The sequence below is a fragment of the Streptomyces sp. NBC_01241 genome, assembly GCF_041435435.1.
Lineage (GTDB): Bacteria > Actinomycetota > Actinomycetes > Streptomycetales > Streptomycetaceae > Streptomyces.
Window position 1 is genome coordinate 8,604,976 of sequence record NZ_CP108494.1, and the last position, 55,214, is coordinate 8,660,189.

At 69.3% G+C, this 55,214-nt stretch carries 57 protein-coding genes and 5 pseudogenes (2 of these 62 only partly in view); 36 read left to right on the forward strand and 26 right to left on the reverse strand.

Annotated features, from left to right (window positions below; translation table 11 throughout):
- Both OG306_RS39045 and OG306_RS39050 read right to left on the reverse strand, forming a co-directional pair.
- Positions 1-583: the 5' portion of a hypothetical protein gene (locus OG306_RS39045; protein WP_432762248.1), read on the reverse strand. 557 nt of this gene lie to the left of the window's left edge; only the first 583 of its 1,140 coding nucleotides appear in the window; its start codon is at positions 581-583; the stop codon falls past the left edge of the window.
- A 117-nt stretch (positions 584-700) separates the two neighbouring features.
- Positions 701-1,006 carry a hypothetical protein gene (locus OG306_RS39050; RefSeq protein WP_327259617.1) on the reverse strand — a complete coding sequence of 102 codons (306 nt, stop codon included), beginning with the start codon at positions 1,004-1,006 and terminating at the stop codon, positions 701-703.
- 155 nt (positions 1,007-1,161) lie between these two features.
- Here OG306_RS39050 and OG306_RS39055 point away from each other — a divergent pair, with 155 nt between their 5' ends.
- Positions 1,162-2,064, forward strand: coding sequence for an oxygenase MpaB family protein (locus OG306_RS39055; RefSeq protein ID WP_266751350.1), 903 nt, complete (start codon positions 1,162-1,164; stop codon positions 2,062-2,064).
- A gap of 83 nt (positions 2,065-2,147) precedes the next feature.
- Here OG306_RS39055 and OG306_RS39060 read toward each other — a convergent pair whose 3' ends face one another.
- Complete coding sequence (locus OG306_RS39060) at positions 2,148-2,747, reverse strand: class I SAM-dependent methyltransferase (RefSeq protein ID WP_266751351.1); 600 nt, start codon at positions 2,745-2,747, stop codon at positions 2,148-2,150.
- 171 nt (positions 2,748-2,918) lie between these two features.
- On the opposite strand from OG306_RS39060, the gene OG306_RS39065 reads away from it, so the two are divergent.
- From OG306_RS39065 to OG306_RS39080, 4 genes are all read left to right on the forward strand, one after another.
- Entirely contained in the window at positions 2,919-3,797 is an 879-nt protein-coding gene (locus OG306_RS39065; RefSeq protein WP_266751352.1) for an MHYT domain-containing protein, read from the forward strand.
- Positions 3,798-3,970: 173 nt separating this feature from the next.
- On the forward strand, positions 3,971-6,580 hold the full coding sequence (locus tag OG306_RS39070; protein WP_371666165.1) for a sensor histidine kinase: 2,610 nt from the start codon (positions 3,971-3,973) through the stop codon (positions 6,578-6,580).
- Positions 6,577-7,014, forward strand: coding sequence for a roadblock/LC7 domain-containing protein (locus tag OG306_RS39075; protein WP_266751356.1), 438 nt, complete (start codon positions 6,577-6,579; stop codon positions 7,012-7,014). Before OG306_RS39070 ends, OG306_RS39075 begins: the two co-directional genes overlap by 4 nt.
- Before the next feature lie 22 nt (positions 7,015-7,036).
- Positions 7,037-7,471, forward strand: a complete 435-nt coding sequence (locus OG306_RS39080) for a DUF742 domain-containing protein (protein WP_266751357.1) — start codon at positions 7,037-7,039, stop codon at positions 7,469-7,471.
- A 119-nt stretch (positions 7,472-7,590) separates the two neighbouring features.
- Here OG306_RS39080 and OG306_RS39085 read toward each other — a convergent pair whose 3' ends face one another.
- The 5 genes from OG306_RS39085 to OG306_RS39105 all read right to left on the reverse strand — a co-directional run bounded on the left by OG306_RS39085 (position 7,591) and on the right by OG306_RS39105 (position 12,134).
- Positions 7,591-8,166: a TerD family protein gene (locus OG306_RS39085; RefSeq protein ID WP_266751359.1), complete on the reverse strand. Its 576-nt coding sequence runs from the start codon at positions 8,164-8,166 to the stop codon at positions 7,591-7,593.
- A 167-nt stretch (positions 8,167-8,333) separates the two neighbouring features.
- Positions 8,334-8,462 carry a twin-arginine translocase TatA/TatE family subunit gene (locus OG306_RS39090; RefSeq protein WP_266751361.1) on the reverse strand — a complete coding sequence of 43 codons (129 nt, stop codon included), beginning with the start codon at positions 8,460-8,462 and terminating at the stop codon, positions 8,334-8,336.
- 57 nt (positions 8,463-8,519) lie between these two features.
- Entirely contained in the window at positions 8,520-9,068 is a 549-nt protein-coding gene (locus OG306_RS39095; protein WP_266751362.1) for a GNAT family N-acetyltransferase, read from the reverse strand.
- Positions 9,065-11,776, reverse strand: coding sequence for a magnesium-translocating P-type ATPase (gene mgtA / locus OG306_RS39100; RefSeq protein WP_371666166.1), 2,712 nt, complete (start codon positions 11,774-11,776; stop codon positions 9,065-9,067). Before mgtA ends, OG306_RS39095 begins: the two co-directional genes overlap by 4 nt.
- Positions 11,769-12,134 carry an ArsR/SmtB family transcription factor gene (locus tag OG306_RS39105; protein ID WP_266751366.1) on the reverse strand — a complete coding sequence of 122 codons (366 nt, stop codon included), beginning with the start codon at positions 12,132-12,134 and terminating at the stop codon, positions 11,769-11,771. The genes mgtA and OG306_RS39105 overlap by 8 nt, the downstream gene beginning before the upstream one ends.
- Before the next feature lie 440 nt (positions 12,135-12,574).
- Here OG306_RS39105 and OG306_RS39110 point away from each other — a divergent pair, with 440 nt between their 5' ends.
- The 6 genes from OG306_RS39110 (at position 12,575) to OG306_RS39135 (ending at position 17,882) form a co-directional block, all read left to right on the forward strand.
- Positions 12,575-13,201: a GTP-binding protein gene (locus tag OG306_RS39110; RefSeq protein WP_266904287.1), complete on the forward strand. Its 627-nt coding sequence runs from the start codon at positions 12,575-12,577 to the stop codon at positions 13,199-13,201.
- A 143-nt stretch (positions 13,202-13,344) separates the two neighbouring features.
- The gene (locus tag OG306_RS39115; protein WP_266751368.1) at positions 13,345-13,758 is read left to right on the forward strand and encodes a roadblock/LC7 domain-containing protein; all 414 of its coding nucleotides are present in this window, start codon (positions 13,345-13,347) and stop codon (positions 13,756-13,758) included.
- Positions 13,759-13,853: 95 nt separating this feature from the next.
- A complete protein-coding gene (locus OG306_RS39120; RefSeq protein WP_371666167.1) occupies positions 13,854-15,128 on the forward strand; it encodes a DUF6397 family protein in 1,275 nt (424 codons plus the stop codon).
- 42 nt (positions 15,129-15,170) lie between these two features.
- Positions 15,171-15,659: a GNAT family N-acetyltransferase gene (locus OG306_RS39125; protein WP_266904285.1), complete on the forward strand. Its 489-nt coding sequence runs from the start codon at positions 15,171-15,173 to the stop codon at positions 15,657-15,659.
- Positions 15,660-15,910: 251 nt separating this feature from the next.
- Entirely contained in the window at positions 15,911-16,588 is a 678-nt protein-coding gene (locus tag OG306_RS39130; protein WP_327258322.1) for an LAETG motif-containing sortase-dependent surface protein, read from the forward strand.
- 214 nt (positions 16,589-16,802) lie between these two features.
- Entirely contained in the window at positions 16,803-17,882 is a 1,080-nt protein-coding gene (locus OG306_RS39135; RefSeq protein ID WP_371666168.1) for an enoyl-CoA hydratase/isomerase family protein, read from the forward strand.
- Between the two features lie 53 nt (positions 17,883-17,935).
- Here OG306_RS39135 and OG306_RS39140 read toward each other — a convergent pair.
- The 5 genes and pseudogenes from OG306_RS39140 to OG306_RS39160 all read right to left on the reverse strand — a co-directional run.
- Positions 17,936-18,439: pseudogene (locus OG306_RS39140) on the reverse strand (arabinose isomerase); the annotation flags it as partial.
- Positions 18,412-19,020 (reverse strand): annotated as a pseudogene (locus OG306_RS39145) (L-rhamnose isomerase); the annotation flags it as partial. The pseudogenes OG306_RS39140 and OG306_RS39145, both read right to left, overlap by 28 nt.
- Before the next feature lie 18 nt (positions 19,021-19,038).
- The gene (locus tag OG306_RS39150; RefSeq protein ID WP_266904281.1) at positions 19,039-19,266 is read right to left on the reverse strand and encodes a hypothetical protein; all 228 of its coding nucleotides are present in this window, start codon (positions 19,264-19,266) and stop codon (positions 19,039-19,041) included.
- A gap of 88 nt (positions 19,267-19,354) precedes the next feature.
- Positions 19,355-19,846: a hypothetical protein gene (locus OG306_RS39155; protein ID WP_327258320.1), complete on the reverse strand. Its 492-nt coding sequence runs from the start codon at positions 19,844-19,846 to the stop codon at positions 19,355-19,357.
- 162 nt (positions 19,847-20,008) lie between these two features.
- Positions 20,009-20,297: pseudogene (locus OG306_RS39160) on the reverse strand (FAD-linked oxidase C-terminal domain-containing protein); the annotation flags it as partial.
- Between the two features lie 191 nt (positions 20,298-20,488).
- Here OG306_RS39160 and OG306_RS39165 point away from each other — a divergent pair.
- Positions 20,489-21,370 (forward strand): pentapeptide repeat-containing protein, encoded by an 882-nt coding sequence (locus OG306_RS39165; RefSeq protein WP_266751377.1) that lies wholly within the window; start codon positions 20,489-20,491, stop codon positions 21,368-21,370.
- A 225-nt stretch (positions 21,371-21,595) separates the two neighbouring features.
- Positions 21,596-22,882: a radical SAM protein gene (locus OG306_RS39170; RefSeq protein ID WP_327259616.1), complete on the forward strand. Its 1,287-nt coding sequence runs from the start codon at positions 21,596-21,598 to the stop codon at positions 22,880-22,882.
- Positions 22,883-23,066: 184 nt separating this feature from the next.
- Here the strand turns inward: OG306_RS39170 and OG306_RS39175 are convergent.
- A pseudogene (locus OG306_RS39175) lies at positions 23,067-23,377 on the reverse strand (NADP oxidoreductase); the annotation flags it as partial.
- A 264-nt stretch (positions 23,378-23,641) separates the two neighbouring features.
- On the opposite strand from OG306_RS39175, the gene OG306_RS39180 reads away from it, so the two are divergent.
- From OG306_RS39180 to OG306_RS39205, 6 genes are all read left to right on the forward strand, one after another.
- Positions 23,642-24,193 carry a glycoside hydrolase family 25 protein gene (locus OG306_RS39180; RefSeq protein WP_266904277.1) on the forward strand — a complete coding sequence of 184 codons (552 nt, stop codon included), beginning with the start codon at positions 23,642-23,644 and terminating at the stop codon, positions 24,191-24,193.
- 187 nt (positions 24,194-24,380) lie between these two features.
- Positions 24,381-25,394, forward strand: a complete 1,014-nt coding sequence (adhP, locus tag OG306_RS39185; protein WP_327258319.1) for an alcohol dehydrogenase AdhP — start codon at positions 24,381-24,383, stop codon at positions 25,392-25,394.
- Between the two features lie 172 nt (positions 25,395-25,566).
- Positions 25,567-26,031, forward strand: a complete 465-nt coding sequence (locus tag OG306_RS39190) for a MarR family winged helix-turn-helix transcriptional regulator (protein ID WP_266751380.1) — start codon at positions 25,567-25,569, stop codon at positions 26,029-26,031.
- 36 nt (positions 26,032-26,067) lie between these two features.
- Positions 26,068-26,337 (forward strand): hypothetical protein, encoded by a 270-nt coding sequence (locus OG306_RS39195; protein ID WP_266751382.1) that lies wholly within the window; start codon positions 26,068-26,070, stop codon positions 26,335-26,337.
- Positions 26,338-26,456: 119 nt separating this feature from the next.
- Positions 26,457-26,675 carry a hypothetical protein gene (locus OG306_RS39200; protein ID WP_327258318.1) on the forward strand — a complete coding sequence of 73 codons (219 nt, stop codon included), beginning with the start codon at positions 26,457-26,459 and terminating at the stop codon, positions 26,673-26,675.
- 843 nt (positions 26,676-27,518) lie between these two features.
- Complete coding sequence (locus OG306_RS39205; RefSeq protein ID WP_327258317.1) at positions 27,519-28,097, forward strand: hypothetical protein; 579 nt, start codon at positions 27,519-27,521, stop codon at positions 28,095-28,097.
- A gap of 484 nt (positions 28,098-28,581) precedes the next feature.
- On the opposite strand, the gene OG306_RS39210 is transcribed toward OG306_RS39205, so the two are convergent.
- The 5 genes from OG306_RS39210 to OG306_RS39230 form a co-directional block, all read right to left on the reverse strand.
- On the reverse strand, positions 28,582-28,788 hold the full coding sequence (locus OG306_RS39210) for a DUF5988 family protein (RefSeq protein WP_266751387.1): 207 nt from the start codon (positions 28,786-28,788) through the stop codon (positions 28,582-28,584).
- Positions 28,789-29,364: 576 nt separating this feature from the next.
- Positions 29,365-30,051, reverse strand: coding sequence for a peptidoglycan recognition protein family protein (locus OG306_RS39215; protein ID WP_323184014.1), 687 nt, complete (start codon positions 30,049-30,051; stop codon positions 29,365-29,367).
- Positions 30,052-30,612: 561 nt separating this feature from the next.
- Positions 30,613-32,757 (reverse strand): xanthine dehydrogenase family protein molybdopterin-binding subunit, encoded by a 2,145-nt coding sequence (locus OG306_RS39220; protein ID WP_327258316.1) that lies wholly within the window; start codon positions 32,755-32,757, stop codon positions 30,613-30,615.
- The gene (locus OG306_RS39225) at positions 32,754-33,746 is read right to left on the reverse strand and encodes an FAD binding domain-containing protein (protein ID WP_371666169.1); all 993 of its coding nucleotides are present in this window, start codon (positions 33,744-33,746) and stop codon (positions 32,754-32,756) included. The genes OG306_RS39220 and OG306_RS39225 overlap by 4 nt, the downstream gene beginning before the upstream one ends.
- On the reverse strand, positions 33,743-34,300 hold the full coding sequence (locus OG306_RS39230; RefSeq protein ID WP_266904269.1) for a (2Fe-2S)-binding protein: 558 nt from the start codon (positions 34,298-34,300) through the stop codon (positions 33,743-33,745). Before OG306_RS39230 ends, OG306_RS39225 begins: the two co-directional genes overlap by 4 nt.
- A 275-nt stretch (positions 34,301-34,575) precedes the next feature.
- Here OG306_RS39230 and OG306_RS39235 point away from each other — a divergent pair, with 275 nt between their 5' ends.
- Positions 34,576-35,187: a TetR/AcrR family transcriptional regulator gene (locus tag OG306_RS39235; protein ID WP_266904267.1), complete on the forward strand. Its 612-nt coding sequence runs from the start codon at positions 34,576-34,578 to the stop codon at positions 35,185-35,187.
- 218 nt (positions 35,188-35,405) lie between these two features.
- Here the strand turns inward: OG306_RS39235 and OG306_RS39240 are convergent, their stop codons facing one another.
- On the reverse strand, positions 35,406-36,002 hold the full coding sequence (locus OG306_RS39240; protein ID WP_371666170.1) for a TetR/AcrR family transcriptional regulator: 597 nt from the start codon (positions 36,000-36,002) through the stop codon (positions 35,406-35,408).
- Entirely contained in the window at positions 35,983-36,591 is a 609-nt protein-coding gene (locus OG306_RS39245; protein ID WP_266751397.1) for a sugar O-acetyltransferase, read from the reverse strand. The genes OG306_RS39240 and OG306_RS39245 overlap by 20 nt, the downstream gene beginning before the upstream one ends.
- A 195-nt stretch (positions 36,592-36,786) precedes the next feature.
- Here OG306_RS39245 and OG306_RS39250 point away from each other — a divergent pair, with 195 nt between their 5' ends.
- From OG306_RS39250 to OG306_RS41045, 12 genes are all read left to right on the forward strand, one after another.
- Entirely contained in the window at positions 36,787-37,227 is a 441-nt protein-coding gene (locus tag OG306_RS39250) for a helix-turn-helix transcriptional regulator (RefSeq protein ID WP_371666171.1), read from the forward strand.
- Between the two features lie 10 nt (positions 37,228-37,237).
- Entirely contained in the window at positions 37,238-37,648 is a 411-nt protein-coding gene (locus OG306_RS39255) for a VOC family protein (RefSeq protein WP_266904261.1), read from the forward strand.
- Between the two features lie 825 nt (positions 37,649-38,473).
- The gene (locus tag OG306_RS39260) at positions 38,474-39,076 is read left to right on the forward strand and encodes a helix-turn-helix domain-containing protein (RefSeq protein WP_371666172.1); all 603 of its coding nucleotides are present in this window, start codon (positions 38,474-38,476) and stop codon (positions 39,074-39,076) included.
- A 71-nt stretch (positions 39,077-39,147) separates the two neighbouring features.
- Complete coding sequence (locus OG306_RS39265) at positions 39,148-40,269, forward strand: ABC transporter substrate-binding protein (protein ID WP_371666173.1); 1,122 nt, start codon at positions 39,148-39,150, stop codon at positions 40,267-40,269.
- Between the two features lie 3 nt (positions 40,270-40,272).
- Complete coding sequence (locus tag OG306_RS39270) at positions 40,273-41,148, forward strand: ABC transporter permease (protein WP_266904255.1); 876 nt, start codon at positions 40,273-40,275, stop codon at positions 41,146-41,148.
- Positions 41,145-41,936 (forward strand): ABC transporter permease, encoded by a 792-nt coding sequence (locus OG306_RS39275; RefSeq protein ID WP_266751406.1) that lies wholly within the window; start codon positions 41,145-41,147, stop codon positions 41,934-41,936. The genes OG306_RS39270 and OG306_RS39275 overlap by 4 nt, the downstream gene beginning before the upstream one ends.
- On the forward strand, positions 41,926-43,104 hold the full coding sequence (locus OG306_RS39280) for an ABC transporter ATP-binding protein (RefSeq protein ID WP_266751407.1): 1,179 nt from the start codon (positions 41,926-41,928) through the stop codon (positions 43,102-43,104). Before OG306_RS39275 ends, OG306_RS39280 begins: the two co-directional genes overlap by 11 nt.
- Complete coding sequence (locus OG306_RS39285) at positions 43,101-44,507, forward strand: NAD(P)/FAD-dependent oxidoreductase (RefSeq protein ID WP_266751408.1); 1,407 nt, start codon at positions 43,101-43,103, stop codon at positions 44,505-44,507. The genes OG306_RS39280 and OG306_RS39285 overlap by 4 nt, the downstream gene beginning before the upstream one ends.
- A gap of 15 nt (positions 44,508-44,522) precedes the next feature.
- Positions 44,523-44,909 (forward strand): cupin domain-containing protein, encoded by a 387-nt coding sequence (locus OG306_RS39290; RefSeq protein WP_266751410.1) that lies wholly within the window; start codon positions 44,523-44,525, stop codon positions 44,907-44,909.
- Positions 44,906-46,552 carry an amidohydrolase gene (locus OG306_RS39295; RefSeq protein WP_266904253.1) on the forward strand — a complete coding sequence of 549 codons (1,647 nt, stop codon included), beginning with the start codon at positions 44,906-44,908 and terminating at the stop codon, positions 46,550-46,552. Before OG306_RS39290 ends, OG306_RS39295 begins: the two co-directional genes overlap by 4 nt.
- A gap of 199 nt (positions 46,553-46,751) precedes the next feature.
- Positions 46,752-47,654 (forward strand): transposase, encoded by a 903-nt coding sequence (locus tag OG306_RS41040; protein ID WP_432762249.1) that lies wholly within the window; start codon positions 46,752-46,754, stop codon positions 47,652-47,654.
- Complete coding sequence (locus OG306_RS41045) at positions 47,576-48,406, forward strand: transposase (protein WP_432762250.1); 831 nt, start codon at positions 47,576-47,578, stop codon at positions 48,404-48,406. Before OG306_RS41040 ends, OG306_RS41045 begins: the two co-directional genes overlap by 79 nt.
- 107 nt (positions 48,407-48,513) lie before the next feature.
- Here OG306_RS41045 and tnpA read toward each other — a convergent pair whose 3' ends face one another.
- The gene (gene tnpA, locus OG306_RS39305; RefSeq protein WP_266904249.1) at positions 48,514-48,942 is read right to left on the reverse strand and encodes an IS200/IS605 family transposase; all 429 of its coding nucleotides are present in this window, start codon (positions 48,940-48,942) and stop codon (positions 48,514-48,516) included.
- Between the two features lie 23 nt (positions 48,943-48,965).
- On the opposite strand from tnpA, the gene OG306_RS39310 reads away from it, so the two are divergent.
- The gene (locus tag OG306_RS39310; protein ID WP_371666174.1) at positions 48,966-50,285 is read left to right on the forward strand and encodes an RNA-guided endonuclease InsQ/TnpB family protein; all 1,320 of its coding nucleotides are present in this window, start codon (positions 48,966-48,968) and stop codon (positions 50,283-50,285) included.
- A gap of 180 nt (positions 50,286-50,465) precedes the next feature.
- On the opposite strand, the gene OG306_RS39315 is transcribed toward OG306_RS39310, so the two are convergent.
- Positions 50,466-51,449: a phosphotransferase family protein gene (locus OG306_RS39315; RefSeq protein ID WP_371666175.1), complete on the reverse strand. Its 984-nt coding sequence runs from the start codon at positions 51,447-51,449 to the stop codon at positions 50,466-50,468.
- 209 nt (positions 51,450-51,658) lie between these two features.
- Positions 51,659-52,132: a hypothetical protein gene (locus tag OG306_RS39320; protein WP_266751417.1), complete on the reverse strand. Its 474-nt coding sequence runs from the start codon at positions 52,130-52,132 to the stop codon at positions 51,659-51,661.
- A 25-nt stretch (positions 52,133-52,157) separates the two neighbouring features.
- On the opposite strand from OG306_RS39320, the gene OG306_RS39325 reads away from it, so the two are divergent.
- Together OG306_RS39325 and OG306_RS39330 are read left to right on the forward strand one after the other, a co-directional pair.
- Entirely contained in the window at positions 52,158-52,589 is a 432-nt protein-coding gene (locus tag OG306_RS39325; protein ID WP_353962456.1) for an SDR family NAD(P)-dependent oxidoreductase, read from the forward strand.
- Positions 52,590-52,628: 39 nt separating this feature from the next.
- A pseudogene (locus OG306_RS39330) lies at positions 52,629-52,814 on the forward strand (SDR family oxidoreductase); the annotation flags it as partial.
- Positions 52,815-53,040: 226 nt separating this feature from the next.
- Here the strand turns inward: OG306_RS39330 and OG306_RS39335 are convergent.
- Both OG306_RS39335 and OG306_RS39340 read right to left on the reverse strand, forming a co-directional pair.
- Complete coding sequence (locus OG306_RS39335; protein WP_371666176.1) at positions 53,041-53,841, reverse strand: PDC sensor domain-containing protein; 801 nt, start codon at positions 53,839-53,841, stop codon at positions 53,041-53,043.
- On the reverse strand, positions 53,795-54,613 hold the full coding sequence (locus OG306_RS39340) for a FadR/GntR family transcriptional regulator (RefSeq protein ID WP_266751421.1): 819 nt from the start codon (positions 54,611-54,613) through the stop codon (positions 53,795-53,797). Before OG306_RS39340 ends, OG306_RS39335 begins: the two co-directional genes overlap by 47 nt.
- 113 nt (positions 54,614-54,726) lie before the next feature.
- Between OG306_RS39340 and OG306_RS39345 the strand changes: the two genes are divergently transcribed.
- A protein-coding gene (locus OG306_RS39345) for an ABC transporter ATP-binding protein (protein WP_266751422.1) crosses the window boundary here: on the forward strand, positions 54,727-55,214 show its 5' portion. 550 nt of this gene lie beyond the right edge of the window; the window shows 488 of its 1,038 coding nt (coding positions 1-488); it begins with the start codon at positions 54,727-54,729; the stop codon falls past the right edge of the window.

Consider the following 55,214-nt stretch of genomic DNA (forward strand, 5'->3'; position numbering starts at 1 on the left):
GCCCGGCGGACGTGCCGGGGCGGTCGTCGGCCGGGCCCCCGGCCGACTCCGCGCCGCCGCCCGGAGTGGCGAAGTCGGTCTCGTCGTCGAGCTGCTCGCGCCAGGCCGCCCACTGGTGCGCTATCTCGTCCGCACCCATGCGCCGCTGTGCCGGACCCCACGACTCCGTGTCCGGAGGTGTCAGCGGCGCCGGATCGGTGCCGTCGGCATCCGGGTCCGGCAACGGATCGTGCGGGGCGGCCAGTCCCGGGGCGGCGGCTCTCACCGCGAGAGGCCAGCCGGGCAGAGCGCAGACCACCGAACGGTCGTCGGGGGAGAGGTCGTAGTCCATTCCGCAGTCCCAGGCCGCGATGGCGACCGCGACCAGCGACACGTCCTCGACGACGACGGTCCACCGCGCACCACCGCCGTCCTGGCCGAGAACCAGTCCGTACCCTTCGGCGTACGGTTCGAGGGCGAACGCCGCACATGCTGCGGGGTAGTCGTCGCCGAGCACGCTCGGGAACTGTGCCGGTGTCAGCAGCACCGCGGTCAGCACATACAGTGCGTCGTCGTCCGTGACTACGTCGCTCGTGCCGGTCACGGCACCCTCCTCGTCCGTCATGGTTGTCCGTCGGCGCACCTTAACCAGTCGGTATCCCACTCGTCGAGGCCCTGACAAAGGAGGACGCGGGGCCCGCGTCCGGGCGGACGGCGCTGCTCAGTCGGTGGGCAGACCGAGCAGCGTACGGGCCACTGTCTGCGGTGATTCGTCGCGCTCGCGGGCCAGCGCGATGACGGCCCGGCAGGCCAGCTCATTGATGCCGAAGGAGAGTGCCTCGGGCGACACCCAGCCGCTCGCCTCGTCGATCCGTGCCTGATCCTCCTCCACGGACGCCGAGACGTACGTGGCGGCTGCCTCGAACAGGTTGTGCTGCTTGCGCTCCTGTTCGAGAGGGGCTGCGGGCCGCTGGTCCTTCCGGTCGGGGGAGACAACCTGCCGGAGAGTGCCGAATATGCCGATCATGGAGACCGTCCTCCCGAGGACCTGTGAACGCATGACGTGCCCGAACAACATCTGGGCGAACATCATCTGCTCGCCCAGCACGTGCTCGTACACCCTATGGTGTTCCCCGCCGACGTAGAGTTGGACCACCGACCGAGGCAAGGGGGCAGCGCGCGATGAATCGGTACGACCGGCTGAGCGAAATTCAGCGCCTCGATCCGGAGCGGGACTTCCTCCGGATCTATCGGATCACGGCAACCTACGAATTTCCCTGGGATATCACCCGCGCTCTCGAACTGGCCCTGTACCGCACCTATGCCGTCCCGAGCATCGGACGACTCCTGGCCGAAACCAGCGAACTGACGGACCGTTCGCAGAAGCGCTACGACGACACCGCGCTCCTCCTCGACACGGTCGTCGAGCACGGCTTCGAGAGCACCCCGGGGCGCACGGCCATCCGCCGGATCAATCAGATGCACCGCAGTTACGACATCAGCAACGACGACATGCGCTATGTGCTGTGCACCTTCGTCGTCACCCCGAAGCGGTGGCTCGACAGCTACGGCTGGCGCCGGCTGTCCGACCACGAACTGCGGGCGTGCGCCGCCTACTACCGGACCCTGGGCGCCCATATGGGCATCAAGGACCTGCCGGAGACGTACGAGGATTTCGAGCGCACCCTTGACAGCTACGAGGCCGAGCACTTCGGCTGGGACGAAGGGGGGCGCCGCGTCTCCGACGCCACCTTGGACCTGATGAGCTCCTGGTATCCGCGTCCCTTCGCGGCCGTCGCGCGGAAAGCGGCCCTCGCGCTTCTCGACGATTCCCTGCTGCGGGCGTTCCGGTACGAACGACCGGGCTCCGCGACCCGAAACCTCACCCACGGCGCCCTGCGGCTGAGGGCACGGGCCGTACGACTGCTGCCGCCGCGTGCCACCCCGCACTACGCCCGGCAGAACCCGGAGATCAAAGGCTATCCGGACGGCTACGAGGTGGCCGGGCTCGGTACGTTCCCCAGCCCGGGCATTCGCGGCTGTCCGGTCGCGCACACCGGACGCCCCGACGCCCCGGTCGAATGAGGAGCCGAGCGAGGAGCCGAGCGCGCGGTCGAGCCGGCAGCCGATCGCTCAGGAAGTGAGCAGGGCGGCAGAGCGCTCGACCGTCAGCGCATCCGTACGGAGAGGGCGAGGAACCGGTCGTCCTCGTCGGTGTACGTATCGAGCCGCCAGCCCGAACGTGCCAGCAGGGGGCGGAGGTTGTGCTCGGCGCGCAGATCGTCGTCCGTGATCCGGCGGCCGTGGCGCGCTGCCAGAGCGGCCCGCCCGATGGGATGGAAGAGGGCCAGCAGTCCTCCCGGCCGGACCACTCGCGCCAATTCCGCCAGGTCCGGTCCGGGGTGGGACAGATGGGAGATCAGCCCGGCCCCGAACACCGCGTCGAGCGACCGCGACCGCAAGGGAAGACGGGCGACATCGGCGAGGAGCAGAGTTCCACTGCCGTTCCGCGCCGCCCGTACCGCCGCCTCCAGCATCGCCGCCGTGAGGTCCACGCCCAGGACCGTGCCCCGCGGTCCCACGGCCGCGCGCAGAGCAGGCAGTGCCCGGCCCGTACCGCAGCCGGCGTCGAGCACCGCGTCACCGGGACCCAGCCCGAGTGTGCCGACGGCGGAGGCGTAGGCAGGCCCGTCGTCGGGAAACCGGGTGTCCCAGTCCGCCGCGCGCGCCGTGAAGAACTCCTGGACGTGTGTGTGGTCATCGGTCATACGGACATGATCGCGCAGTTGCCGAGGGGGCGGAACAGAGCGAAACATTGGGAAATGGGGTGCATGTTCGAGCACCCTATGATCGTTGGGGAACATCTCTCTGTCATATTTCAGCAGCTTTCGAACTGCGCCCTGGGTGCGCGCCCCCACCGCGACTAGCGTCCCCGATTCATGGGACACCTGGACCACGCCACCTTCGGCTGGCTGACACCTGTGCTGTCGTACGCGATGGCATGCATCGGCGCCGCACTCGGACTGAGCTGCACCGTGCGGGCACTCGACACGACCGGCCGTTCGCGCCGCAACTGGCTGATCACGGCCGCGTCCGCCATCGGCTCGGGCATCTGGACGATGCACTTCGTAGCGATGCTCGGGTTCGGCGTGACCGGCACCGACATCCGCTACAACGTGGCACTGACCATCCTCAGCCTGCTCGGCGCCATGGTGGTGGTCGGCGGCGGAGTCTTCGCCGTCGGCTACAGCCGCGACCGGACCAGGGCACTGCTGCTCGGCGGGTTCGCCACCGGACTCGGCGTCGCCAGCATGCATTACCTGGGAATGGCGGCGCTCCGCCTGCACGGCACGATCCACTACGACCCGTTGCGCGTCGCGCTCTCCGTCGCCCTCGCTGTCGTGGCCGCGACGGCGGCGCTCTGGGCGGCGCTCAACATCAAATCCACCCGGGCCGTCGCACTGGCCTCGCTCGTCATGGGCGCGGCGGTCAGCAGCATGCACTACACCGGAATGCTGGCAGTCTCCGTGCAGGTCACCCCCTCGGGCAGGGAACTCGCCGGGGCAACGACCATGCAGTTCATCTTTCCCCTGGCCGTCGGTCTCGGCTCGTACCTCTTCCTGACCTCGGCGTTCGTCGCGCTCTCCCCGACGGCCAGGGAACGCGACGCCTACGTCTACGCCGAACGCACCGCAGGACCGGCCGAAGCGGACTCCACCGAGACCGCACCACACGGATTCACCGGGCGGGGTCCCGTCCCCCGACCACGACGCGGTGGACCGAGCGCCCGCGACACATTGCCCGCCACTGCGCCCTGACACCACGGGACACCACGGCACTTGACGTCACGGCCTGACGTCACGACGTGACATCACCGCGCCCGACATCACCGCGCCCGATATCACCGACCCTTGGCGCCTGTGCACCCGGCCACCGGCACCGGCCCCGGCGCCCGCGACACACCCAGCTCCACACCCGGAACGAGGAGGCCATGCGCCCACCCCGCACGACCCCGGAAACCGGTGCGACGGCCACCCCCCGGCCCACCGCCCCGCCGACGCGTGGACGCCGCGCACACGCGGGGCCGCCTGCCGATGAGAGCGCCGAGGACGCACGGCTGCTGTTGACACACGACCCATCCGCGCCACGCCGGCGGTGGATGCTGCGTCCCAGGACCGTACGCGCAAAGATCATCTCGCTGCTGATGGTGCCGGTCGTCTCGCTGCTTGCCCTGTGGGGTTTCGCCACGGTCACCACCGCCCAGGATGTGGCACGCCTGCGCCAGCTGCAGCGGGTCGACGGCGAGGTCCGGGCCCCGATATCCACCGCCGTCGCGGCACTCCAGAGCGAGCGCCGGGCGGCCGTGCTGCAGAGCGCTGCCCCCAGCAGCGCCCAGGCCGCCGCACTGGAGCGGCAGGTGAGGCGCACCGACACCGCACTCGCCGCACTGCGTCTGGACAGCGACCACACCATCGCCGACACCGGCAACCTCCCGTCCGCCGTCGCCGACCGGCTCGACCGGTTCCTCGCACTCACCCACCGACTGCGCACCGACAGGAGCAGGGCGGGCGACGAGCGCACCGTCTACGAGCAGTACACCGAGGCCGTCTCCGCAGCCTTCGGCGTCTCCGGCGCCCTCACCGGAATCCAGGACGACGCACTCGGCTCCGACGCCCGCGTCCTGCTCGAACTCGCCCGCGCCGACGAGATGCTGGCCCGCGAGGACACCCTGCTCGCCACGGCCGCCCGCACCGGAGCGCTCAAGGGCGGCCAACTGCGTCTGTTCACCGGAGCGGTGGCCACCCGGAGGATCCTCGCCGAGACCGCGGGTGCGGATCTCCCCGCCACCGAGGGCGCCACCTGGCAGAAGCTCACCACCGGGGACGCGTACCGGCAGCTCCAGGCCGCCGAGGACAAAGTGCTCGCCGCACCTGCCGGACGCAGGGCGGCACAGGCGGTGCCCGTGACCGACTGGGAACGAGCGGCGGCTCGCGTGCGGAGCGAGTTGCGCACCATCGACACCACCGCCGGGCAACGCGCCGCCGACCGGGCGAACCCGCTGGCCCGCGGACTGCTCAGCCCGTCCGGAGCCGCAGTTCTCTTCGGCTGCGCCGCCGTTGCCGCGTCCCTGGTGATCTCCGTACGCATCGGCCGCGCGCTCGTAGTCGAACTGGTCGTCCTCCGCAACAGCGCCCTGGAGATCGCCCGACGCAAACTGCCCCGCGCCATGCGACGGCTACGGGCGGGCGAGGAACTCGACATCGCGGCCGAGGCGCCGCAGGGCCCGGCCAGCCACGACGAGATCGGCCAGGTCGGCGAGGCTCTCGGCACTGTGCACCGGGCAGCCCTCATTGCCGCCGTCGAACGGGCCGAACTCGCCGATGGCATCTCCGGAGTCTTCGTCAACCTCGCGCGCCGCAGCCAAGTACTGGTCCATCGTCAGCTCAACCTCCTCGACAGCATGGAGCGCCGGGCCGACGATCCGGACGAGCTGAGCGATCTCTTCCGGCTCGACCACCTCACCACTCGGATGCGACGGCACGCCGAGAGCCTCATCATCCTGTCCGGAGCGGCGCCGGGACGGGCCTGGCGGATGCCCGTACCGCTGACGAACGTTGTACGCGCCGCCGTCTCCGAGATCGAGGACTACGCCCGGGTGGAGGTACGGCAACTGCCCGACGCCGCCGTGAAGGGCACCGCCGTCGCCGACCTCACCCACCTGCTCGCCGAACTCATCGAGAACGCCGCACAGTTCTCACCGCCCCACACCAAAGTGCGCGTCAGCGGCGAACCCGTGGGCAACGGCTACGCCCTGGAGATCGAGGACCGCGGCCTGGGCATGGGCAATGAACTCCTCGGCGAGGCGAACCGGCGCATCGAGCAGGCGGAGGCGCTCGACCTCTTCGACAGCGACCGGCTCGGCCTCTTCGTCGTCGGCCGGCTCGCCGTACGGCACCACATCAAGGTCCGGCTGAGCACCTCCGCGTACGGCGGAACGACCGCCGTGGTTCTGCTCCCCACGTCACTGCTGCAGAGCGCACTCCAGGCGGCCGAGGAGCCGGCCGCGCCGGGGAACGCCTCGGTCGAGCGCCGGGACGACCGGGACCGCCCGCCCTTTGGACCCGGACCCGGACCCGGACCCGGACCCGGGCCTCGCGCGGTGCGACCGTGGACCACCGCCTTTCCCACGCCGGTACCCGTACCCGCCCTCGAATCCCGTACGGAGCCGGCTGCCTCGGTGACCTCGCTGCGCGGGCGTCCGGGCAGCACGGCCGAGCACGGGTCCGGGGCCCGGACGGACGCCCAGTCCGACGACGGCACTCTGCCGCGTCGGGTGCGCCAGGCCAACCTCGTCCCACAACTCCGCGAGGAGCCCCGCCCCGATGAACCGGCACGCGGCGCCCCGGACGACAACGGTGGCTCCCCGCAGCGCACCCCTGAGCAGGCCCGGCAGCGCATGACCGCCTACCGCAACGGCTGGGTGCGCGGCGGCGGCACCGTCCCCGGCACCTCCGATCCCCGCCCAGGCACCACCACCCCCGGCATTACCACCCCCGGCACCAGCGACCCCCGTCCACGCAGCGAAGGAGACCACGCATGATCGCGAACGAGAGGACCGGGGGACGTCACACCTCGGGTGAACTCGACTGGCTGCTGGACGATCTGGTGGCACGGGTCGGCGAGGTCCGCCACGCCATCGTGCTCTCCGGTGACGGCCTCGCGATGGGCGCCTCCAGCGCCCTCAGCCGCGAGGACGCCGAGCATCTCGCCGCGGTGGCCTCCGGATTTCACAGCCTGGCCAAGGGCGCGGGGCGCCATTTCCGCGCCGGGAACGTACGCCAGACCATGGTCGAGATGGACGAGGGCTTCCTGTTCGTCGCCGCGGCGGGCGACGGATCGTGTCTCGCGGTACTCAGCACGGCCTTCGCCGACATCGGACTGGTCGCCTACGAGATGGCCCGGCTCGTCAAACGCGTCGGAGAGCATCTGCGCACCCCGCCGCGGTTCGCCGCACCGTCGTCGACCGTCGGCTGAGCGGACGGAGACGGCCGTGTCCATGACCGACGGGGGGCCTGGAGGCACCCCGCTGACCCCGGGCCCGCACGCACACACCGGCAGCCAGTGGTACGACGCCGAAGCCGGCCCGCTGGTCCGCCCGTACGCGGTGACGGGTGGCCGGACCGAACCCGGCCCCGCCGGCGCGCGGTTCGATCTGATCGCACTCGTCAACCTCGACGACAACGCGCCGGACAGCTCCGAGGAATCCCTGCTCGGCCCGGAACACCGGGCCATGCTCACGCTCTGCCGGTCGGAAACCCAGTCCGTCGCGGAACTCTCCGCCGACGCCGACCTTCCGGTCGGAGTCGTACGCGTGCTCCTCGGCGATCTCCTCGAAGCCGGCTATGTGCGGGTCAGCCGCCCCGTACCGCCCGCGCAGCTGCCGGACGAACACATCCTCCGTGAGGTGATCAACGGTCTGCGGGCCCTGTAGGGGCACGACGGCGATGCGACCGTTCCCACGGGCACACGGAACACACGGTTCGCTCTCCTCACCCCGGCGGAGGGAGGGGAGAGCGGACCGCGTTTCAACGTCCGTACGCTTCCTCCGGGTCAGACATTGACGCCGTAGTCGGACGCGATACCGGCCAGGCCCGAGGCGTAACCCTGGCCGACCGCACGGAACTTCCACTCCGCACCGTGCCGGTACAGCTCGCCGAAGACCATGGCGGTCTCGGTCGAGGCGTCCTCGCTGAGGTCGTAGCGAGCCAGCTCGACGCCGTTCGCCCGGTTCACCACGCGGATGAACGCGTTGCGGACCTGGCCGAAGCTCTGCCCACGGCTCTGTGCGTCATGGATGGAGACCGGAAAAACTACCTTGGCGACATCGGCCGGGACAGCCGCAAGATCGACGTTGATGGACTCGTCGTCGCCCTCGCCCTCACCGGTCAGGTTGTCACCGGTGTGCTGGACCGAGCCGTCCGGGCTCGTCAGGTTGTTGTAGAAGACGAAGTGCAGGTCGGAGAGGACCTTGCCGGCGTCCGAGCACAGCAGGGCGCTCGCGTCCAGGTCGTGATCCGCACCCGTCGTCGTCCGTACGTCCCAGCCCAGGCCGACCGTCACTGCGGTCAGGCCGGGCGCTTCCTTCGACAAGGAGACGTTGCCACCCTTGGCCAGGGTCACACCCATGAACTTCCTCCATTGATCCAGTGGTCCAGCGATTCGATGATGCGGTGATCAGCGCTTCTTCGGCCGTCACCCGGGTCAACGACGGTGCCGCGCCCATGGTTCCCTTGCTTGCGCAATCCCTGAAGTAAGAAGCTGCGAGGAGTGTTCCCCTTCGGCGAGGCGGGGTCTCATGTGTGCGGGTCGGTCCCAGGACCCGCATCGGTTTCTTTCATGGCCTTCGTCCCACTCTTCACGATCGGCATGGATGTGCCCAGGGCACGGGCCGTGGTCGGCAACCTGTTCGAACCGAACACCATGATTGCTTGTCTGCAGACCGCCCGTACGACCGGCCGCCAGAAGCGGCACCGCGACGCTCAGAGCGGTGCCCGGACCATCCGAAGCCGGAGCGTGGGGTGACGGGGAGCCGCGAAGCCGTACGACGCGTACAGCGCGGCGCCGTCCGCCGTGGCGTTCAGATCGACCACCGTGACGCGGGCCTCGTCACGGAACCAGGTGAGCAGGGCGTCGAGGCAGACACGGGCATGCCCGCGGCGGCGCCGGCGGGGATCGGTGCTGACGTTGGAGACACGCCCGTGCAGTCCGCTCGGATTCGCCGGGCTGGGGGCATGCGCATCACACGTCCCGACCGCACTGGCGACGGTGCCGAACTCGGGATCGTCGACCAGGAACGCGGCGAACGTGGCGGGATGACGCAGCCGCTCGGTGAACCACTGGGCCGAGGCCGCCCGCCACGGGGCGTCCGCACCGCCCGTCTCCATCCCCATGTCGGCCAGCATCAGCCCCCGCAACCGCACGAGCGCGGGCACATCGTCGAGCGTGGCACGGCGGGCACGCACCACGTGCCCGCCGTCGATGCCCGGACCGCAGCCGGAGGCCGGGTGGCCGAGGCACGAGGGGGTCATGAGTACCTCCACTTCCGTTCGTAGCGGACACGGGCGGCCCACAGCCCGTATGCGTACAGGGCCAGGACCGTTGCGAGCAACAGGTAGTAGAGCGGCGGCAGTGCGCTCATGCCGAGCAGCGGACCGAGCGGGGTGACCGGCAGCAGCAGCCCGACCACGGCAAGACCCGACGCGGCCGCGCGCAGTGGACCACCGCTGCGATCCTCGGCCGTGCGACGGCCGGAACGCAGCAGCAGCATCACCAGAGCCTGGGTGAGGAGGTTCTCGGTGAACCATCCGGAGTGGAAGGCCTCCTGCCCGCCCTCTGTCGCCGAGCCGTGCAGTGCGAAGGCCAGCACGGCGAACGTCGCCAGGTCGGCGGTGGCGTTCAGCAGACCGAAACCCGTGATGAAGCGGAGGAAGTCGCGAGGGCGCAACACCGTGGGCCGCCGCAGCACCGAGGGTGCGGGCCGGTCGAAAGCGAAGGCGAGCTGTGCCACGTCGAAGCACAGGTTCTGCACCAGGACCTGCGCCGGAAGCATCGGCAGAAACGGCAGCATCAGCCCCGCGGCGAGCATCGCGATGACGTTGCCGAGGTTCGACGAGAGCGTGATGCGCAGATACGTGGCGATGTTCCCGCTGCAGTGCCGGCCCGCCGTGATCGCGTGATCGATCGCCACGAGATCCTTTTCCGCCAGCACCACATCGGCGGTCTCCCGCGCCACATCGACCGCGTTGCGCGGGCAGATGCCGACATCCGCCGCGTGCATCGCGGGCAGATCGTTGACGCCGTCGCCGAGGAATCCGGTGGTGTGCCCGAAGCCGCGCAGCGCGGAGACGATCCGGGCCTTGTGCTCGGGCGTGCAGCGGGCGAAGACCGTGGCCCGGTCGGCGGCCTGCGCGAGTAGCCCGTCCGACAGTGCGTCGATCCGTTCCGCGGAGAGGACCTCGCCCGGGTCGAGGCCCAGATCCCGGCAGGCGCGGGCGACGGTCCCTGGATCGTCACCGCTGAGGACCTTCACGGCAATGCCCCGGTGCCCCAGCACGGCCAGCGCTTCCGCCGCGCTCGGGGTGAGCGCGTCCCGCAGAGTGACGAAGCCGAGAAAGGCCAGCCCCCGTTCGTCGGCCGTCGTGTACGGACCGAGTCGGGCGGGCCGTTCGGTACGGGCTACCGCGAGCAGCCGCAGACCGTTCCCCGCCTCACGCGCGGCCAGGGCCTTCAGCCGGTCCCGTTCGGCATCGTCGAGGGCGCACCGGTCGAGCACCGCTTCCACCGCCCCCTTCGTCACGAGGGTGTGCGTACCGAGCCTGCCGGGGCTGCGGACGACCGCGGTGGCGAGGCGCCGCACGGGATCGAACGGCAGCGCGGCCACTCCGTCGTACGCGGACAGTGCCTCCTCCTGGTCTTCGGCCGCGTCCAGAACCGCCTCGTCGAGTGCGTCGGGGGCGGGCAGATCGGCGAGCTGCAGTGTCCACAAGGCGTTGACCCCGGCCCAGTGCAGCACCTCGGGATCGGACCGGTCCGCTCCGTTCAGTGACCGTTCGACGACCGGCCGGTCCTGGGTGAGCGTTCCGGTCTTGTCCAGACACAGCACGTCGATCGCCCCGAGATCGTGCAGTGCGGGCAGCCGCTTGACGATCACCCCACGGTTCCGGGCAAGCAGCGAAGCGCCTCTGGCCAGCGCCGTCGTGACGATCACCGGCAGCATTTCCGGGGTCAGCCCGACGGCCACCGCGACGGCGAACGGCAGCGTCTCCAGACCGCGGCCGCGCAGTGCCGCGTTGGCCATCAGCACCAGCGGCGGGGTGAGCAGCATGAACCGGATCAGCGTCCAGGAGATCCCCTGCACCGAACGGTCGAAGGCGCTCGTGCCGCGGCGGCCGGCGGAACCGTCGTACGTGGCGGCGAACCGGGTGTCGGCACCCGTGGCCGTCACCACCGCCGTCCCGCTGCCGGAGGCCACGCTGCTGCCCTGGAAACACAGCTCCGGTCGCCCGAACGGCCCGGCCCCGCCGACGTGCCCGGCATCGGCCGTGAGGTACCGGTCCGGCGTGTCGACGGGTTGTTTGGAGACCGGCGCCGACTCACCGGTGAGGGCCGACTGATGTACGGTCAGGCCGCTCGCGCGCAGCAGCCGCACATCGGCGGGTACGAGATCCCCCGGGCCGAGCCTGATCACATCGCCCGGCACCAGTTCCCCGACCGGCAGCTCACGTGGCTGTGGCGCGTCATCCGGGCCGGTCCGGCGCAGCACCGTCGCGGTGGTAGCCACCAGCTCCCGCAGGGCAGCCGTCGAACGGTCGGCCCGATGCTCCTCCGCGGAACGCAGCAGACAGCTGACGACCACGAGCACCAGAGTCACCGAGGCCGTGCCCCACGAGGCCACCGCTGCCGAGACCAGACCGAGACAGAGGAGCACCGAGGTGAACGGATCCCGCAGGCTGCGAAGGAAACGGCGGGGCCAGGAGACCGGGCGCCAGGCCGGCAGGGTGTTCTCGCCGAACCGCGCCAGCCGTTCCTCCGCCTGCCCCTCCAGCAGCCCTCGTGGCCCGCTGTCCAGCGAGCGGAGCACCTGCAAGGAGGTCGGTGCGGCGCTCGGCGACGTGGGTGGCGCGACGTCGGCGGAGGCGCTCCGTGCGGCCGCCGCGCCCGCTATCGGCACGACGACGGCGGACGAGCGGTCGGGCGCGGTGCTGCCGGAACCTGCGGCGGCGCTGCTCTCAGGCACCGAGCCCACGGAGGCGTACGGGCTGCTCGGGCGTGTGTCCGGCGCGTTCGGTGAGCTGGCCGACCATCAGCCGTACCACCGTCACCACATCGGGGTCGTCGACCAGGTACACCTGTCGGCGGCCCTCGCGCCGTGACCGTACGAGACCGGCCAGTTTCAGCTTGGTCAAATGCTGGCTCACCGAGGGAAGGGTGCCGCCCACCCGGTCGGCGAGGCCGGTGACATCGCTCTCGCCCTGGGACAGGGCCCACACGATGTGCAGCCGCGCAGGCGTCGCGAGCAGGCCGAAGGCGGCAGCCGCCGCCACCAGTACCTCCGTGGGCGGATCCTCGAAACCGCCGCCGGCAGCTGTCGACACTCTTGCTCTCCCTGTCCGCGGGGGCTGCTTCCCGCACCCGAGGTCCCCAGTGTAGGCGCCGGGCGATCGGGGGCCGCGGGCCCGTACTCCCGGCGCGCGCGACCCATGTGTGCGGGCCCGTGCACTCATGAAGGGGAACGCGGGAACCACAGGCGCGCTCGGACAGACGGACAGACGCATCGGTGGCTGGATTCAGCCGGTTGCGGACTCATCCGATCAGGGAGTGAGTGGGAAACGGTCACCTCGCTAAAAAAGCGATCCCATTCCCCAGGAGCAGGTGCTCGTTTGCCATGCTGTCGCCGTAGTCGCCGTCGACGTCGTTATGTCGACGTGTTCATGTCTACGTATTCATGCTGACGGTCCACGGAATCCGAGCCTTTCAAGACAGCTCTGACCTGAGCATTCGGTGTCTTGGGGCTCACTGGTGAGAGAAGTGATCGATGCTTTCCGAGCACGCTGACAACACTCACGGGGAGATGGCCGGGGAGGGCGGGGAGGCCGAGGCTCTCGCGCTCAAGATATTGGTCGCCGGAGGCTTCGGAGTCGGCAAGACGACGCTGGTCGGCGCGGTCAGCGAAATCCGGCCGCTGCGGACCGAGGAACTTCTCAGCGAGGCGGGGCAGTCGGTCGACGACACCGACGGGGTCGATCAGAAGACCACGACCACTGTTGCCATGGATTTCGGACGCATCACCATCCGGTCCGGCCTCTCGCTCTACCTGTTCGGCACACCGGGGCAGGACCGTTTCTGGTTCCTGTGGGACGAACTGTCCCAGGGAGCCCTCGGGGCCGTGGTCCTCGCCGACACCCGTCGTCTGGAGGACTGTTTCCCGGCCGTCGACTACTTCGAGCACCGACGCATCCCCTTCGTCGTCGCGGTCAACTGTTTCGCGGGCGCCCGCGCATACGGTGAACGCGACGTGTCCCGTGCCCTCGATCTCGACCTCGGTACGCCCGTCGTCCTGTGCGATGCGCGCGACCGGGATTCGGGCAAGGAAGTCCTGATCCGCATGGTCGAGTACGCCGGGCGGATGCACGCGGCCCGGCTCCTCGACTCGGTGAGCTGACCTTCCCGGCACGCTTCCCTCGCACGCCACAGGGCCAGGACCCGGCCACATGACGGAGGACCGCTTGCCCGTACGTGACCCGTGCGCAAGGCTTACGCGAAACGTGGGGCACGGGGAACGTATGAGCGGGGAGGAGCGGGGATATGGCGCTGGACAGGGGACTTGACTGGCTCCTTGACGATCTCACGGGCAGGGTCGAGTACATACGGCACGCGTTGGTGCTGTCGAACGACGGACTGGTGACCGGAGCGAGTACGGGGCTGGCGCGCGAGGACGCGGAGCATCTCGCCGCGGTCTCGTCCGGGCTGCACAGCCTCGCCCGTGGATCGGGACGCCATTTCCGGGCCGGGAGGGCCCGGCAGACCATGGTGGAATTCGACGAGGCGCTGCTCTTCGTGACGGCCGCGGGTGAGGGCAGTTGTCTGTGCGTGCTGAGCGAGGCCGAGGCCGATGTCGGTCAGGTCGCGTACGAGATGACGTTGCTCGTGAACAGGGTCGGGGAGCACCTCGGTGTCGCCGCGCGGCAGGCGGGGAGTGACGGCGCCAACCAGCCCTGACCGGTCGCGGGAGTTATCCACAGGCCGGATGAACGGTGTCTCTCCCGGGTTAATGTGCTCACAGAGAGTAATTGGGCCTCGCGGGGGAGAGCATCATGACTGTCACCGAATCTCTGTGCACGGATACTGAGAGCACGATGGCCGTGGGCACGGCAGCCCGGGAACTCCAGCTGAAGCGCGGTGAGTTCGCCATTGCCGCGCATGTGGGTCTGGTCCGGGTGCTGATGCGGCAAGGTGGTGGTGGAAGGGCGAGGGTCCGCAGGGAGGAGGTCGACCGGCTGCGGGCGCAGGACGGGTTCCCGGAAGCGTTGCGGGAGCGGGTGCGTACGGTTGGGACGGCGGAAGGGGCCCGATTGCTCGGGATCAGCCCCGACCGTTTCACCAAGCTGGCCCGCGCGGGTTGCCTCCCACCGATCACGTTCTATCTCAACCGGTACCGGGCGGTGGTCTGGCTCTATCTCGCCGAGGAGCTCGCAGGGTTCGCCGCCCGGGAACCTCACCTCCTGGTGGGGAAGAGTCCGGCCTGGGTGCGTAGCCGGCTTGACGGAGGCGTCGACCACCGTGCGCGTGAGTGGCGCTCACTCCGGATCGAACGGCTGCTGAGCCGCACGGACGACCCCTGGGCCCGCGCGGCCGTGCTCGCGGGCGCACTGGACCCGGTGCAGTTGGCGGAGGTGGTCGACGATCCGTACGAGCGTGTCTACCTCGCCAGGATCGGCTCCGAACCGGTATACGGGCCCACGGCGTCGCCCGCCGCGCGGGAGACCATGGCGCGCCTGATGCAGGCCGACGAACCGGACGAGATGTTGTGGCGGCGCGTCGGCCTGATCATGGAGCTGGACAACGCGAGGGAGGCCCGTCCGGCTCCGCGTCCGGGCGAAGAGTGGCGCCCTCGCCCCGGCCCTGGGCGCGATCGCCGACCTGAGATCGAGAGTGAGCGAGGACCGGAATCCGAAGGCGGCACCGGGGTCGAACGCGGTGTTGAGCCCGAACTCCGTGGCGAGCGTGAACCCGGTGTCGACCCTGAACTCCGAGTCGAGCCAGGATTCCGTGATGACCCGGAACTCCGAGTCGACCCGGAACTCCGAGCCGGGCCAGGACTCCGAGTCGGGCCAGGACTCCGAGTTCAGGAAGAGCTCGTCACCGAGGGAGAGCCCGCTTCGGCGGGTTCGGGCTCCGAACCCGCCCCGGCGTTCGATCCTGGTCCGGCGCCCGAACCCGCACCCACCGTCGTTCCTGTACGCGATTGTGCTCAGGTGCGTGATCCGGCTCCGGATCCTGGGCCCGAGCCGACAGCGGTGCCGGAAGCCGCACTCGGGCTGCTCGCCCGGTTCGGGCTGCGGCGGCGCCCATCCCGGCGTCCTTGCTGAAAACTATTGGCACGGGAGAACGGCACCGGCATCCTGACCCACATGCTGATCAGGGAAGCCACAGTCGGGGACTGGGCCGGCATCTGGCCGTTCTTCCACGAAATCGTCGCCGCGGGCGAGACGTTCACCTATCCGCTCGACCTCGATGAGTACGAGGCCCGCTCCTGGTGGCTCCTCAAGTCACCGAACCGCACGGTCGTCGCGGTCGACGACGACGGGGTGGTCCTCGGCACGGCGAAGATGAACAACAACCACATGGGCAGCGGCGCGCACATTGCCAGCGCCAGCTACATGGTGGACCCCGAGCATTCCGGGCAGGGTGTGGGCCGGGCCCTGTGTGCGTACACACTGGACTGGGCTCGCGCGTCGGGGTTCCGGGCCATGCAGTTCAACGCCGTGGTGGAGACGAACATCCACGCTGTCCGGCTCTACCGCTCGCTCGGATTCGAAGTCCTCGGCACGCTGCCCGAGGGGTTCAATCATCCGAAACAGGGCTTCGTCGGACTGCACATCATGCACTGCCGTCTCTGACCCACTACCGCCTCTGGGAACCTGCCGAGTATCCGACCTGACCGCCTCGACCGGCTGAGTTTCGGAAGGGATTCGGCCAAGGACTTGCTCCGCTCTCTTCGCGTCGTGTCCGTCATGTCCCAACCAGTGCCGATGTGTGTTCAGTTGTGACTTCGGATCCTCCGTGGGGCGGTTGCGCACGTAGTTGTCACGGGCAGTACTGTGCGCCCCACCGCCATTCGGGCGATGAAACATATGCGGAGGAAGAATTCATGACCATACCCAGGAGATCGTTGCGTGCTGCGGGGACACTCGCGGCCGCAGCGGTGGTCGGCCTCACCGGCACGGTCCTCACCGCCGGCCCGGCCGCAGCTCACACTCCCACCTGGGCCGTGACCTGTACTGATGTGAGCCTTGACTTGACCGCCTACAACGGCAACGTCACCAACGAGGTGACTGTCACAGTCGACGGCGAGAACCTCCTGCCCACCCAGACCTTCGGCAAGGAGTTCCACCAGAAGCTCGAGCTGCCCAAGCACGACAAGGAACTGACGGTCCATCTCGTCGTCAAGGCCGGCGACGGTGACAAGTTCTCGCGCGACGAGACCAAGCAGGCGCCCGTGTGCGAGGGCACCACCCCGTCACCCGAGCCGTCCGAGGGCACCCCGTCACCTGCGCCGTCCGAGGCCACGCCGTCGGAAGCGCCCTCCTCGGAGGCCCCCTCCTCGGAGGCCCCCTCCTCGGAGGCGCCCGTCGAGAGCGCTACGCCCAGCGAGGCGCCTTCGGAGTCCGCCCCGGCAGCGGCTTCCCCGAGCCCCAGCTCGCCGGACCTGGCCGAGACGGGTTCCTCGTCCGCCACCCCGATCATCGGCGGAGCGGCTGTGGCCGTCCTGCTGGCCGGTGGCGGCATCATGTGGTCCGTGCGCAAGCGTCGCACCGCACAGCACTGACGTAGACCAATGGTCCCGGCACAGGAATGTGCCGGGACCACCGGTCGAGGTGGCTCCCCGCTCGCGGGGAGCCACACCCTTCTGCGCTCCTATCTTTCTGCGCCCTCACCCCCACCCCTGCTGCCCGAGCCCGGGAACCGCCCCGCAGAATGGCAACGGAAGATCGTCCGCGATTGGCGGGCGATAGGACACAGGGGCTGACCGGAGCGTATTGATGAATTACGAGGATCCCGTTCTGCTGCGCACCGAGGGACGTATCCGGCACATCACGCTCAACCGCCCGCGCGCCCTCAACGCGCTGAATCACGCCATGGTGCTGCGCATGGACGAAGCGCTCGGCGAAGCCGAGGTCGATGACGCCGTCACCGCGGTCCTGATCACCGGCGCGGGGGAGCGAGGCCTCTGCGCGGGCGGCGACATCCGTTCGATCCACGAGGACGCCCGCTCGGGCGGCGGCACATCGGTGGACTTCTGGCGTGACGAGTACCGGCTCAACGCCCGTATCGCCCGGTTCCCCAAGCCGTACGTCGCGGTCATGGACGGCATCGTCATGGGCGGCGGTATCGGTGTCTCGGCCCACGGTGACGTCCGTATCGTCACCGAGCGCTCGCGCGTCGCGATGCCGGAGACGGGAATCGGCTTCGTCCCCGATGTGGGCGGGACGCACCTGCTCAGCACCGCACCCGGTGAACTCGGCACCCATCTGGCACTCACCGCGGACGCGGTCGGCGCGGCTGACGCACTGCTGTGCGGACTCGCCGACCACTTCGTACCGTCCCACCGCCTTGCCGGGCTCACCACGGCCCTCGCCGACTGCGGCACGGCAGCCGAGGTCGAGGAGACCGTACGGCAGTACGCCTCACCCGCGCCGGGCGGTGAACTGGCGGAGCACCGCGAGTGGATCGATTCCTGCTACCGGTCCGACTCCGTCGAGGAGATCCTCGACCGGCTCGGCACCAGCGGTGTTCCCGCCGCCAAGGAGGCCGCCGAAACGATCCTGGCCAAGTCGCCCACCGCGCTCAAGGTGACCCTCGCCGCACTGCGCAGGGCCCGCAGGCTCGGCAGCCTGGAGGAGGCGCTCGACCAGGAGTACAGGACTTCGTGCACCGCCTTCACCAGGCCCGACCTGGTGGAAGGCGTGCGTGCCCAGATCATCGACAAGGACCGCAATCCGCAGTGGAACCCGGCGGACCTGGCCGATGTCACCGAGGCCGACGTGGCGCTCTTCTTCGCGCCGCTGGGCGACCGCGAGCTCGGCCTGGCTGCCGCTTCCCGAACGACGGATGAGGCATAACGGCGAACCGGGGCATACGGGACGGGACTGGGCAGATTGGGGTCGGAGGCCTCTCAGAGGTCGTTGGGGCCGGTCACGGTGCGGAACGGGATGCCGAGAAGGTCGGCCGCGGCCTTGAAGTCCTTGGCGCGGTGGCCGGTGCAGAGAGTCCAGTGGTGGCCGATGCCGGTCGCGGACCAGGCGTCGGTCCACTTATCGGTGTCGAAGCCGAAGTCGACACGGGAGGTGGTATTGCCGATCTCCAGCAGAGGTCCGGGAACGACTTCTCCCTCGGAGGCGCTGAACGTGAATGTCCCGTCCGCCTCCTGGCCGACGCCGAACGTGGTGACCGGACCGTGTCTGACGTCGAATTCGACACCGACGCCCCACCCGCGATTGCCGTGGTACACACCCAGCCCGCGCAGCAGCGGATCCTTGGCGCTGATCGCGAGGTGGGCAGGACCGTCGTGCCCCATTTCGACAACCCGGTCGCGGAAGTTGAGGGCCTGGAGCTCGGTGAAGGAGCCGCCGGCGCCGATGGTGTCGGCGATCAGCATCGCGAGGCTGGTGCGCAGTTGGCCTGCTCGCCGCCGACCCGGGCGGCGGCGATCCGCCCCTGGTTGCCCGAGGCCAGATACGCGGAGAACGGATCCCCGGCCAGGCCGATTTCCTCCCGCACCTCGGCGAGCAGCGGACGCACATCGGTGTTGTACGCGTCCATCAGGACACCGTTCGAGGCGAGCACATCGCCGGAGCGCTGCGCGGCACCCAGGGCGTCCATGCCGATCAGCAATGCCTTGGCGGTCGCTTCCTGCACATTGGCGACCGACCGGATCACCGCAGGGATCTTCGCCTCGATGTTGTGGCACTGGTCGAGATTGAAGTTGACGTTCGTCGCGGAGTTCAGGCCGCCGTTCTTGACCACCTCGTGCATGATCCGGAACAGCTGGGACGGGTCGGCGGCCCCGACCATCAGATCGTCGTCCGCGTAGAACCGGGAGTTGAAGTCGAACGCGCCGAGCTTCCCGGACCGCAAGAGGAACGCCACGATGAACTCGATGTTGGTGCCCGGCGCATGGTGCCCGGTGTCCACCACTACCTGGGCCTTCGGACCGAGGCTGAGGCAGTGCGCGTACGCCGTGCCCCAGTCCGGCACGATGCTGATCAGCAGGTCCGGTCAGCGACCGCTGCCGGACATGCTCGGCTGGAGCGAGCGCACGAGATCGAAGAACCGGGACTCGTTGCCGCAGAGCCCCGCACGCTCAAGTGCGACGTCCGCCTCCGCGATCGGCGAGGTGAGCAAGGGCACATGCACGGGAACTTTGCCAGGCTCCGTCAGCGCCGCCCGAGTGGCCTCCAGCAGTCGGATATACGCCTGGGCCGCGGCGAGTTCGTCATTGCGCATTTCAGCATCTCCCGGTCAGAGGTGTCGGACCCACCAGCATCCCCCATGGGTCTGACAATGAGCTCCCACGGCGTCCCCGGGCCGTCGGCTAGCCGCCGTTCGGCCGTCGGACACCGGCCGGTGGTTCGACCTCCAGGAATCTTCTGCGCCGCGGCCCGCGGTACAGCAGTACCGTCCAGCCCAGCTCCCGCAGCACAGCGGCGCACCGGGCCAGCTCGGCCTCCTCCGCATGCGCGGCTCCGCTGCCGGGCGGACCGAGCCACTCGACCCTCACGCTGCCCGGCGCATCGCCGGGCAGCAGACGGTACCCGGTCACCGTACGCACGCCCGAGCCGTCAACGGCCGAGGCGGCCAGGCTCGATGCTTCCAGAGCCAGGGCGACGGCCCGTATCGGTTGGTGAATCTCCCACTGTGCGGGCACGCCCTCCGGGCTTGTGTGTCCGGTGTTCGTCAGCCTCCGGATCTGCAGCAGGCCCTCGAACGCCGTCCGTACCGCAGCGGCCCGGCTTCCGTCCGGTGCCGAAGCCGGCGGGCCGTCCCCGGTGGCTGGTTCGAAGCCGGTCTCGTGCCCGGTGCCCATCAGTGTCCCCTTCGCCGTGCCGTACTGCTGTCAGTGTGCGTCGTCCCACTGACATTGGCTCGGACGCGGGCCGTCCGGACACCGCCGCCCGCAGCCGAGATCCCTGCTACGCCCCCGGAGTGCCGCTTTCGTCGGACGGTGACGGACCGGTCCTGTCGAGCACCTTGCCCGGATGCCGAGCACCTTGCCCGGATTGAGAATGCCGTGTGGGTCCAGCGCCGCTTTCACGGCGTGATGCATGCTCAGGACCGCGGGGCCCAGCTCCTTGTTCATGCCCAGCATCTTCAGTAGCCCGACCCCGTGCTCGCCCGTCACGGTGCCGCCGAGCGCGATCGCGTCGTCAAGGGTGTCCTCGAAGGCCGACTGGATGCGGGCTCGTGCGGCTTCGTCACCCGGCGGGGGTGATGATCGGCGGGTGCAGGTTGCCGTTCCCGGCATGGGCGATGTTGGCCTCCACCATCGTTGCGCGCACGCTTGGCGCCCGGAGCGCAGCCCCCTGGTCCGGTGGCTGCGGAGAAGTCGAAGGGGGCGCCACGATGGTCGGCACCTGTTGGTGTTGATCATGAAATCGGTGTGTGCGGGTGGCGGATCCGGATAGGGTCGACCGTCCGACAGTTCCGTATCGCGGAGGACCCACGCACTGTGCCCGACAACGCCCCACGCCCCGGCACCGACAGCAACGACCGCGCCGACCGTGCCACGCTGCGCGCCGACTGTGCGAACTGTTTCGGACTGTGCTGCGTCGCCCTGACCCTGACCCGTTCCGCGGACTTCGCGATCAACAAGGATGCCGGTAAGCCCTGCCGTAATCTCCAGAAGGACTTCCGCTGCGGTATCCACACCGATCTGCGGACGCAGGGCTTCCCCGGCTGCACCGTGTACGACTGCTTCGGGGCCGGCCAGAAGGTCTCCCGTGAAACCTTCGACGGGCAGGACTGGCGGCGGGCCCCGCAGACCGCTCAGCAGATGTTCCAGGTGTTCCCGGTCATGCGGCAGCTCCACGAACTCCTCTGGTACCTCACGGAAGCGCTGTCCCTGGACGCGGCACGCTCCCTCCACGGCGAGATCCGGCGCGGCCTCGAAGAGACGGACCGTCTCACCCGCCTCCCTGCGGAGGCGTTCACGAACCTGGACGTGGCCTCGCACCGTGACGACGTCGCGGGCCTCCTGCTCCGTACCAGCGAACTGGTACGAGCCGCGGTGCCCCGCAGGAAGAAGCGCGACCACCGCGGCGCCGACCTCATCGGAGCCAGGCTCAAGGGCGCCGATCTGCGGGGCGCCGACCTGCGAGGCGCCTACCTCATCGCGGCGGACCTCACAGGTGCCGATCTGCGCCTGGCCGATCTGATCGGCGCCGACTTCCGGGACGCCGACCTGTCCGGTGCCGACTTCACCGGAAGTCTGTTCCTCACTCAGGCGCAGCTCAACGCGGCCCGGGGCGATACGGCGACGAAACTGCCGCCCTCGCTCAGCCGGCCCACTCACTGGGGACCGGTGAATTCCCGGTCCGGGCCGTGCGGCTGACGGCCGGGACAGCATCCGCACGGCACCCGGACGAATCGGCCGGTGCGGCCGGGCACCGCAGACGTCCGTGGTTCGTTGGACAGTGAGGCGTACCCGGAACGCCTCCGACGACCGGACCGAGGAGCCGCGCAGATGCCCAGCAGTACCAACCGCAGCCGCACCGATCAGAGCCGCGCCGAAGGGAGTGGCGCGGACGGGAGCCGCACCCGCCAGATCGAGCGGCTCATGGAGCAGTTCCCGCACGTGCCCCGGGAAGCCGTCATCAAGGAGGATCTCCTGCGCGGCGGGTTGGCGTTCGACGAGTCCGCGCTCAGCGACAACGAGGGCGGCGACGTCAAGCCGAAGTCGTACTTCATCTTCTCGTTCGACCACGGCACACTCCCCGAGCTCGGCGCGGCCGCGCTCCGCCGCCCGCCGGAGGAGATCGTCCTCACCGGTGGCCCGTACGAGCTGCGCCGGACCGTGGTGTCGGTTCGGGTCAACCCGGCGTCCCCGTACCGCGTCGCTGCCGACGGCGACGGCGTACTCGGGCTGTACCTCGACGGCCGACGGATCTCCGACGCCGGCCTGCCGCCGATGCCGGACTACTACCGGCACACCCTTGAGAACGGCAAGTCTGTGATGGAGGTCGCGCCCACCATCCAGTGGGGCTACCTCGTCTATCTGACGGTCTTCCGGGTCTGCCAGTACTTCGGGGCGAAGGAGGAGTGCCAGTACTGCGACATCAACCACAACTGGCGCCAGCACAAGGCGGCGGGACGCCCGTACACCGGTGTGAAGCCGGTAGAGGAGGTCCTGGAGGCACTGGCCATCATCGACAAGTACGACACAGCCAAGACGTCGACCGCCTACACCCTCACCGGGGGCGCCATCACCTCCCACATCGGCGGCCGCGACGAGGCGGATTTCTACGGCCAGTACGCGAAGGCCATCGAGGAGCGCTTCCCCGGCCGCTGGATCGGCAAGGTGGTCGCCCAGGCCCTGCCCAAGGCCGATGTGCAGCGCTTCCACGACTACGGCGTCCAGATCTACCACCCCAACTACGAGGTGTGGGACCGTCGGCTGTTCGAGCTCTACTGCCCCGGCAAGGAGCGTTACGTGGGCCGTGACGAGTGGCACCGCCGCATTCTGGACTCCGCCGAGGTCTTCGGCCCCCGCAATGTCATCCCCAACTTCGTGGCGGGCGTAGAGATGGCCGAACCCTTCGGCTTCACCACGGTGAACGAGGCCATCGAATCGACCACCGAAGGCCTGCGGTTCTTCATGTCGCACGGCATCACGCCGCGCTTCACCACATGGTGCCCCGAGCCCACCACCCCACTCGGAAAGACCAACCCGGACGGAGCGCCGCTGGAGTACCACATCCGCCTGCTGGACGCCTACCGCGCAACGATGGAGGAGTACGGGCTCAGCTCGCCTCCCGGCTACGGCCCGCCCGGACCCGGTCGCGCCGTCTTCTCCGTCAGCTCGTTCATGGACAGCCTTCCGGCCCGTCCGGACGTCGCGCAGTGACACCGGGCAGGGCGTAGTACCGGGCCGTGAACTCCGGGGTGGAGGAGGTGGGGGAGACCTCCGCCACCTCCTCCGGCAGGCGGAACCGACAGGGACAGGTTCGGACCGCCATCCGTGAAGGCCCGGTGCTGCGGGCGGCGCCCACCGCGACGGGGTGAACCGTCGATCGCCGTCGCCCGGCCCGTCAGGCGCGCCACTTTGCCGTGGGCTCACGGAAAGCATCGGAGAGTGCCTTGGCAACGGCCTCGGCGTCTCCCCGGTGACCGTAGACGGGCGTGCCGGGCGGTTGCCGCCAGGACTCGTCGACACCACCCGCGTCCACGGTGCCGAAGCCCAGCTCGTCGATGAGCTTGCGCACGACCTGCTTGGCCGCCGCATCGTCACCGGCCACCGGCCGCGCCTGACGGCCGGGACTGCCCTTGAGGCGGCGTTGTCGAGGATGTCCTGCGCGTACGTCCCGTTGAACGCCCTGATCACGGGGTGGCCGATCTGTTGCCAGAGCGGTGAGACGCCGGTGAGGTTGCCGCCGATGCTGCCCGCTCCGACGATGCCGATCTTTATGGATCCGACCTTCCGATGGTGCCTGTGGTGCCTGCGGTATGTGATGTGGCTCGCCGCATCACCAACTACCCCCTGCGGTCGCCTGTTCCGACAAGTGGCAAAAGTATTCGCTCCGTCACCCGACGGATGGGAAGGAGCGACTGCGGGCACGAACAGTGAGAGAACCGGAATCACCCAGCTCATTTGGAGGCGGTGCTCATGCTCCATGGCGTCGACGTCAGCGCGTATCAGTCGTCCTTCGAAACGGACGGACTGGACTTCGTCTTCATCAAGGCCACCGAAGGCCGTTCATACGTCAATCCGTATCTGGCCTCGCAGGTCAAACGTGCCAGGGACGCGGCATGCGTGGTCGGCTTCTATCACTTTCTCTGGCCGGGCGAGATCACGGCCCAGGCGGAGTACTTCGTGAGCAAGGCTCCGGAGGAGGCGGGCGATCTGCTCGCCGTGGACTGGGAGGAGAACGGCGAAGGCACCCGGGCCAGCAACGCCGAAAAGGACCGCTTCATCCGTGAGCTCAAGCGTCTGAGGCCCCAGTACAAGGTTCTGCTGTACTGCAACCTCGATTTCTGGCTGCATCACGACACCACGTCGTATGCGGGGGACGGTCTGTGGATAGCCGACTACGTGACCGCGGGGAAGCCCCGGATCAAGGCGTCCTGGCGCATCCACCAGTACACCGACCAGCCGCTCGACAAAGACGTCGCCGCTTTCTCCTCGCGGACCGCGATGCGCGACTGGGCCCGCGGATAGCCGCTCGCGCAGGCCGTGAGGCCGCCAATCGGGAACGGGACACGGGACACGGGACGCGGCTCTCCAGGCACACGAAGAAGCGAAATCCGGCCATGCGAAATAGTCTGTTCCGGGGCCTATGTCACCCATGTGCTGCCGCATGGTGGCGAGCCGGCCGGACGTGCCCGATCGAAGCGGAGGAGTACCCATGAAGGCCGCTGTTGTGCGCAGCTTCACCGAGCCGTTGGTGGTCGAGGAGAGGCCGGTTCCGGCGCCGGCCGGACACCAGGTCCTGGTGCGGATGGAGACCTCCGGGCTGTGCCACACCGACATTCACGCCGCGCGGGGTGACTGGCCGGTCAAGCCCGCCCCGCCCTTCGTGCCGGGCCACGAGGGCATCGGCATCGTCGAAGCGGCCGGTGCCCAGGTGGCCCATCTCGCGGTGGGGGACCGGGTGGCCGTCCCCTGGCTCGGAGAGGCGTGTGGACACTGCGACTACTGCATTTCCGGCTGGGAGACGCTCTGCCTGAAACAGCAGAACAGCGGCTACTCGGTGGACGGCAGCCATGCCGAGTACGCGCTGGCGCACGGAATGTACGTGGTGCCGGTCCCCGACGGCATCGACCCGCTGGACGCGGCACCGTTGACCTGCGCGGGTGTCACCACGTACAAGGCCGTGAAGCTGTCCGGGGCGCGCCCGGGCACACGCGCCCTCGTCTCAGGCATCGGGGGCCTCGGTCACCTCGCTCTGCAGTACGCGCGGATCTTCGGCGCGGAGACGATCGCCGTCGACGTCACCGACGAGAAGCTGGCGCTCGCCCGCGAACTGGGGGCCGATCACGTCATCGACGCCCGGGTCCAGGACGTTGCCGAGGAGACGCACCGGCTCGGGGGAGCGGACGCGGCCATCTCGCTGGCTGTGAGCAACGCATCGTTCAGCGCAGCCTATGGGGCGCTGCGCCGGGGCGGCACGCTCGTTCTGGTGGCGCTTCCGGCCGAAGGCAAGTTGGAACTGCCCGTCTTCGACACGGTGCTGAACGGAACGAAGGTCGTCGGCTCCATCGTCGGTACCCGTGAGGACCTTGCCGAGGTATTCCAGCTGCACCGCCTCGGCCGCACACGTGTCATCCGTGAGAGCCGAGCACTCAAGGACATCAACGCGTCCATCGACGAGGTGTTGAAGGGCAAGGTGCCGGGCCGTCTGGTCTTCGACATGCGCTGAACCGCACACGTCCCGTGGGGGCCGCGGCGCCCGTCCGCGGATTCGTGGAGCGGGGTCCGTGTCCTGCTGACCGGCGGGCGCGGGTGCAGGTGCAGGACAGGGCGTCCGGGACGGACCCGCTCGATAGTAATAGGTGAAGACCCATCATTGGTGGAGACCTAAGATGTTGTGGATGAGCGCGACCCCGCCCAGCCTCCTGGGACTCACGACCTATCTGCTGTCCCAGACGGGCAAGACTGCCCGGAGTCGGCTGGCGGCACGCTTGGCTGAGCGCGATCTGAAGCTCTGGCACATGGCCGTGCTGTCGGCGCTGGTCGATTTCGGCCCCCATGTGCAGCGAGAGCTGGCGTCACGGCTCGGGATCGACCGGAGCGACATGGTCAAGATCGTGGACGATCTCGCGGTGGCCGACCTCGTGGACCGTGCCCGCGACACCACGGACCGTCGCCGGGTGACCGTCACGCCCACCCCGGCAGGCTGCGCGATGCTGGCGGAGCTGCAGGGCGAGGCCCTGGTCGTACAGAAGAAGCTGCTCGCCCCCCTTTCCCGCTCCGAACAGACGCAGTTGGCCATGCTGTTGAGGCGTGTCCACGCGCACGTCCAGGAAGAGCCCGGCGAGCCGCAGGCAGGTCGCTGAGCGGTTCCCGGTGTCCGGTGCGGCAGACTTTCGCGGGTGACCACAGCTGCGGCTCAGCCGCCTCGTGACCGTGCGCTCGGGCGCGGAATCGCCACGCTCATTCCGCAGACCGCCACCGCGACCCCGGCTGAACAGGCGGCGGCCGTGCTGACAGCGATGCAGAGTGTTCCGGTCCGGGTGGGAGTTCTCCAGGCCGCCGTGGTGCTCCTGGAGGGGCGGGTGCGTACCACGGAGGACGGTGCCGAGCGCGCGGCGGCAGCGACGACGGTAGCCATGCTCCGCGGCGCGATCGGCCAGGCCCGCTGAACCGGGAGACCACCGTCCCCGGCGCGCGGTGGGCAGCAGCGTCCCGGCCGGGTGGGGAGCCGTGCCGCGGGCCCGGGGGGAGGAAGGGGGCAGGTGTGCCGCGCGGGTACTCCTTGCCCGTGAGGAAGCAGCGACGCATCGGGCCGGCCGTACTTGTGTTCTGTGTGGTGGCGGTATCGGCCTGTGCCGCCTCGATCATCTGGCCCCGGGCGGCAGGCGAGAGGACATGGATGCGGGCCGACGTCATCGTCTTCACCTTCATCGCGCTGATCGCATTCGCCGTCATCCTCGGTGACCGCACCCCCGATGGTTCGACGGAGTTCTGGGGCGGCGTCTGACGGCCTCGTTGCATCAGGCGCGCGCAGGCAGGCGATACGGACGGTCGGTCAGTCACCGCCCGCGAGCGCGGCGGTGCAGGTGAGGAACACTCCGACCCCGCAGTTCTCGATCCGGCCCGCGGTGCCGGCGCATTGCGTCCGCACCCCAGCGGGCGCTGCGAGGCAGACGCTGCATCGACGGGGGTAGGGCAGGCAACAGGCCGGAGGGGCCACGCGGAGCAGCGGGTCCACGTGCACATGGTCGACTGGGCAACAACGCGGTCCGGGTGGTTCGGCCTGCCCCGGCCCCGGCGCGGTTGGCACTGCGCGACGACCGTCATCGGCCGTCGATGTGCGCCGGCCGGGGCGGTGGCGCCCCGGTTGTAACCATGTGGGCGTCGGCTATCCAGTACTGCAACACCTGGTGAATGTGACGATCCTTCTGGTCTGCCTGCCAGTTTGCGCAGCCATGACCCGGTCGACCTGACCGCTCGGGTTCTGCGATGACGGGGCACGGCCCGTCTGAGCAGCAGGAACGGGGGCGGTGGTGTAGCCGGCGGGTGTTCGGGGTGGTGGCGTGGAACTGCTGTGTGGGGCGTGTCAATGAATGACACGCCAGCGATGGGGTGAGCAGGATTCAGCGAGTCGCCTGGACAGGCTAAAGGAATCTCAAGTCCCGCAATTCCAGGGAAAGTTCACTTGCGCTCAGATTATATGAAAATAGCATATGGCGTATATTGCGTACCTCGATCGATGTTCCGGCACCTGCACACAACACGTCCGATATGACAGGTATGGGGACCGTTAGTACGTTCAATCTCGGGTCGGCTGCTCAGCCGCCCCCTCTGAGACAGGAGAAGTGACATGGCTACCCGTTCCACCGTTGTTACGGCCGCTGTCGCGGCCGCCGCGGCCCTGGCCGCAACCGGCATCACCTACGCGTCGGCCGCCACCACCGAGCCGGCCCAGGCCGCCCCCGTCGTCCAGCAGGCCGCCCCCCCGGCCGTCCAGCAAGCGCCCGCCCCCGTCACGGCCCTCGAAGGCGGCGAGGGCGGCAAGGGCAACGAAGGCAGGGGCAACGAAGGCGGGGGCTACGGCGAGGGTCGTGGCCGCGAAGAGGGCCGCCGCCACTTCGAGGGCCGCATCCACATCAACGAGCGGACGTACTCCGCCGAGCCGGGCGGCTGCATCACCGTCATCAGCGGCCTTGGTTCCAAGAGCCTCAACATCCGCAACGACAGCCGCCGGGCCGTCGAGGTCTTCCGCGGGGCCACCTGCGACAACGGTGCCCCCATCGCCACCGTCGGACCGTGGAGCTCCAGCGACGGGGTGTTCCCGATGCGCGTCAGGGGTGGCGTGAAGGTCAAGAACGGAGTGGTGGGCAGCTTCCGGGTGATCGAGCGCCACTTCGGCGAAGGCCGCGACAAGGGTGACCGAGACTAGTGACCGAGTCGCTCGGCTGACGTAGAACCCCGGCCCGCCGGAATCGGGCCGGGGTTCCGCGTCCTTTCACGCTGCCCGCTTCCTGGGTGTGGACCCGGGGCGGCACCCGGCGGTTGCAGACAACGCCTACGGAGTTCAGGCGGTTCGTGCCGCCGGAATCCGGGACTTCGGCCACTGCGGTGGTCTCATGCCGCCCTCGCGGCTGGAAGGTCCCCGCACCACTCAGTTCCACGACACGCACTGGCTCTGGTGCCGGGGATCGGCATGGCCCGGTGATCGTGCCGGTGCAGAGCACTCGTGGTGTTCTGGCGTCGGCGACCCGGGCGCCTGTGATCCGCCCATAGGGTGTCAAGCCCGGTCCGAAGCCTCTGGAACACGACGGCCGATTCCGGGGCCCGCTCGTCACGTCACACCTGATCGGGCGGCAGATGGGCCATTTCCTTGTCCGGGGCCGCGCGCCCGGATTCATACTGCGACCTGGTGCTCAACCCGGGATTTCTGTGCGCTCCCACCATTCGTAGACAGGCAATGGGCCTTCCGGTGTTTCCTGGCGGCGTGTGGTGCTCTTGAAATGCTCGTATCCGCCCCGGAACGGGATCTTGAGGTCGACTCCAGGTGTGTCGACGGAAACGATCCGCTCGGGGAGATCGTCCGGGCCGCCCTCGAGGATTGCCTTAGTTGTGTTGGTCATGATGAAAGTTTCCCCGGGAGGGTGGTCCGGCTCTTCGATGACGCGCCGAAGGTCTGGCCGCTGTGTGTCCTGTCGGCATCCCGACCACATGGCGCTCGGCCTGCCGAGCCCCTCAACGGCAGCGGGCCGATCAGCCCGCTTGAATCCTCGCCATGATGATCTCCGCGACGCGATAGGCGGTGACGTCGGTGGTGTCGACGACTTCGGCCTACCGATGGAGCCAGGACCGGGATCGCTGGTAGGCGGCAAGGTGGTCGAGACGCCGCCGGCGGGCGTCGATGCTCTCCGGCTCGGTGTCGGTGTGGATGCGTTCTTCCAGCGTGTGCCGGTCGGTGTCCAGCAGGGAGGGGGCACCGGGATGCCGGCTCGTGCCAAGGTGGAGTGGATCTCCTGCCAGTACTGCTCGATCAGAACCGTCTGGGTGACCACCAGAGTGCGCCCGCAAAATCGAGTACCTGTCGCGCGACTCATCACTCTTCCGACCCTGCTTGGATCACACTGCTTCCCGAACACCGGTCGGCTTCCGGGAAGCCCGTAGTCGAGTGACGGCCGGCGGGCGGAATGACTGCCGGGAAGTCACCGGATGTCGCGGAGGTTTTGGAGGACGGTGGGAAGGCGCGTACCGAGGGGTGTTCGTGGGGATCGGTTCTGGAGGCCGGCAGCGAGCTTCCGGATCGCGGGGAGTCGGGCGAGGAGCGCTTCCCCGGGGCAATTGGTGGCAAATCCGTCGCGGTGACCGGAAATGGCATCGAATTGAGCAGAAGTGCCTTGGGTGTAGCGGCTCTTGTCGTTCGTCGATGTGAGCCGTACCTTGCTGGTCGGCTCGATTCCGCTCAGGCCGAGCTTCCAGGCGGCGAGGGCCGCGATCGCGTGTTCCATGGCCGGCGGTACGGGGGTGCCCTGTCCGAAGGTGCCGATCGCCGCGATCCCTGTGGTGCCGTGGTTGAAGCCGAGGGTGTGGGAACCGATGACGGGGCGGTCGGCACCGCCGGCACGGCCCTCGTAGATGTTGCCGCAGGTGTCGACGAGGAAGTTGTAGCCGAGGTCTCCCCAACTGCGGTCACGGGTCTGGCCTGTATACAGATTGCGCAAGGTGCGCGGGACATCGGCACAGTCGTAGCCGTTGGGGGTGTCGGTGTGATGAATGAAGACCGCCGTCACCTTGTCCGCGTAGTGGGCATGGGCGTCACGCCTGGTTTCGTCGGCCCGCCACTGCGTACGCGGCACGATGGCGGGCCGCGGTGCGCCACGGGGAAACGCCACCGAGGTGGCACCAAGGGCCGGGAACGGACGTGTGGAATCGGCAGTCGGTTCGGAAACCGATCCGGCCGGCCACACGGATGGCGGTCTTCGCGGCATCGTCTCGCCGACAGTACCGGCCTTCGTCAAGCCGGGTGGCGCAACGAGGAGAGACACCGCCACGGGGGCCGTGACCCACAGCGATGTTCGGAACAAACGCACAGGGAAAACCTTCTTCGTCTTTCGCCGGCAGGACGGCCGGAGCGCGTATGCCCACAGCTTCGCGGCGGGAGGTTCGCCGCGCGCGCCGGGATACTGCGGTCAGGCGAGGGTGCCGGTACTCCTGCCGCCTGCTGAAAGGGGCGATGAGGGGATGTGGCATGCACAGCGATCTCTGTCGCTTTCCCGCACCGCCGGTGGGACAGCGCGTGCCTTGCTGCCGCGTACCCGTACCGTGCAGCGCGGCATCCGGCCTGACGCCGCCGCGCCCATGTGGGGGACATGGCGGGTGACGTCCACTCCGTCGCCGGCCCCCTTCGAGCCGATCGGCTCGGATTCCGGGCGACGTCGAGCTCTCCGGGCTTCCTACGCCGTACGGTGCCGGGTCTCGTCCGCCGCGCACAGGACCCGGTCCGGGCGGATGGGCAGGTCCCGGTGGCGTGTCCCTGTGGCGTGCCACACCGCGTTGGCGATGGCGGCGGCGACACCCACGATGCCGATCTCGCCGATGCCCTTGATCCCGACCGGGTCGTCCGGGTCGGGATCGTCGACCCAGTCCGCCTCGATGAGCGGCACGTCGGCGTGTGTGGCGACGTGGTACCCGGCGAGGTCGGCGCCGATGTGGCCGCCGTCGGCCCGGTCCCTGACTGCCTCCTCATGGAGGGCCATGGACAGTCCCCAGGTCATTCCGCCGATGAGCTGGCTGCGGGCGGTGAGCGAGTTGACGATGGTGCCCGCGGCGTAGATGCCGAGCAGCCTGCGCACGCGTACCTCGCCGGTGGCGGTATCCACCGCGACCTCGGCGAACTGCGCTCCGAAGGTGTGCCGTTCCTTCTTCGCGAGGGCGCCGACGGCCTCGGTGGTGTCGGACCGGGCGGTGATCCCCTCCGGCGGAATCGCGCCTTCCCGGGCTGCCAATCGCTCCCGCAACTCATCCGCCGCGGCAGTCACCGCCCACGCCCAGGAGCGGGTGCCCATCGAGCCGCCGGCGAATATCGCCGGGCCGAGGTCGCTGTCCGCGATCCGTACCCGGATGCGGCCCGGATCCACCTCCAGCGCGTCCGCGGCGACCAGGGCCATCGCCGTCCGTGCCCCGGTCCCGATGTCCGCCGCGTTGATCCGAACGGTGAAGGTCTGATCCGGCTCCGCGGTCACGGCCGCCGTGGACGGGGCGACTCCCGAGGGGTAGGTGGCCGCCGCCGTTCCGGTCCCGAGCAGCCAGCGCCCCTCACGGCGTACACCGGGACGAGGGTCCCGTTGTGCCCAGCCGAACCTGCGGGCGCCTTCCTCGAAACAGGTGAGCACGTTTCGGCTGCTGAACGGCAGCCGGGACACGGGACCCTTCTCCGGTTCGTTGCGTGCGCGCAGCGCGATCGGGTCCATGGCGCACTTCTCGGCCAGTTCGTCGAGGGCGGATTCGAGGGCGAAGGATCCAGGTGCCTCGCCCGGTGCGCGCATCCAGGCCGGAGTCGGCACGTCGAGCCGTACCAGTCGGTGAAGGGTGTGATGCGCGTCGGCGTCGTACATCACGCGGCCCAGCACGGCGCTCGACTCGATGAATTCATGCACGGTCGACGTAAGACTGTGCGCCCGGTGGTCGAAGGCGCGCAGCCGGCCGTCCGCGTCGGCGCCGAGCCTGATCCGCTGCGCCGTGGGGCTGCGGAATCCGACGAGGGAAAACATCTGACGACGAGTCAAGACGACCCGGACCGGACGGTGGAGGACGGTCGTGGCCATCACGGCGGCCACCTGGTGCGGGCTCAGGCCCTTGGATCCGAAGCCGCCGCCGACGTGTTCGGACCGCACCCGTACGGAGGCCGGGTCGAGGGAGAAGAGCTGCGCGAGCTCGCTCGCCACCCAACTGCTGCCCTGGTTGGAGTCGAGGACGTCGAGCCGGCCGCCGTCCCAGCGAGCCGTCGCCGCATGCGGCTCCATCGGGTTGTGGTGCTCCTCCGGTGTGGTGTACTCCTCGTCCACGACGACGGCGCAGGCGCCGAGTTGGGCCCTCAGGTTTCCCTTCTCCGTCTCGGCCTGGACCATCGGATTGTTCTCCGGCGTGTACGCACCGGGATGCCCGGCGCGGAACGCGACGTCGTGCGGCTCTTCGTCGTACCGGACCACCAGCGCCTCGGCGGCCTCCCTGGCCTGTTCGGACGTCTCGGCCACGACCAGTGCGACCGGCCAGCCCGCGAAGGGCACGCGGTCGTGCTGGAAGATCCCGAGGACCGGGTTCGGCCGACCCATCATGCCCACGTAGTCGGTGTCGACGCGCGGCGCGTTCCCGTGGCGCAGAACGGTGAGGACGCCGGGCATGGCCAGGACGGGGGCGTCCTCCACCGAACGGATGCGGCCACGGGCCACGGTCGACAACACCAGCCAGCCGTGGGCGAGTTCAGCGAAGCGGATCTCTCCGGCGTAGCGGGCCGCTCCGGTGACCTTGTCGCGGCCCTCCACTCGGGTATGGGCGGATCCGACGGATCCCGTTACCGCTGCGATGGTCGTCGTGGTCATCGGGTGATCTCCTCGGCGAGTTCGGTCAGCACGGCCACGACGAGATTGCGCATCAGTGTCACCTTGTATCCGTTCTCGGCAAGCACCTCTGCGGCCGCCAGCTCGGCATCCGCCGCGGCGGCGAACGCCTCCGCGCTCACCGGGCCGCCGGTCAGCACCCGTTCGGCCGCACGGGCCCGCCAAGGGCGGGACGCGACCGCCCCGAACGCGAGGCGCACTTCACGTACGACATCGTCCTCGACGTCGAGTGCGGCGGCGATCGAGCCGATCGCGAACGCGTACGACGCGCGCTCGCGCACCTTCCGGTACCGGGAGCGGGCGGCAACCGGGGCCGGCGGCAGCGTGACGCCGGTAATCAGCGCGCCCGGCGGGAGCGCGGTCTCGATGTGCGGGGTGTCGCCCACGGGCAGATAGAACGCGGAGAGCGGCAACTCGTCCGGTCCCTGCGCCGATTCGTAGGAGACGACGGCGTCGAAGGCGGCGAGCGCGACTGCCATGTCCGACGGATGGGTGGCGATGCAGTGCCCGGAGGCGCCGAGGATCGCGTGGTTGCGGTGCTCGCCCATGAGGGCGGGGCACCCGCTGCCGGGAGCACGTTTGTTGCATGGCTTGCTGATGTCGGTGAAGTAGCCGCACCGGGTCCGCTGGAGCAGATTCCCGCCGACCGTGGCCATGTTGCGCAGCTGTCCCGAAGCGCCGGCCAGGACGGCCTGCGCCAGCGCCGGGTAGTGACGCCTCACATCGGGGTGGGCCGCGAGGTCGCTGTTGGTGACGGCCGCGCCCATGCGAAGCCCGCCCTCGTGAGTGAACTCGATCCTGTCGAGAGGGAGTTCGCGTACGTCGATGAGCAGCTCGGGCCTTTCCACGCCGGCCTTCATCAGGTCGACCAGGTTGGTGCCGCCGCCGAGGAAGCGGGCGCCGGGGCGGTCGCCGAGCAGGGCGACAGCCGTGGAGACGTCGAAGACGCGCTCGTAATCGAATTCCCTCATGCCGCCGCCTCCTTGTCCTTTGCCCCGGTTGCCTCCGCCGCCCGCGCGACCGCCTGCACGATCGACACGTACGCGCCGCAGCGGCACAGATTGCCGCTCATCCGCTCGCGGATCTCCTCGGCGGTGAGCGCGGGCACCGCCGCTTCGGGCCGGACATCGTCGGTCACGGCGCTTGGCCAGCCCGCCGCGTGTTCCTCGATCACCGCGAGCGCCGAACAGATCTGCCCCGGTGTGCAATAACCGCACTGATAGCCGTCGAGATCGAGAAAGGCCTGCTGCACCGGATGCAGCCGCTCGCCCTCGGCCACACCTTCGATGGTGGTGATCGCGCGCCCCTGGGCCGCGACCGCGAACTGAAGACAGGAAACGGCCCGGCGCCCGTCGAGCAGCACCGTACAGGCGCCGCACTGGCCCTGGTCACAGCCCTTCTTGGTACCGGTCAGATCGAGATGTTCGCGCAGGGCGTCGAGCAGGGTGGTGCGATGGTCGACGGACAGCGTGTACTTCTCGCCATTGATGTTCAAAGTGATGGCACTGGACGACGACGGGGCCATGATCAGCCTTCTTTCGCATTGCGGATGCGCGTCGAACAAGACGATCCCGGCAGAGTGTCCGGGAGGGAGAGGGCGATGGTGAATGAACCAGTGACAAGGGCCGCCGGTCGGCCATACTGGCCGGAATTGCCGCTACGGTACACGCAAACGGACAGCTGTCCGCCAAGCGTCGAACCTAGCGGACAGCTGTCCGCCCAGCAAGGACGGACTTGGCCGAGCGAACGGTTGTCCGCCCGGCAGGGCCGGACCTGGCCGCGATTCCGGAAGGAGGGCGAATGCGGGAGGGCAAGCGCACGGCTCTGCGCCCGGACGCGCAACGGAATCGCGAGCGCATCCTGGAAGTCGCGCTGGCCGAGCTGACGAGGGCAGCGGACGCGCCGCTGAGCGTGATCGCGAAGAAGGCCGGCGTCGGGCAGGGAACGTTCTACCGGAACTTCCCCAACCGCGAGGCGCTGGTCCTGGAGGTCTACCGCTACGAGATGCAGCAGGTCGCCGACACCGCTGCCCAACTGCTCCGGACCCGCGCACCCGACCAGGCTCTGAGGGAGTGGATGGACGGCCTGGCCCAGTACGCCTTGGCCAAGGCGGGCCTGGCCGACGCGCTGCGCAGGGCCACCAGCTCGTACGGCAGTCTGGCCCAGCTGGGCCACGGCCCGGTGAGCCGGGCGGTCACGCTCCTGCTGAACGCCAACGAGGAGGCCGGCACCATCCGCCCGGGGCTGACCCCCGACGATGTCGTGCTCGCCATTGCCGGACTCTGGCAGATCGACCCGCACAGCGACTGGCAGCCGCGAGCGACACGGCTGCTGGACCTCGTCATGGACGGGCTGCGGGCGGGGGCGCCGGGAGCGGGGGGACCGGCGGTGGGGGGCGCGGACAATCAGTGAGCGCTCGCCCACAGCGATGCTGTGGGGGCCGGGCGCCCGAGTCCGCTCGAGGGCGGCGGCGGTCACGGTATCCCTTCCCGCACTGGTCGGCGGTCCTCCAGGCAGTGACGAGGGGACGCCTCACCTGCGCGGGAGGGATACGCCTTCGTCGTACGGGACTTCGTGGGCGAGGGGGTGCCCGGCCGGCGCCCTGTCAGGTGGGCGCCGGCCGGGCGGTCTCATGTGGGTCGGCCGCCGTTGGTGTGGTCGGCCGACCCTCGTATCGCCGTGGGTTCCGCGGCAGTGAGCCGGGCGACGGCCTCGACGGTGAGGGCACGGTCGTGCGGCTCGGTGTCCAGAGCGCGGTGGATCGAGAGGCCCTCGATGAGGGCGTCGAGCTGGCGGGCGGTGGCGGGGGTGAAATGCCGCTCGAGAATCCGGCGACTCCGGCGCATCCACTCCGTGGTGAGCCCACGGTAGGCGGGCTGCCGGGCAGCCAGCGTGTACAGCTCATGGGTGAGGACCAACTGGCGCTGGTCGCCGCCGGAGAGGTGGTGGACGAGATCGATGACCGCTTCGCGTGCCTCGTCGGGGGTCGAGGCGGCGCCCAGACGCTGCTCGAAGGCATCGACGATGGTCGCGGCGAAGCGGGTGAACGCCTCGCGCAGCAGCTCGTCCATGTTCTGGAAGTGATACGTCATCGAGCCGAGCGGGACGCCTGCCCGGGCAGCGACCTTGCGGTGGGAGACGCCGGCGACGCCCTCGTCGGCGATGAGGCCGAGCGCCGCGTCGATGATGCGCTCGCGCCGTTCGGGATCAATGCGTCCGGTGGCCACCCTGGTCCTCCTGGATCGCGCGGACGACTCGCGCCGGGTTGCCCACGGCAACGACGTTCGGGGGGATGTCCTTGGTGACGACGGCCCCGGCGCCGATGACACTGTTGTCCCCGATGGTGACTCCGGGCAGGACGATCACGCCGCCGCCGAGCCAGACATTGTCGCCGATGGTGATCGGCTGAGCGGCTTCCAGCTTGTCACGCCGTGGCTGTGGCTCGACGGGATGGGTAGGGGTCAGCAGCTGCACGTTCGGACCGATCTGGCAGTCCTTGCCGATCCTGATCGGAGCGACGTCGAGTGCGGTGAGGTGGTAATTGACGAAGGTTCGCTCGCCGACGCTGATGTGGCTGCCATAGTCGACGAACAGGGGCGGCCTGATGCACACACCCGCACCGAGACCGCCGATGAGTTCCGCGAGCAACGGTTGCGCGTCATCAGGGTTTTGTAGATACGCGGCCTGATACTCGGTTGCCAGACGCAGCGCGCGCCGCTGTGCGCGCGTGTTCTCCGGGTCGTCGTCGATGTAGAGGTCTCCGGAGAGCATGCGCTCGCGGTTCGTGCGGGGGTCCCCGTCGAAGTAGTCCTTCATGGGACGATCGTACCCACCACAGTGTACGTTCGTACGCTTGGTCCTTACGGGCGTCGGACAGTAGGTGTCACCGGGTGACCATCCGTTCCGGGATTCACGGTAGGGCCCTCGTGGCCGGCCAGTTCCCAGAGCTGGTGCACAGCCTTTCGGTGCAGGTCAGCGGGTTGCTCACGGAGCGGGGTGTACTTTCGTTGCATGGCCCCGCAAGACCTCGCCAACCTCGCGCACCTGCGCCGGGCCCGGGATCTGATCGATCGCGAGTACGCATGCCCGCTCGACGTTCCTGCGATGGCTCGCCACGCCCTCATGTCGCCGGCGCACTTCTCGCGGCAGTTTCGCGCCGGCTACGGGGAGACGCCGTACAACTACCTCATGACGCGCCGCATCGAGCGGGCGATGGCGCTGCTGCGCGCGGGAATGAGCGTGGCCGACGCGTGCATGGCGGTCGGCTGTACCTCCCTCGGCTCGTTCAGCTCGCGATTCACCGAGCTTCTGGGGGAGCCGCCGAGCGCGTACCGCATCGGGGAACACCATGCTGTGACGGCGATGCCCGCATGCGTGGCGAAGGTACGCACCCGGCCGACCAGAGACGCATCGAGCAGGATTCGAGAAGCGGCCCGCGACAGCGCCGCCTAGCGTTGGCCGCATGAACATCGCACTCCAGTACTGTCACATCACCGTCAACGATATGGACGAGTCGCTCGCCTTCTACCGTGACGCGCTCGGCCTCGAGGTGCGCAACGACGTCGCCTCGGGCGGATTCCGCTGGGTCACCCTCGGCAGCGCGGCCCAACCGGACGTCGAGATCGTGGTCTCGGAACCGCACGCCGGTCGATCCCAGGCCGATGGCGACGCGCTGCAGGAACTGCTCACCAAGGGTGTTCTGCCGCAAATCATCTTCCGCACCGATGATCTCGACGCAGCCTTCGAGAAGGTACGGGCATCCGGTGCCGAGGTGCTGCAGGAGCCCGTGGATCAGCCCTGGGGCCCGCGCGACTGCGCGTTCCGCGATCCGTCGGGCAATATGGTGCGCATCTCGCAGGGGACGAAAGCGTAGCTTCGGCCGCGCGTCCTCGATCACGCGTCACGGCGGGCCGAAGGTTTCTTGACCGAGAGGTTCGGCCCCAGGCCCCGGATGTGTCGACGGCGGGTCCGCCGCGGCAGCGGGTGGTGACGAAGCCGATGACGGACGGGGAAGCCCGCAGTCCCGGCGGTTCAAGCAACCGCCGGGACTGCGGGGCGCAACCCGGCCACGCAACACTGGCCGTGCCGGACGCCCCGGCCTACGGGCAGATTCCGTACCGGTCCGTGCGTCTTCGCCCTGCCCCGCCCGTGGCTCCCGGGAACGAGTGGCACGCGGGTGGCAGGAGCAGCTCGAGCTGCCGTTCGAGCACCTCACACTCACCCGGGTCACGGTTTGAACGAACCGCCCACCAGGCGACGCTGATACCCAGGATAAAGCTCCTCGGGCACGGACGGGGTGTCGCGCCCCGCTACGACACCCCAAGGGGCCCTTGCCCCGCACCAACAGCCGTCCTTACCAACATGAAGCCGCCCGCCACCAGTACCTCCGGACGGTGCCGGCGCATCGCAGGCACGATGTTCCCGCGCAGCGGCAGGCCCGTCTCGACGACCCGTCGGCAGGGCCGAGGCACTCGACCACGTCGACGCTGCGCGCGTGTACCCCCCCGCCGCCCCGGGTTTGGCCGGCGGTGTCGTCTGGAGCCACTCGTGACTCCCTTCACGGCGCTCCGGCGGACGTGCTCCGGTTACGTTCTGATCAAGGCCGTCCGCGACCCTTGTGCGCCACGTCACCTCGGCATACGTTTCGTGCCACACCAGCGAACAAAGTGTTCGCTGACATCACATCAGGTGTTTACTCATGGCGGAGTCACCACTTTCCACTCCCTCCGAGGACGGATCCGACGCGCTCGCCGACGAGGCGCTGGGTGCCCGCATCCGGGAGTACCGCATGAAGCGGCGCATGTCGCTGCGTGCCTTGGGGGCGGCTGCCCAGGCGAGCCCGGGCTTCCTCAGCCAGTTGGAGCGCGGGCAGGCCAACGCCTCCATCGGAATGCTGCGGCGCATCGCGGCGGCGCTCGGCCTCACCGTGGCCGACCTCTTCGACCAGAGCGGCCCCGCAGGGCCGCGAGTCGTACGGCGCGCCGACCGGCCGAAGCTGCAGACCGCCCCGGGGAGCCGGAAGTTCCTGATCTCCCAACGGCCGCTCGGTCATCTGGAGGTGTACGCGGGCGAGTTCGAACCGGGAGCCTCCACCGGCGACGACGCCTACACCCACGGGGACTCGCAGGAGATCCTCCTGGTGGTCAGCGGCGGCGTCCGGATCGAACTGGACGGTCACCCCCGCGTTCTGCATGCCGGCGACAGCATCGAGTACCTGTCCTCCACCCCGCACCGGGTCGTCAACGACGGTGAGACGCCTGCCGAGATCCTCTGGATCATCAGTCCGCCGACACCGGACTGACCCCCGCTCTCTTTTTCCCTTCCCTCCTCTCTTCACCTCCCCGTCTTCATCCCTCGCTCTGGAGCACGACCATGCCCGAAAAGACCGGACGAACCGTCGGAAAAGTCGCAGCCTGCGGCGCACTGCTGCTGGCCCTCACCGCCTGCTCGGGCGGTGCCCCCGCCGCCCGAGACATCGATCTCGGCCCCGGCCCGGCCGCCGCGGGCACCGTGAAGAAGGGCGCCCTCGACGGCGTCACCCTCACGTTCGCCTCCTACGGCGGCATCTACCAGGACGGTCAGGAGACCGCCGCGGTCAAGCCGTTCGCCACCGAATCCGGCGCGAAGATGCTCTCGGACGGCCCCACCGACTACACCAAGCTCAAGGCACAGGTCGACTCCGGCAACGTCACATGGGACGTGGTGGACACCGACGCCATCTGGGCCGAACGGCAGTGCGGGAAGCTCCTCATGCCGCTCGACACCAGCATCGTCGACACCTCGAAGCTGCCCAAGGACATGGTGGGCAAGTGCTCGGTGCCGGCCATGACCTACGGCATGGTGCTCATGTACGACACGTCCAAGTTCGGCGCCAACCCGCCCAAGGACTGGGCGGACTTCTTCGACACCGCCAAATTCCCCGGCAAGCGCGCCATACCCGGCGTGGCGTCGGACGCGGCCCCCGGCCCGCTGGAGGCGGCACTGATCGCGGACGGGGTCGCACCCGACAAGCTCTTCCCGCTCGACGTCGACCGCGGCCTGAAGAAGCTCACCGACGTCCGCTCCTCCCTGGTCTTCTGGGACACCGGTGCGCGATCCCAGCAACTGCTGGAGTCGGGCGAGGTGTCGATGGCGATGGTGTGGACCGGCCGTGCCTACTCGGCCGTGAAGAACGGCGCGAAGTTCGCCCCGCAGTGGAACCAGTTCATGCCGGTCTCCGACTCCCTCGCCGTGCCCAAGAACGCCAGGAACCCCAAGGCGTCCATGGCCCTGATCAACTACTATCTGGGCGCCGGCCAACAGGCCAGGCTCACCGAGCTGACCTCCTACTCGCCGATCAACTCCGAGGCCGAGCCGAAGATCGACGCGGCCGCCTCCGCGTACCTGACCTCCACGCCCGAGCGCCAGGCGAAGGCCCTCAAGCTGGACAACGCCTGGTGGGCGCAGAACCAGGAACAGATCATCCAGAAGTGGTCCGACTGGCTGGCGCGCTGACCCATGACCGCCCTGATCGAGATCGCCGCCCCGGCCGCCGGCCGGCGCCCCAAGGACACCGGTGACCGGTGGGGATGGCTGCTGCTGCCGGCGCTGCTGTTGCTGGCTGTGCTGTTCCTCGTGCCGCTGGGCCTGATGGCCTGGCGCAGCGTCACCGACCCGGCACCCGGCGCGGGCAACTACTCCTGGTTCTTCACCAGCGACGTCGCCCTCGCCACCCTGGTCCGTACGCTGGCCGTCGGCGCCGTCGTCACCCTGGTGACGCTGGTGCTCTCCTATCCCTACGCCTACCTGATGACCGTGGTCGGCGCCCGCGCGCGGGTCTGGCTCACCCTGCTCGTACTGCTGCCGTTCTGGACGAGCCTGATGGTGCGCACTTTCGCGTGGGTGGTGCTGCTGCAGGACAGCGGCGTCGTCAACCAGTTGCTCGGCACCGTGGGGATGGGTCCGCTGCAGCTGATCCGTACCCCCACCGGGGTGGTGATCGGCATGACGCAGGTGCTGATGCCGTTCATGGTGCTGCCGCTGTACGCCGTGATGAGCGGTATCGACCGGCGGCTGCTGGACGCCGCGCAGGGCATGGGGGCGCGCCCCGCCACCGCGTTCCTGCGGGTGTTCGTCCCCCTGTCGCTGCCCGGCGTAGGCGCCGGCGCGCTGACCGTGTTCATTACCTCGCTCGGCTTCTACGTGACGCCCGCCCTGCTGGGCTCGCCCGACCAGGCGCTGATCTCGCAGCAGATCTTCACCCAGGTCAACGGGCTGCTCGCGTGGGGCAGGGGCGGCGCGATGGGCGTGGTGCTGCTGGCGGTCACGCTGGTCCTGCTGGGACTGGTCGGCGTCGTCCTGCGGCTCACCCGTACCCGTGGAGGTGTCCGATGAGGACCGGCCCCGCGCGGATCGCGCTCTGGGCGTTCAGCGTGCTGGTGGGCTTCTGGCTCATCGCACCGACGCTCGTGGTGATCCCGCTCAGCTTTACCGACAAGGCGTCCCTGGTGTTCCCGCCGACCGGTTGGTCCGGCCGCTGGTACACCAACTTCTTCACCGACCCCCGGTGGACCGAGGCGCTGCTCTCCTCGCTGCAGGTGGGCGTCCTGGTCGCGGTGGTGGCCACCGTGCTGGGCACCGCCGCCGCGATCGCGCTCACCCGGTCCGGCTCGCGCTGGGCGAAGTCGTCCTACGGGCTGCTGCTCGCCCCGATGATCGTGCCCACCGTGGTCGTGGCCATCGGCGTGTACGCGCTGTTCCTCCAGTACGGCCTGCTGGGCACGCTGTTCGGCTTCGTCACCGCCCACACCGTCCTCGCGCTGCCGTTCGTGATCATTCCGGTGACGGCGAGTCTGCGCGGCTTCGACCGGCGGCTCGAGGACGCCGCACTGATCTGCGGCGCCAGCCGGTGGGGTGCGATCCGTCAGGTGACGTTGCCTCAGATCGCCCCCGGAGTCGTCTCCGGCGCCCTGTTCGCCTTCGTCACCAGCTTCGACGAGGTGGTGGTCTCACTGTTCATCCAGAGCCCCTACCTGCAGACCCTGCCGGTGATGATGTTCGCCAGCGTGACCCGGGACACCGATCCCACCATCGCCGCGGCCGCCACCCTGATCATCGCCTTCACCACGGTGCTCGTACTGGCCGCCACCTTCGCCACCTCCAGGAGGAACCGTGTCCGCTGAGACCAGTCTCATCAAGGCGCGCGGAGCCCGCATCGAACTGGCGCAGGTGCGCAAGGAGTACGCGGACTCCGTCGCCGTCGACGACGTCTCCCTGGTCATCGAACCGGGCGAGTTCATGACCCTGCTGGGCCCCAGCGGCTCAGGCAAGACCACCACCCTCAACATCATCGCCGGGTTCACCGCCGCCACCTCGGGCACGCTGACCATCGGCGGTGTCCAGATGCAGGACCTGCCACCGCACCGGCGCGACATCGGCATGGTCTTCCAGCACTACGCGCTCTTCCCGCACATGACGGTGGCCCAGAACGTCGCCTTCCCGCTGAAGCAGCGCAAGGTCCCCAAGGCCCGCCGCACCCAACTGGTCGAGGCGGCCCTGGAGACCGTACGGCTCGGCGGCTACGGCCACCGCAGGCCCAGCGAACTGTCCGGCGGACAGCAGCAACGGGTCGCCCTGGCCCGGGCCGTGGTGTACGAGCCCAGGGTGCTGCTGATGGACGAGCCGCTCGGCGCGCTCGACAAGAAGCTGCGCGAATCGCTCCAGCTGGAGATCAAGCGGGTGCACCAAGAGATCGGCTCGACCTTCGTCTTCGTCACCCACGACCAGGAAGAAGCGCTGGTCCTCTCGGACCGTATCGCGGTCTTCGACGACGGGGGCATCCAGCAGGTCGGCACCGCGAGCGAACTGTACGAGAAGCCCCGCAGCCTGTTCGTCGCCGAGTTCCTCGGCGAGTCCTCCACCGTGCGGGGAAGGATCGAACCGGACGGCGACGACTCGTGCCTGCGGGTCGGCGACCGCACCGTACGTGCACCCGGCCGGCCCGCCGACGGCACCGGCACCGACGCCGCCGTCGTCATCCGCCCCGAGCACCTGCGGGTGCAGGCCGCCGACGCACCGGTCGCCCCCGGGGCCAACGCCCTGCCGGCCCGGGTGACCCAGGAGATCTACCTGGGCTCCGGCCGCAAGCTCGAACTCGCCCTGCCCGACGGCACCGTACTGCTCGCCCGCGAACAGGCCGACCGGCTGTCCGACGCCCACCACGGCGACGAGGTCACCGTCGTCTGGGACGTCGAGCGAGGCGTCCTGCTCGGTGACACGCCCGGCACCACCCACACACCCACCCCCGCCGGCCGGACCCCCGCCGGCGTCGCACAGGAGAGCGGCCGATGAGCACCGCAACACCCGCCACCAGCCCCACCTTCGTCAACGGCGACGTCTCCTTCTGGTTCAGGGAGGGCGGCATTCCCACCCGCCGCCCGGCACTCCCCGGTGACCTGGACGTGGACGTCGCGCTCGTCGGCGGCGGCTACACCGCACTGTGGACGGCGTACTACCTCAAGCAGGCCCAGCCCGACCTGCGGATCGCCGTACTGGAGAAGGAGTTCGCCGGCTTCGGGGCCTCCGGCCGCAACGGCGGCTGGCTCAGCGCCGAGCCGCCCGGCCAGATGCGCCGCTACGCCAAGGCACACGGCCATGAGCCGTCCGTCGCCATGCAGCGCGAGATGTTCTCCTCGGTCGACGAGGTCGTCCGCGTCGCCGCCGAGGAAGGCATCGAGGCGGACATCCAGAAGGACGGTCTGCTCCACGTCGCCACCAACGCCGCGCAGGAACGCCGGCTGCGCGACCGGCTGCCGTCGATGCGCGCCGAAGGCTGGGGCGAGGACGACCTGGTCGAACTGGACCGCGACGAACTCGCCGAACGCGTCCACGTCGCCGGCGCCCGCAGCGCCCAGTGGAGCCCGCACTGCGCCCGCATCCAGCCGGCCAAGCTGGTCCGGGGACTGGCCGACGTGGTCGAGCGGATGGGCGTCACCATCTACGAGAACACCGAAGTCACCGAGATCCGCCCGCACGAGGCCATCACGCCGCACGGCACCGTCCGGGCGTCGTTCGTGATCCGGGCCCTGGAGGGCTTCACCTCCGGGCTGCGCGGACACCGCCGGTCGTGGCTGCCCATGAACAGCAGCATGATCGTCACCGAGCCGCTGCCCGCCGCCGTGTGGGAGGAGATCGGCTGGCGCGGAGCCGAACTGATCGGCGACGAGGCGAACTCCTACTGCTACATCCAGCGCACCACCGACGGCCGGATCGCCATCGGCGGGCGCGGCATCCCGTACATGTTCGGTTCCCACGTCGACCAACGCGGCGAGACCCGGACCGCCACCCAGATGCAACTGCAGGCCATCCTGCGGCAGCACTTCCCGGCCACCCGGGACGTGGCGATCGACCACACCTGGTCCGGGGTGCTGGGCGTGCCGCGTGACTGGTGCGCCACCGTCCATGTGGACGAGCGGACCGGGCTGGGCTGGGCAGGCGGCTACGTCGGGCACGGCGTGACCACCACCAACCTCGCCGGACGCACCCTGCGCGACCTGATCCTGCGTCAGAAGACGGACCTCACCCGGTTGCCCTGGGTCGGCCGCCAGGTGCGCGGCTGGGAACCGGAGCCGCTGCGCTGGCTCGGTGTGCGCAGCCTCTACGTCGCCTACCGCGCCGCCGACCGGCACGAGAACTCCGGCCTGGAGCGCACTTCCGCCATCGCACGCATCGCCAACGTCATCAGCGGCCGCTGAAAGGAGCCGATCCTCGTGAACACCCCTGCGAACACCACCGTCTTCCCCGTCGCCTTCCTCGCCGACGCGGTGACCACCGAACTGCCCGCCGCCTGTCCCAAGCCCACCAGCACCACCGGTCAGCAGGAGACCAGCCACACCCTGTGGACATCCCCCGACGGCCTCGTCGAGGTCGGCGTCTGGGAGTGCGACCCCGGCCACTTCACCGCCACCCGCGAGGGCTACGACGAGATCTGCCAGGTACTGTCCGGCACCGCCACCGTCGACACCGAAGGCGGCGAAAGAGTCGAACTGAGCCCCGGCTCCACCCTGGCCATGCCCGCCGGATGGCGCGGCACCTGGCAGGTCCACGAAACGATCCGCAAGGTGTACGTGGTGCGAACCCACCGGGCCGAAGCATGACTCTCGTCCTGCACGGCGGCCAGGTGTGGACGGGCGACCCCTCACGGCCGCACGCGACCGCCGTCGCCGTGGCCGACGGCCGGATCACCGCCGTCGGCTCCGACACCGAAGTACGGGCGGCCGCCGGACAGGCGGCCGAAACCGTCGACCTGGCCGGCCGGACCGTGGTGCCCGGCCTCCAGGACGCGCACATCCACCCCGTCTGGGGCGCCATGGAGGCGCTGCGCTGCGACCTGACCGGCGCCGCCGACGCCGCACAGTGCACCGCCCTCGTCCGGGAGTACGCGGCGGCCGACCCCGGCCGTCCGTGGATCCTGGGCGGTGGCTGGGGCATGGACTGCTTCCCGGGCGGCTGGCCCACCAAGGAACTGCTGGACGCGGTCGTCCCGGACCGGCCGGTCTTCCTGCCCAACGCCGACCACCACTCGGCGTGGGTCAACTCGGTGGCGCTGGAACGCGCTGGGATCGACGCGTCCACACCGGACCCCGCGGCCGGGCGGATCGAGCGCGATGCGGCCGGCCGGCCCACCGGGGTGCTGCACGAGGCCGCGATGGACCTGGTTGCGCGGGTGCTGCCGCAGAACACTCCGGAGGACCAGCGCGCAGCGCTCGTCCACGCCCAGGAGCACCTCTTCCGGTACGGCATCACGGGCTGGCAGGACGCCATCGTCGGCGCCTACGGCGGAGCCGGTGACACACTCGCCGCCTACCGCCGTGCGGACGCGGAAGGGCTGCTGAAGGCCCGGGTCACCGGCGCCCTGTGGTGGGACCGTGACCGCGGCCCGGAACAGCTGGACGATCTCCTGGCCCGGCGCGGCGAGCACGGCCGCCGGTTCCGGGCGGGCACGGTGAAGGTCATGCAGGACGGCGTGCTGGAGACCGGCACCGGCGCCCTGCTGGAGCCCTATCTCGACCAGTGCGGGTGCGCCACCGGCAACCTGGGCCACTCCAACGTGCCCGCCGAACTGCTCACGGAGGCGGTCACCCGGCTGGACGCGGCCGGCTTCCAGGTCCACTTCCACGCGATCGGCGACCGCGCGGTCCGCGAGTGTCTGGACGCGGTCGCGGCTGCCTCGCGGGCCAATGGAGTGCGCGACCGACGCCACCACATCGCGCATGTGCAACTGGTCGACGACGCGGACATCGGCCGGTTCGCCGAGCTGGGGGTGGCGGCCAACATCCAGTCCCTCTGGGCGACCCACCATCCGCAGACGGACGAGCTGGTCGATCCGCTGCTGGGGGAGGAGCGCGCCCGGCGCCAATACCCCTTCCGCCGGCTGCTCGACAGCGGCGCCCGGCTCGCAGGCGGCAGCGACTGGCCGGTGACCACGGCCGACCCCTGGCAGGCCATGCACGTCGCGGTGCACCGCACCGAACCACCCGGCTCGGCGCACGCCCACTGGCCGGGCTCCGACCGCCCGTACGGCCCCGAGCAGCGCCTGCGGCTCACCGACATCCTGCGCGCCTACACCGCCGGTTCGGCATGGGTGAACGGCAACGACGACGAGACCGGCTGCCTGCGCGAGGGCATGGCCGCGGACCTTGCGGTCCTCGACCGGGACCTCTTCGCCCCCGGCACGCCCGTGGCCGGCACCCGGGCCGTGCTCACCCTGGTGGCCGGAGAGGCGGTCCACAGCGAGTAGATACACAGCGGAGCAGGGGGAGAGGCCGCCGCTTTTCGGTCGGAGGCGGCGGCCAGACCACCGTCCGCTCGATCCGGATCTACCTCTGATCTTGGCCAGTGCTCCGCCCTTCAGGACTCTGCTGAGGAATGCGTGATTCGAGCAGGGCTGGGTCGTTGGTCCTCCACGATTGTTATGGCGTGAGCGGGAGGGCCGAGAGATGTCACTGGAGCCACGGGCTGGTCATGGGGTGCCGGAGCTGACGGCCCGGGTGGTGCGGGCAGCGTTCCCGAAGGGGACGATGGCGGTGCGGATCCGGGAGGCGTTGGGCCCGCTGTTTGAGGACGAGGCGTTCGCAGGGGCGTTTGCCGTCCGGGGACGCCCGGCTGTCTCGCCGGGGGCGTTGGCTTTGGTGTCGGTGTTGCAGTATGCGGAGGGGCTGACCGATCGGCAGGCCGCTGACCAGGTGCGGGCCCGGATGGACTGGAAGTTTCTGCTCGGCCTGGAGCTGGACGATCCCGGGTTCGATGCCTCCGTGCTGAGCCTGTTCCGTTCCCGTCTCATTGAGCACGGACTGGAACAGACGACGCTGGAGCTGGTGCTGGAACGCCTGCGCGGGCTGGGCCTGCTGAAGGCCGGTGGCCGGCAGCGGACCGATTCCACGCATGTGCTGGCGGCGGTGCGGACGCTGAACAGGATGGAGTTCGTCGGCGAGACGCTGCGGGCGGCGCTGGAGGCGCTGGCGGTCGCCGCCCCGGCATGGCTGTCCGGCCTGGTCACGGCCGAGTGGGCTGAGCGCTACGGGCCGCGCGTGGACGATTACCGCTTCCCCAAGGGCGAAGAGGTCCGTGAACAGTGGTCTGAGCAGGTCGGACGGGACGGGTTCGTCCTGCTGGAGGCGGTCTACGCCCCCGCGGCTCCGGACTGGCTGCGCGAGATCGAGGCGGTGCAGGTCCTGCGGGTCTCCTGGGTCCAGCAGTACCACCGCGACGAGAGGGGGTGCGCTGGCGGGAGGGCAAGGATCTCCCGCCGGTTCATCACCGGTTGTGCTCGCCCTATGACACCGATGCCCGTTACGGGATCAAGCGCGGCTCGGGCTGGACCGGCTACAAGGCGCATCTGACCGAGACCTGCGAGCCGGATGCGCCGCACGTGATCACGCAGGTGGCCACCACCGATGCCGTGGTGGCCGACACGGAGATGACCGAACCGGTCCACCAGGCGCTCGCGGAACGGGAGTTGCTGCCGGACGTGCATGTCGTGGATGCCGGCTACACCACTGCCGCCCTGTTCCTGTCCGCGACCGAGCGGGGTATGGAACTGCTCGGCCCGGCCCCGCACGACAGCAGCCGCCAGTCCCGAGAGGATCAGGGCTTCTCCCGCGCCGACTTCACCATCGACTGGGACAACGAGAGCGCCATCTGTCCCGGCGGGCACCGAAGTTTCGAGTGGTGGGAACAGAAACACCACCGCAACGGCACTCCGGTCCTCAAGGTGTTCTTCTCCGCCGAGCACTGCCGCCCCTGCCCGAAGCAGACGGCATGCACCAAGCCCCCGTCCGGCCGCCGGGGCAGGGGCATCACCTTCCTGCCCCGCGAACGGCACGAGGCCCTCGAAGCCGTCCGCCAGGCCCAGGAGACCGACAATTGGAAGAACCGTTACGCGATCCGGGCCGGGGTCGAAGGCACGATCTCCCGGGCCGTCCGTGTCACCGGCCTGCGCCGTACCCGCTACCGCGATCTACCCGCGACCCGCCTCGGCCACGTCTTCGCCTCCACCGCACTCAACCTCATCCGCATCGACCGATGGCTGACCGGCACCCCACTCGGCGGCACCCGCACCTCCCGCCTCGAAGCTCTGATGCTCGCGGCCTGACCACCCGAATCACGCATTCCTCAGCAGAGTCCTTCAGGGCGGGGGTGAAGGCCATCCTTGGCCCGGAGGCGCAGAGCGCCGGAGTGCTCTGCGCCTTGGGGTGAGGGTCAGACGGGACGCTGTTGGTTTTCGATGTACTGCTTGACGACGGTCAGGGGTGCGCCGCCGCAGGACCCTGCGAAGTAGGAGCCGGACCAGAAGTGTCCGCCCCACAGGTACCGGCGGACATGCGCGTTGTACTCCTGGCGGAGCCTGCGGGAACTGACGCCCTTGAGGGAGTTGACCAGTTTGGAGAGCTGCACCTTCGGCGGGTAGTGCACGAGCAGGTGGACGTGGTCCTGTTCGCCGTTGAACTGTTTCAGCTCGGCCTCGAAGTCGGCGCAGACCTCCCGCATGATCTCTTCGGTGCGGGTCAGCATGGCGTCGGTGAACGCTTCACGCCGGTACTTTGTGACAAAAACCAAATGAACATGCAGGTTGTAGACAACATGGCGACCGGTTCTGACATCGGGATGAGGGTTCCAGCGCGGTGACATAAACCAATGCTATGGTCTCGATCGTGAGTCAAGACACCATGGTCAAGCGGCAGTTCGGGCATCGTGCCCGGCTTGCGCTGTCGCCTGCCGAGGCGTTGAGGACTGATAGCCAGGCGCACGCGGCCCGCACCCTGTGGAACCTGCTGCACGCCTGGTGGCAGATGATGCCGAAGGAAAAGCGGACTCTCGGACACGCGGATGCCGCCGTACGACAGGCCCGCAAGGACATCGACTTCCTTGCTGTCCTTCCCGCGCAGGCCGCGCAAGCAGTACTCAAGACGTACTTCCAGGCGTGGAAGAACTGCTGGGACGGCCGCGCCGACGCCCCGAACTTCAAGGGCCGGTTCCGCACGGTGATGTCCGTGGACGTCCCTCAGGGCCGGGACCTGAACATCGTGCGCGTGCACCGCCGCTGGGGCATGGCCAACATTCCCAAGGTGGGCCGGGTCCGCTTCCGGTGGACCAAAGACCTTCCGGTCGGCAAGCGTGCAGGCGCGGAGAACCGGATCACCGGGGCACGGCTGGTCAAGGACGCTTCCCCAAGCTCTCGGCTTCGCTCGAGCAGGGGAGGCCCCATTGGCTGGCACATCGCCTTCCGCGTCCAGACCTTGGAGGTCAAGCCCGAGCCCCACCAGGGGCCGGAAGTCGGCATCGACGTGGGCGTCACCGTGCCCATCGCCCTCTCGGACGGCGAGACGTACGAGCACGGCGAATGGCTGACGGAGAAGGAGAAGGCCAGGCTTCTGCACCTGGAGCGGCGCGCCGCGCAGCGCAAGCGGCACCGCAAGCCCGGCGAGCGCACCAGCCGCCGGCTGCACCGCACCTACGACCAGATCGCAGGACTCCGCGCGAAAGCCAAGCGCAGGGCCCTGGACTGGCAGCACCGGACGACCACCGCCATCGCCCGCACATACGGCACCGTCGTGGTCGAAGCACTCACCATCACGAACATGGTCAAGTCCGCCAGGGGAACCATCGAGGAGCCAGGGAAGAACGTCGCCCAGAAGTCCGGGCTGAACCGCTCCATCAGCAAGGAGGCATGGGGCCGCACGGTCACCATGCTGACGTACAAGACCGCCCGGCTCGGCGGCACCCTGCACAAGGTCCCCGCCCCCGGCACCTCCCAACGCTGCTCAGCGTGCGGCTTCACCACGCCCGGCAACCGGGAGAGCCAGGCCGTGTTCGTGTGCAAGAACCCCGACTGCGGCTGGTCGGGCAATGCCGACCACAACGCAGCCCGGAACGTCTTGCACCTGTACCGGATGGGCCTCGCGCTCATCCCGGCTGCCGGGAGGGCAGTCGTCAGACGTGCGAAGCGCGTCAAGCCCGCTGCCGCAAGGTAAGCAGGAATCTCCCGGCTTCAGCCGGGAGAGCACTTCAACGGCCGATCCTGCCCCGTTCGGTCACTGCCGACCCATCTGGTTCCCCTGGTTCGTGCCGGAGCCCGCTTCGAACGCGGGCAGCTTGTCGAGGGTTGGGAGAACTCGTGGCCTGAAGTCCTGCCCACGGGTGCCGAGCGGGATTCACGCGTACCGATCGAAAAGAGCCTGGATGTACTCCTCCAGCCTGCCGGACAACACGGTGGGGGTCAGATCGGTGCGGCCCAGTTCGTGCCAGGGGACGCCGACCTTCTCGGCATCCGGAGCGAAGGCCAACGCGTCCAGCAGCCGCCAGTACAGATGCGCCGCGGGCTCAACGGCCAGGGTCCCTCCCGCCGCGACGTACCGGTCGGCGAAGCCCATGCCTGTCGGAACTCCGTGCAGCAGGGCCAGGGCCGTCGAGCAGTGGGCCACGTCCAGGTCGGCCGGCCCCCAGGAGGTCTCCACCCAGTCGACGACGCCGCTGATCCGCAGATCGTCGTTGTCGCCCTCGAACAGAACATTGCCGGGGTGGAAGTCCCGGTGCAGGAAGCAGGGCTGGTAGTGCGGCGGTTCGCGTCGGATGACGTCCACGGCCCGCCGCCAGAGCTCGGGTCGCGTTGAGGAGCCAGGTGGGTTTACCCGTTCGGGCGTGGCCCACGCCTGATAGGTGCGGGGCCGGGTCTCCTCGGTGACCAGCACCTGATGGATGCGCAGGAGCCGGCCGGCCAGCAAGTCGGTGCGCCGGTCGGCTCCCTGGTCGGCCAGGCGGACGCTCCCGGGCAGCAGCGACATCAGCAAGGAGGGGTGGTCGCAGTACTCCGCCGTCGCGTCCACGTCCACGAGGGTGGCCGCGGGCACGTCTGTCTCAGCGACCAGGCGCAGGATCATTGCCTCGCGCGACAGCAGGCCCTCCGCGTGCCGGAGGAAGAAGGGTTTGACGAAGGATCGAAGGACCAGCGAGCGTCGGCCGCCAGGCCCCGAGATGCTCAGACGACGCATCTCCGAGGTCCACCCGCCGCGCAACCGCGTGACATCCTCGATGTGTTCCGACTCCGGCAGTCCTCTTTCCACCCAGGAGCGCGTCGCAATCCACTCCTGGCTCTCCAGGTCCCCACCGGTTCGCTCCGTGCCCTCACCTCTGTTCATGGGAGCCAGGCTATCGACCGCCCGATGGACACATTGCTCGGGCAACCCACCCACAACTCCCGGCGCATCCGACAGGCAGCGCCATCGGCTGGATGACTTGGGCGGTGGGCCCACGAACCGCCACCGCCATGTGCGGGAGCAGCGAACGATGGGGGAGAAGACAGGGCCCGGACGGCTGGTCCGGGCCCTGCCGTATACGGGACTGTCGCTCAGTCGCCGGTGTTGGTTGCCCAAACGGGCTGGTTGGCGTTGTTGTAGACGACGACGTTGCCGTCGTCCTGGACGGCGAGGTAGCGGCCCTTGTGCCAGGTTCCGGCGGCCCAGATGGCCTGGCCGGCCCTGTTGTAGATGACGAAGTTGCCGTCCTCCTGCATGACGAGGCGGTCGGCGTTGGGGTATACGTTCGGGGCCTGCCAGGCGGGACGGTTGTCCTTGTAGACGACGACGTTGCCGTCGCTCTGAACACGCAGGACGGTACGGCCGCTGCCGGACGTCCAGGCCTGGTTCTTGCCGAGGGTGGCGGGCCCGTAGAAGTGGGAGTCGCTCCGCAGGGCCTTTTGGGGCTGCGTGCTCTGGACGGTACGGCTGTTCTCCACGGCGTCAGCGGCAGGAACGGCGGCCAGGATGGGCAGGGCTGCGAGGGTGAGCGCGGGGAGGCCGCGCCACACGAGGTTCTTGATCACAACCCCGGATTTACACAGTCCGCAAATGCCTGCGACAGCCCCTGAGCCAAGAACTCACCCGTACGGTCCCGCGATTTCATCGCTGAAACGACACTGCTGGCGTCGGCCGAGCGACCGACGCCGTCGAACGCGCCTGGGGCCGTCCCGAGCTCGGCGGCCCGTACGCCCTGCGTCGGCTGCCCTGCCCACTTCAGCATCGGCCCCCGCTCGGACAACCTGGCGCCATGTCGTCGCGATCAACCTCGACGGCCTCTTCCACGGTCTCAAGTACCGGATCCCCGCGATCACCGGCAGCGGAGGCGGCGCGATCGTCAACGTGTCCAGTGTGTTCGCGGATCGCGGCGGGCCGACCGTGGAGTACTCCTCCGCCGAGCACGCCATCCGCGGTCTCACCGCACCGCCGCCAAGGAGTACGGCACGCAGGGAGTGCGTGTCGACGGACTCCAGCCCGGCGTGATCAAGTCGGAGACGACCCGGGCCAACCCGGAGGGCCACCGAGGAAGTCGCCGAGCGCGGCGTGCCCCTGGGGCGCATCGGGCGCAGTGAGGAGATCGCCACCGCGGTCGCATTCCTGCTCTCCGATGACGCCTCCTGCATCACCGGTGCGCATCTCGCCGTCGACGGGGGGTCCTCGCCCGAGCTCAACCGCTCGACCACGGCCCTCATGATGCCGGCCTGCTAGGGGCGGTTCAACGGCTTCTCCCAGTGGCTCGGGTTCGGCATCGCGGTGTGTCATCGCCGACAGCGACTCGTCGGGGCCAGAAGGCGATGAACGTAAACTCCGTCGTACCGCCGCCCCGTTGAGCGATCCGGGCCGCGCATCTGATTCTGCAGGTGGTGGGCCGCCGGCCCGCAGCCAACTCGTCGGGCCGGAGGCATGCATCCGTTGGCGTCCGACATGGACAGGCCTACCGGCGCTCTGCCGGGGGTGGCGCCGTCACCAGGATGAGAGGGATTCCGTTGCAGGGCCGCAGTTGCTGCCCGCCGTGTTCCGTGCCGATTTCCGGTCCGGCCAGTACCGCCGCGAAGTCCGGGCCCTTGGTGAGCGATCCGACCAGGTGGTGGGGGTCGGTGGAGGCGGCGACCCGGCCGCGCGCGTTGACCAGGCGGGCGGGTCCCGGCAGGCGTTGGAGCAAGGGCATGACGGCCGCTTCGAAGCGCCGCAGGTAGACGTCGGCGGCGGCCACTCCCATGAAACATCCCCCGATCGTCACCGGCGAGGAGAGGGTGAGGCTGTACTCGTCGGAGCAGAGGTAGTCGACGTAGGGTCCCGCGACCGCCCGCTGTCCGGTGTCGCGGGGCAGGGTGAACCACTCCCAGTGGGTGTAGTCGGAGTACGCCGAGTGCTCAGGGTCCAGGTCGAGCAACAGCGGATGCACGGCACCGTCCGCAGTGGTCTGCCACCACTCGAGCCACGCCGGCACGTCGTCGAGCAGTCCTGGTGCCGCCACGAAGCCGAGCCCCGAGACCAGGTCGTACTGGGCGAGACAGGCGTGCAGGCCGGGGCGGAGCGCGGACAGATCGGTCGAGACAGGACGTCGGCCATCTGCGACGGCTGACGCCAGTACCGACTCCGTGCCCGTAGCGGTCCTGCCTACAGCGTCGAAGACTTCTTCGAGCGCGTCTCGGACACGGACGGCCGCGTCGGCGGCCGTCATCGTGTCAAGTACTGCCGATCCGGCGCTTGCGAGACGGGGACTGCTGCCCATCGGGGCCCTCCTTCGGACGGGGACCGCGCGCACCGTCGGCCGAGCCGAGGCGGAGTTCGATCAGGCGCGCCATGGATGTCAGCACGCATTGTTCGGCCAGATCCCTGGCACGGTCATCCGCCCCATCATGCACGGCCGAGATTACGGCGTGATGACGATCCGCTGCGTCCTTGAGGCGCTCGTCCTCGCAGAGTACGAGGCGCAGAAGTGCCCCCACTTCGGTTTGGAGAGTGACTTCTTCCCTGGTCAGCCGGGCGGACTGGGCGGCCGCGGCCAGCTCGACATGGAAGCGCCCGAAGATGCGGCTGCGCGCCCCCGAGTCCTCGGCTTCCACCAACTCTCCCAGAGACCTGTTCAGTTGCTGCATATCCTCGGGCTCGGTGCGCCGGGCCGCGAGTCGCGCGGCGGCACCCGAGACGGCTGCCCAGTGGTCGGCGAGATCGCGGAGTTCCTCGGTGCTCCAGTCGGCGAGCCGGGCAAGCAGCCGGTCCTCCGCGGGACCGTCGGGCACGGTGACGAAGCTGCCTCCGCCACGGCCCCTACGGGTGGTGACCAGGCCCCTTTGGCGGAGTGCCATCAGTGCTTCCCGCAGGGTCACGGTGGACACGCCGAGCTGGGCGGCGAGGTCGCTCTCGCCGGGCAGCTGCTCGCCGTCGGCGAGCAGTCCGAGGTCGATGGCGTCACCGAGCCGCCGCACGACGGCATCCACGCGGGCCAGGGTATCGACGGGCGTGAAGACGACTCTGCGGGCGCCGGGTCTGTCTCGGTTCACGATCACCACCTTGCCAGTTGACCGAGCTTTTGCCTTGAGGGGGCCTTGAAATTAGAACTATGACTTCATAGGTTTAGGGTCAACTCCCAACAGCACCAGAAAGGTTCCCGCCCATGGAGGGAATGGCCATCCGGTTGCAGAACCTGCGTAAGTCCTTCGGCCGGACAGAGGCTGTGGCCGGAGTCGACCTGGAGATCGCGGACGGCGAGTTCTTCTCGATGCTGGGGCCCTCCGGCTCCGGCAAGACCACAGTGCTCCGGTTGATCGCCGGCTTCGAGGCTCCCACCGGCGGCACCATCGAACTCGCGGGCTCCGACGTCACCGCTCTGGCCCCCTTCGAACGCGACGTGCACACCGTCTTCCAGGACTACGCGCTCTTCCCGCACATGACCCTGGAGCAGAACGTCGCCTACAGCCTCAAGGTCCGCAAGGTGCCCAAGGCCGAGCGTCTGAAGCAAGCCAGGGAGGCTCTGGCGAGCGTGCGGCTCGCGGACTTCGGCACGCGTCGCCCGTCCCAGCTCTCCGGAGGCCAGCGCCAGCGCGTGGCGCTGGCCCGCGCCCTCGTCGGCCGTCCGAAGGTGCTGCTGCTCGATGAGCCGCT

Bases quoted from the DNA above. Each gene is read 5' to 3' on its own strand.
- OG306_RS39050 (WP_327259617.1), bottom strand. From the start codon at position 1,006: ATGATCGGCATATTCGGCACTCTCCGGCAGGTTGTCTCCCCCGACCGG.
- OG306_RS39055 (WP_266751350.1), top strand. From the start codon at position 1,162: ATGAATCGGTACGACCGGCTGAGCGAAATTCAGCGCCTCGATCCGGAG.
- OG306_RS39060 (WP_266751351.1), bottom strand. From the start codon at position 2,747: ATGACCGATGACCACACACACGTCCAGGAGTTCTTCACGGCGCGCGCG.
- OG306_RS39065 (WP_266751352.1), top strand. From the start codon at position 2,919: ATGGGACACCTGGACCACGCCACCTTCGGCTGGCTGACACCTGTGCTG.
- OG306_RS39070 (WP_371666165.1), top strand. From the start codon at position 3,971: ATGCGCCCACCCCGCACGACCCCGGAAACCGGTGCGACGGCCACCCCC.
- OG306_RS39075 (WP_266751356.1), top strand. From the start codon at position 6,577: ATGATCGCGAACGAGAGGACCGGGGGACGTCACACCTCGGGTGAACTC.
- OG306_RS39080 (WP_266751357.1), top strand. From the start codon at position 7,037: ATGACCGACGGGGGGCCTGGAGGCACCCCGCTGACCCCGGGCCCGCAC.
- OG306_RS39085 (WP_266751359.1), bottom strand. From the start codon at position 8,166: ATGGGTGTGACCCTGGCCAAGGGTGGCAACGTCTCCTTGTCGAAGGAA.
- OG306_RS39090 (WP_266751361.1), bottom strand. From the start codon at position 8,462: ATGGTGTTCGGTTCGAACAGGTTGCCGACCACGGCCCGTGCCCTGGGC.
- OG306_RS39095 (WP_266751362.1), bottom strand. From the start codon at position 9,068: ATGACCCCCTCGTGCCTCGGCCACCCGGCCTCCGGCTGCGGTCCGGGC.
- OG306_RS39110 (WP_266904287.1), top strand. From the start codon at position 12,575: ATGCTTTCCGAGCACGCTGACAACACTCACGGGGAGATGGCCGGGGAG.
- OG306_RS39115 (WP_266751368.1), top strand. From the start codon at position 13,345: ATGGCGCTGGACAGGGGACTTGACTGGCTCCTTGACGATCTCACGGGC.
- OG306_RS39120 (WP_371666167.1), top strand. From the start codon at position 13,854: ATGACTGTCACCGAATCTCTGTGCACGGATACTGAGAGCACGATGGCC.
- OG306_RS39125 (WP_266904285.1), top strand. From the start codon at position 15,171: ATGCTGATCAGGGAAGCCACAGTCGGGGACTGGGCCGGCATCTGGCCG.
- OG306_RS39130 (WP_327258322.1), top strand. From the start codon at position 15,911: ATGACCATACCCAGGAGATCGTTGCGTGCTGCGGGGACACTCGCGGCC.
- OG306_RS39135 (WP_371666168.1), top strand. From the start codon at position 16,803: ATGAATTACGAGGATCCCGTTCTGCTGCGCACCGAGGGACGTATCCGG.
- OG306_RS39150 (WP_266904281.1), bottom strand. From the start codon at position 19,266: ATGCGCAATGACGAACTCGCCGCGGCCCAGGCGTATATCCGACTGCTG.
- OG306_RS39155 (WP_327258320.1), bottom strand. From the start codon at position 19,846: ATGGGCACCGGGCACGAGACCGGCTTCGAACCAGCCACCGGGGACGGC.
- OG306_RS39170 (WP_327259616.1), top strand. From the start codon at position 21,596: ATGGAGCAGTTCCCGCACGTGCCCCGGGAAGCCGTCATCAAGGAGGAT.
- OG306_RS39180 (WP_266904277.1), top strand. From the start codon at position 23,642: ATGCTCCATGGCGTCGACGTCAGCGCGTATCAGTCGTCCTTCGAAACG.
- adhP (WP_327258319.1), top strand. From the start codon at position 24,381: ATGAAGGCCGCTGTTGTGCGCAGCTTCACCGAGCCGTTGGTGGTCGAG.
- OG306_RS39190 (WP_266751380.1), top strand. From the start codon at position 25,567: ATGAGCGCGACCCCGCCCAGCCTCCTGGGACTCACGACCTATCTGCTG.
- OG306_RS39205 (WP_327258317.1), top strand. From the start codon at position 27,519: ATGGCTACCCGTTCCACCGTTGTTACGGCCGCTGTCGCGGCCGCCGCG.
- OG306_RS39210 (WP_266751387.1), bottom strand. From the start codon at position 28,788: ATGACCAACACAACTAAGGCAATCCTCGAGGGCGGCCCGGACGATCTC.
- OG306_RS39220 (WP_327258316.1), bottom strand. From the start codon at position 32,757: ATGACCACGACGACCATCGCAGCGGTAACGGGATCCGTCGGATCCGCC.
- OG306_RS39225 (WP_371666169.1), bottom strand. From the start codon at position 33,746: ATGAGGGAATTCGATTACGAGCGCGTCTTCGACGTCTCCACGGCTGTC.
- OG306_RS39230 (WP_266904269.1), bottom strand. From the start codon at position 34,300: ATGGCCCCGTCGTCGTCCAGTGCCATCACTTTGAACATCAATGGCGAG.
- OG306_RS39235 (WP_266904267.1), top strand. From the start codon at position 34,576: ATGCGGGAGGGCAAGCGCACGGCTCTGCGCCCGGACGCGCAACGGAAT.
- OG306_RS39245 (WP_266751397.1), bottom strand. From the start codon at position 36,591: ATGAAGGACTACTTCGACGGGGACCCCCGCACGAACCGCGAGCGCATG.
- OG306_RS39250 (WP_371666171.1), top strand. From the start codon at position 36,787: ATGGCCCCGCAAGACCTCGCCAACCTCGCGCACCTGCGCCGGGCCCGG.
- OG306_RS39255 (WP_266904261.1), top strand. From the start codon at position 37,238: ATGAACATCGCACTCCAGTACTGTCACATCACCGTCAACGATATGGAC.
- OG306_RS39260 (WP_371666172.1), top strand. From the start codon at position 38,474: ATGGCGGAGTCACCACTTTCCACTCCCTCCGAGGACGGATCCGACGCG.
- OG306_RS39265 (WP_371666173.1), top strand. From the start codon at position 39,148: ATGCCCGAAAAGACCGGACGAACCGTCGGAAAAGTCGCAGCCTGCGGC.
- OG306_RS39270 (WP_266904255.1), top strand. From the start codon at position 40,273: ATGACCGCCCTGATCGAGATCGCCGCCCCGGCCGCCGGCCGGCGCCCC.
- OG306_RS39275 (WP_266751406.1), top strand. From the start codon at position 41,145: ATGAGGACCGGCCCCGCGCGGATCGCGCTCTGGGCGTTCAGCGTGCTG.
- OG306_RS39285 (WP_266751408.1), top strand. From the start codon at position 43,101: ATGAGCACCGCAACACCCGCCACCAGCCCCACCTTCGTCAACGGCGAC.
- OG306_RS39295 (WP_266904253.1), top strand. From the start codon at position 44,906: ATGACTCTCGTCCTGCACGGCGGCCAGGTGTGGACGGGCGACCCCTCA.
- OG306_RS41040 (WP_432762249.1), top strand. From the start codon at position 46,752: ATGTCACTGGAGCCACGGGCTGGTCATGGGGTGCCGGAGCTGACGGCC.
- tnpA (WP_266904249.1), bottom strand. From the start codon at position 48,942: ATGTCACCGCGCTGGAACCCTCATCCCGATGTCAGAACCGGTCGCCAT.
- OG306_RS39315 (WP_371666175.1), bottom strand. From the start codon at position 51,449: ATGAACAGAGGTGAGGGCACGGAGCGAACCGGTGGGGACCTGGAGAGC.
- OG306_RS39325 (WP_353962456.1), top strand. From the start codon at position 52,158: ATGCCTGCGACAGCCCCTGAGCCAAGAACTCACCCGTACGGTCCCGCG.
- OG306_RS39335 (WP_371666176.1), bottom strand. From the start codon at position 53,841: ATGGGCAGCAGTCCCCGTCTCGCAAGCGCCGGATCGGCAGTACTTGAC.